Origin of the sequence: Streptomyces hamibioticus (assembly GCF_047946815.1) — a bacterium.
In the GTDB taxonomy this organism is placed as follows: Bacteria; Actinomycetota; Actinomycetes; order Streptomycetales; family Streptomycetaceae; genus Streptomyces.
Map to the genome: position 1 here is coordinate 6801416 of NZ_JBKKQY010000001.1, position 55361 is coordinate 6856776.

Sequence of the window (55361 nt, forward strand, 5' to 3'; positions counted from 1 at the left end):
CTCCAGCGGCCCGCTCGACGCCGACGGCCGCCTGCCGCGGGACACGGCGGTGTGGCTGCGCGCCTGACCGCACGGCGTGGCACTCCCCGGCCGGAGGGCGGGCTCAGCTCGGCCGCGACCGGTACAGATCGCGGAGCAGCGCGATCTCGGCTCCGTGGTGCAGCACTTCCTGGTTGACCCACCACACGATGTCGAGGAAGAGGTCCTCGGCGGCGCTGCCGTGCGGGTAGGTGCAGTACCCGATGGTGTCGAGCGCGGTGTCGTCGGCACCCTCCAGGGCAGCCCGCCAGGCGGTCGCGCCCTCCTCGAAGGCGGCGACCGCCTCCGCGGCGGTGCCGCGGCTGCGGTAGTCGTCGCGGGTCAGCCGGTGCTCGCCGGCCGTGTGGTCGGCGCTGAGCGTCAGCAGCTCGGCGAGGTGGCTCAGCCGCCAGGCGAGGGTGGTGAAGGGCGGCGGCGACGGGTGCGGGTACGGCGCGCCGTCGCGGCCCCACTCGCCGGTGCCCGCCAGGGTCGTCGCCCGCGGCCCCGGGCCGTCCGCGCGGCGGCGCACCGACCAGCAGCCGGGCACCGGCTCCCAGAGGTACTCCTCGTCCGACAGCGGACCGACCCTGGTCTCCGCGCCGTCGCCACTGTCCATGACGGGGCCCGCGAGCCGCCCGACCAGGCGCTCGCAGGCGAAGTCGAACTGCTCCAGCAGCGGGGCGAGGCGGGGTGGCGTCGTCACGGGGCACTCCTGGGAAAGACCGGCGGCGGCCCGCCAGCCTGGCACAGCCGGGCCCCGGACGCACGCGATATACCGGCCGCGCCGAGTGTACGTTCGTACGCTTCAGGTGTACGTTCGTACGCTTGGTGCCGACCGACCCCTTCGCGCAGGACCCGCGCTCGGACCTGGAGCCCGGCCGATCACCATCGGGAACAACGTGTGGCTCGGCGGCGGCGCCATCGTGCTGCCCGGCGTCACCATCGGGGACAACTCGGTGATCGGCACGGGTGCGGTGGTCACCAAGGACGTGCCCGCCGACGTCGTGGCCGTGGGCAACCCGGCCCGGCCGGTCCGCGGGCTGTGAGCCCACCGCCATGGCCACCGGACGCACCGACCCGCAGCGCCGCGAGCGCATCCTCGCGGCCACCTTGGACCTGATCGCCGAGGAAGGCGTCGCCGGCGTCTCCCACCGGAAGATCGCCTCCCGTGCCGCGGTCCCGCTCGGGTCGATGACGTACCACTTCGACGGCATCGACGACCTGCTCCGGGAGGCGTTCGCCCGGTTCACCGACCACATCGTCGCCGTCTTCGACGCGCATCTGGCCGGCCCGGCCGGCCCGACGAGGCGAGGGAGGCGGTCACCGGCCTGGTCCACGCCCTCTCGGACGGGCGGCAGCGGGACCTGTTGCTGACCCAGGAGCTGTACACCCTCGCGGCCCGCCGGCCCGCCTACCGGCAACTCACCCAGGAGTGGATGCGGCGCAGCCGGGTCCATCTGGAGAAGCACTTCGACCCGGACACGGCCCGCCAGCTCGACGCCCTGATGGAGGGGCTGACCCTGCACCGCGCCCTGGCCCGCGAGCCGCACGGGCGGGCCCTGACCGCCGAGGCCGTCGCCCGGATCGCCGGGGCCGGCCGGACGGCCCACTAGCCGCCCGTGCGGCACGGACCTGACCGCCGTGCCGCACGGGCTCTCGCCGAAGCGGGCGTCAGACCGCCGGCGCCGGGTACGTCGGGTACTCCACGCCCGAGACCTGCTGCACGACGCGGACGACCTGGCAGGAGTAGCCGAACTCGTTGTCGTACCAGAGGTAGAGGATCGCGTTGTCGCCCTCGACCTTGGTCGCGCCGGCGTCGACGATCGAGGCGTGGCGCGAGCCGATGAAGTCGCTGGAGACCGCGTCGGGGGCGCTGATGAAGTCGATCTGGCGCTTCAGCGGCGAGGTCAGCGACACCTCGCGGAGGTGGTCGAGGACCTCCTCGCGGGTGGTCTCGCGGGCCAGCTGGAGGTTGAGGATCGCGATCGAGACGTCCGGCACGGGGACCCGGATCGAGCTGCCGGTGATCTTCGCCTTCAGCTCCGGCAGGGCCTTGGCCACGGCGGAGGCGGCACCGGTCTCGGTGATGACCATGTTGAGCGGCGCCGAACGGCCGCGTCGGTCGGCCTTGTGGTAGTTGTCCAGCAGGTTCTGGTCGTTGGTGAACGAGTGGACCGTCTCCACGTGGCCGCGCAGCACGCCGTACTCGTCGTCCATCGCCTTCAGCGGCGGCACGATCGCGTTGGTGGTGCAGGACGCGCAGGACAGGATCTTCTCGCCCGGCTTGATCGTGTCGTGGTTGACGCCGTGCACGATGTTGGGGACGTCGCCCTTGCCCGGCGCGGTCAGCACGACCTTGTCGATGCCGGGGCGCAGGTGCTTGGACAGGCCCTCGCGGTCGCGCCACTTGCCGGTGTTGTCGATGAGGATGGCGTTCTTGATGCCGTACGCCGTGTAGTCGACCTGCGTCGGGTCGTCGGCGTAGATCACCTTGATGATGTTGCCGTTGGCGATGATCGTGCTGTTCGCCTCGTCGACCGTGATGGTGCCCTGGAACTGGCCGTGGATGGAGTCGCGGCGCAGCAGCGAGGCGCGCTTGACGATGTCCTGCTCCCCGCCTCCGCGGACGACGATCGCGCGCAGCCGCAGTCCGTTGCCGGAGCCGGCCTTCTCGATCAGCAGGCGGGCGACGAGCCGGCCGATGCGGCCGAAGCCGTAGAGCACGACGTCGCGCGGCTCCCGGCGGTCGATCTTGTCGGCGCCCGTGGCGCCGGCGACGGCCTCGGCGGTGAACTCCGCGACCGACAGGCCCCGGTCGTCGTCCTTGTAGGTCGCGGCGAGCATGCCGATGTCGATCTGGGACGGGCCCAGGTCGAGCGTGGTCAGGGCCTGCAGGAAGGGCAGCGTCTCCGTGACCGAGAGCTCCGCGCCGGCGATCTGCCGGGCGAACCGGTGGGTCTTCAGGATGCTGACCACTGACTTGTTCACCAAGGAGCGGCTGTGCAGCAGGACCGTGACGTCCCGCTCCCGGTGCAGCTTCCCGATCATCGGGATCATCGATTCCGCGATCTCCTCGCGGTTCTTCCAGTTGGTGAACGAGTCGTCGTTGACAGTCACAGTTCGCATCTTTCGAGCTAGGCGGCGCTCATATGTTAACCACATCGTCGAAGTGATCGATCAAGGGGGGTGTGCACAGGGGTGCGCATGGGAGGTGTGCATGGGAGGTGTGCATCGCGCGTTCCCCGAGGGGACTCCCGACGCGGTGCCCGCCGCCGGCGACGAGACGGGCGCGCGCAGCGCCCCGGGGATGGGGCGGATCAGCGGGCGCCGCTCCAGTTGTGGGCGACGTCCACCACGACGCGGCCGTCCAGCGCCAGCACGCGGAACGGCAGCCGGGCCCGGACGCCGAGTCCGAGCTGTGTCTCACCCTCGAAGCTGCCGGCGAACCGGGTGTCCCGGAAGGTGCGGTAGCCGGTGAGGTCCACGCCCGGCAGGGGCTTGCCGACCCGTCCCGGATACGTGGGCGTACCGGTCTCCGGCCGGTAGGCGGGCGCCCCCACCCGGATCTCCAGCACCGCCCCGCCGCCGACCGTGATGGGACGGCCCGAGCCGGCCTGGTGCAGGCGGTCGACATACCCGACGGTGTAGCCGAGCCGGCCGGCCTTCGAGCCGGGGACGTCGACGACCATCCGGTCGAAGCACGCGTGACGGCCGGTGCGCACGTTCTTCACCGGCTCCGTGGTGCGTGTGGTGCGGATCTCGGCGCCACTGCCCCAACCGGTGGGGCAGGCCGTGGACGGAGCGGCGGCGGCCGCGGTGGCCCGCGGGGCGGCGTCGGCCGCGACCGTGGCCGTCCCCAGGGCAGCGCTCGTCAGGACCACGGTCACCCAAGCTGTTCTGCTTCGTCGCATTGTGTCCCCCCTGGGTCCACATGTTCTGTTATTGAATGAGACATACGAATTGGCCGGAAGGTTGCAGCAGCCGGGTCGACCGAATCCCCGGGGCAGGCCGACGTCCTTGAGGGCGTCCCCTTCCGGGTACCGCACGACGCCCGGTACTCACCTCACGTCGGCCCGACCGGATCCGTCCGCATCCGACGCTTTCCTGCCGTCGGCCGACCGAACAGGATTGCTCAGGCGACGGCCGGGTACGCGAGGACGGACCGACCCGCGCCGATCACGCCCGGGCGGGCCGCACGACCGCCGCTATTCAGGGAACCGCCATGGAGACACCCGCGAACGACAACACCACCACGCCCGCCCAGCGGGCGCTGGACGCGCTGGCCGAGAACACCGAGAACACGGCGGCGCTGGACACGCTGGCGAGCAGTGACGTGCTCGTTCCGGTACCGGACGACGCGAGCGACGAGGACGCCGCCAACCCCGAGACGCTGGCCCTGCCGGTGCTGGAGCAGTCGGGCGGCGGACAGGTGGTGCCCGTGTTCACCTCGGAGGTGGAGATGGCCGACCTGCTGCCGTTCGTCTCCCGCTACCGCATGGTGCCGCTGGGCGCTCTCGCCGCACAGTGGCCCGCCGACGATCTGTCGCTGTCCATCGACGCCGGATCCGAGCACCGGCTCACGCTCACCTCGGAGGGTGTGCGCACTCTGCTGGCCCGTCAGTAGGGCCGACGGCCCCCGGGGGGGGCGGCTCCGGAAAACGGGCGGCGGCGTCAGCCGTCGCCCAGCATCCGCTCCAGCGCGGCCCGCTGCAGCGGCAGCACGCGGGCGTGCAGGTCGCGGCCCTTGCCGGTCAGCGCCACGTACACGCCACGCCGGTCCTCGGCGCACACGGACCGCTCCACGAGCCCGTCCCGTTCCAGCCGGGCGATGAGGCGGGACAGCGCGCTCTGGCTCAGGTGGACCCGCCCGACCAGGTTCTGCACCCGGCAGTGGTCCGCCTCCTCGGGGGCCGCCGACGCCAGGATGTCGAGCACCTCGAAGTCGCTGGCGCCCAGGCCGTGAGGATGCAGCTCACGGTCTATCTCGCACATCGTGCGCGCGTGCACCGCGAGGATCTCCCGCCACCGCTCCTCGAGTCGTGCACCGGCCGTCGTGGCCGCCATACCTGCCATACCTGCACGGTAACACCGCGCCGGGCATTGGTTGCCTGTGCAACTAGAACGGCGGGTGCCGTGACCGGCGGGCCGCGCGGACGACCGGGGCCGTCACGTCGACCCCCACCGTCACGCGCCCCCCGCCGTCACGTCGGCCGCGGACGTCATGTCGACCGCCGCTTCACCAGCTCCGTCGGCAGGATCACCGCCGCCGGGTCGTCACCGCCGATCTGCGCCAGCAGCACCCGCACCATCTCGGAGCTGATCCGGTCCCAGGGCTGCCGGATGGTGGTCAGCTCGGGGCTGGCGGCCACGGCGGCGGGCGAGTCGTCGAAACCGCCGACCGCCACGTCCTGCGGCACCCGCCGGCCCGCCCGCCGCAACGCCGTCAGCACGCCCTGTGCCATCAGGTCGGACGCGACGAACACGGCGTCCATGTCCGGGGCCCGGGCCAGCAGCCGCTCCGCGCCGGCCTCGCCGCTCGCCCGGCTGTAGTCGCCGGAGACCACCAGCCGCTCGTCGACCTCGATGCCCGCCTCGGTGAGCACCTCCCGGTACCCGGCGAGCCGCTCGACGCCGCCCGGGGTGTCCGAGGGACCGGTGACCATGCCCACCCGGCGCCGCCCCAGCGACAGCAGGTGGCGCACCATGTCCCGGGCGCCGTCCCGGTCGTCCGCCGCCACGTAGCTCACCTTGGAGCCCAGCCCGAGCGGCTTGCCGCACGCCACCAGCGGCACGCCGGCCGCGCGCAGTTCCTCGGCGACCGGGTCCCCGGAGTGGCTGGAGACCAGCAGCACCCCGTCGACGTGGCCCGCGGTGATGTAGCGCGTGATGCGCCGCCGTTCGTCGTCCGTCCCGGCCAGCATCAGCAGCAGCGGGATGTCGTGGGCGGCCAGCGCCGAGGTGCAGCCGCGCAGCAGGACGTTGAAGTTGGGGTCCTCGAAGAACTGCTCCTGCGGCTCGGTGAGCAGGAAGCCGACCGAGTCGGAGCGGCCGGTGATCAGCGAGCGTGCGTGCCGGTTGACGACGTAGCCCGTCCTGCGGATCGCGGCGTCGACCGCCTCCCGCGCGGCCGGACTGACGTAGTGCCCGCCGTTGAGCACCCGCGAGACGGTGCCCCGCGAGACGCCCGCCTCACGGGCCACGTCGTGGATCGTCGGTGCCCGCCGCCGGCCCCCCGTGTTGCTCATGGTCATGACTTTACGGCTCCGGACAGCAGGTCGAGGCTCCAGAACCGCTGGATGACCAGGAACAGCGCGACCAGCGGGACGACCGCGAGGAACGCACCCGTGATCACCAGCGTGTACAGCGCGGGCGTGTTGGCCCCCTGTTCGAGCAGGGTGTACAGGCCGAGCGTGATCGGGAACCGCTCGTCGTCGCTGAGCATGATGTACGGCAGCAGGAAGTTGTTCCACACGGCCACGAACTGGAACAGGAAGACCGTCACCAGCCCCGGCACCATCATCGGCAGCGCGACGCGGGTGAAGATCCGCCACTCGCCGGCCCCGTCCGTCCGGCCGGCCTCCACGACGTCGGCGGGCACGGCCGCCGCGGCGTAGATCCGCGCCAGGTACACGCCGTACGGGGAGAGGATCTGGGGGAGCAGCACCGACAGGTACGAGTCCGTCAGCCCGGCCTCGGCCAGCAGCAGGTACTGCGGCACGGCGAGGATCACCGGCGGCATCAGCACCCCCGCCAGCAGCACGTTGAACAGCGTCTCCCGGCCGCGGAAGCGGTAGACGGCCAGCGCGTAGCCGCTCACCGCCGACACGGCGGTGGACAGCAGCGCGCCCAGACCGGCGTAGAGCGCCGAGTTGGCCATCCACCGCCAGTACACGCCGTCGCGGTAGGCGCTGAGGTCCGCGACGTTGTCGGTGAACCCGGTGCCCGGCAGGAAGGTGAAGGTCGAGAACAGCTCCCGGCCGGACTTGGTGGACGCGATCACCACCCACGCCACCGGCAGCAGGCAGTACACCGCGCCGAGCAGCAGCGTGAGCGTCGGGACCAGCGCGGCCCGGCGGCGCGGCGGTCCCTGGGCGGTGCCGGGGGTGGTGCCCGCCGCAGGGCGGGACCCGCGGACGGCGAGCGTGCTCATCGGGCTGCCTCCTGCTTGGTACGGCGGTTCGCGGCGCGCAGGAAGCCGAAGGAGAGCAGCAGGGTGGCCAGCGCGATGATGGTCGCCTGCGCGGCGGCCGCGTGGATGTCCCCGTTGCCGAAGGCGTCCTGATACACCTTCATCAGCGGACTCCAGGTGGTGGACACCGAGTTGGTGAGCGGCTTGAGCGTGGTCGGCTCGTTGAAGACCTGGAGGGTGGCGATGATCGAGAAGAAGAAGGTCAGCACCAGCGAGGGCGCCACCATCGGGATCTTGATCCGGAGCGCGATCTGCAGCGGTGTCGCGCCGTCCAGCTTCGCCGCCTCGTACACCTCCGCCGGGATGGCCCGCAGCGAGGTGTAGATGACGATCATGTTGAATCCGGTGCCGCCCCACACCGCGATGTTCGACAGCGCGAGGTACAGCGGACCGCCGTCCAGCAGGTCCGGCTGCGGCAGCCCCAGCCTGCCGAGCACGAAGGAGAAGGGGCTGACGTCCGGCAGGTAGAGGAAGCCCCACAGCAGGGCGGCCACGACACCGGGGATGGCGTACGGCAGGAAGATCGCGAGCCGGGTGACGGGGGTGAGGCGGACCCGCTCCGCGTCGAGCATCAGCGCGAACAGCAGGGCCAGGCCCAGCATCACGGGGACGACGATGCAGCCGTAGCCGAGCACGCGCAGCGCCCCGGCCAGCAGTTCGCCGTCGGTGAGGGCGTCCGTGTAGTTGCGCAGGCCCGCCCAGGCCTCGGTGCGGGCCCCGGCGCCCAGGCCCAGCCCGGACACCTCCACCTTGCGGAAGCTGAGCCAGACCGCGTAGCCGATGGGCAGGGCGAAGAACAGCAGGAACAGGACCGTGGCGGGGAGGAGGAAACCGTACGGGGCGCCCTTCACCCCGTACGGCCTCCGGCGTGCCGTCGTGCTGCTCATTCAGCGACCTCGAAGCCCTGCTTCTTCAGGTCGGCGACCGTGTCCCGCTGCATGGTCCGCAGGGCGGCGGTGAAGTCCGACTTGTTCTTGGCGGCGGCGCCGAACGCGTCCTTGAACGTCGTGTAGGCGACGTTGACGTTCGGGCCCCAGGCGGACGGCGCCGTGGTCTTCGCGATCTCGGCGGCCCGGGTGTAGAAGTCCGGCTGGTTCGAGAAGAACTCCGGCGGCTCGGCGAACGCGCCGCTGAGCTGGGCGGAGGTGGCGGCGGGGTAGATGCCGCCCTCCTTGGCCAGGGCGTTGAGGGCGGCCTCGTCGGTGTTCAGCCACGCGGCGAACTCGGCCGCGGCCTCCTTGTGCTCGGAGTCGGTGGTCACACCGGTGGAGGAGCCGCCCCAGCTGCCGGTGCGGTTCTCGCCGGCGGACCACTGGGGGAGCGGGGCCATGGCCCACTTGCCCTTGGTCCCGGGCGCGGCCGTGGTCAGTGTGCCCGGGGCCCACACGGCGCTGACCCAGGCGATCTGCTTGCCGGTGTCGAGCGCCTTGTTCCAGGCCGGGGTGTACATCGGCTGGTTGTCGACGACCCCCTCCTTGACCAGGCCGCCCCAGAACTCGGCCACCTTGCGCGTCGCCGCGTCGTCGATTCCGACCTTCCACTTCTGGCCCTCGGTCGTCCACCACCGCGCGCCGGCCTGCTGGGCGAGGCCCGCGAAGAGGCCGGAGTCGTTGGCGGAGAAGGTGGTGAGGTCCTTCCCGGGGGCCTTCTTCTTCAGCGCGCGGGCGGTCTCGGCGAACTCGTCCCAGGTGGTGGGCACTTCGAGGCCGTATTCCTCGAACAGGTCCTCGCGGTAGTAGAACATCATCGGCCCGATGTCCTGCGGCACCGCGTAGACCGCGTCCGTGCCCAGCGTGGTCTGCTGCCACACGCCCTCGGCGAACTTTCCCCGCACGTCACCGACCGCGCCGGATATGTCGGCGAGCGCGTCATTGCTGACCAGGGTCGGCAGCGCCTGGTACTCGGCCTGGACCAGGTCGGGCGCCTGGCCCGCCTTGTGCGCGGTGAGGATCTTGGTGACCAGCGTGTCGCCGGACGCCTGCTTCTTCACCGTGACGGTGATCTGCTCCTTCTTCCCCGGCCCCTCGTTCCACAGGTCGACGACCTTGTCCATGCCGGGCGTCCACGTCCAGTACGTCAACGAGACCGGCCCCGACCGGGCGTCGCCGCCGTCCTCGGACGAGCCGCAGGCGGTGAGTGCGGTGGCGCCGAGCGCGACCGCGACGGCGGATGTCACGAGGCGTCGGCGCTTCGTGTGCGGCATGGAACTCTCCCCTGACCTGGGCCCCCACCTGCTGCGGAGACCGGGATCGCTGTCTGTGAGCGTTCACAGTAGAGAAACGTTCCAGACACTTGTCAATGGTTGTTGCTGTGCGGTTATGTTGGGCTCGCCTCACCGAGGAAGTGTGTGCACGTTCCCAATCGATCGATCAATTCGGGAGAGATTCCATGCCGGAGACCACCCCCAGGGGCCTCACCGGGCTCGCCTTCGGCGGGGACTACAACCCCGAGCAGTGGCCGGAGGGCGTCTGGCAGGAGGACGTCCGGCTGATGCGGGAGGCCGGCGTCACGATGGTCAGCGTCGGGATCTTCTCCTGGTCCCTCCTGGAACTCGCCCCCGGGACCTACGACTTCGGCTGGCTCGACCGGCTGCTGGACCTGCTGCACGCGAGCGGCATCCGCGTCGACCTGGGCACGCCCACCGTGGTGCCGCCCGCCTGGTTCTACCGCTCCCACCCCGACGCCCTGCCCGTCACCGCCGAGGGCGTGCGCTACGAGTTCGGCTCCCGGGGCGCCATCTGCCACAGCAACGCCCACTACCGCGCCGCCGCCGCGAACATCACCACCCGGCTCGGCGAACGCTACGGTGCCCACCCGGCGCTCGCCCTGTGGCACGTCCACAACGAGTACGGCGTCCCGGTCTCGGCCTGCTACTGCGATTCCTGCGCCGCGCACTTCCGCCGCTGGCTGGCGACCACGTACGGCACCGTGGAGGCGGTCAACGAGGCCTGGGGAACCGCCTTCTGGGGCCAGCGGTACGCCGGCCTGGACCAGATCAACCCGCCCCGGCTCGCCCCCACCGTCGGCAACCCGGCCCAGGCGCTGGACTACAAGCGCTTCGCCGATGCCACCATGCGCGAGAACTTCGTCATGGAGCGGGACATCCTGCACCGGCTCTCCCCGGGCGTACCGGTCACCACCAACTTCATGACCGCGCTCAGCCAGTGCGACTCCGTCGACTACTGGGCCTGGGGCCGCGAGGTCGACCTCGTCACCAACGACCACTACCTGATCACCGACGGCCGCCGCACCCACGTCAACCTCGCCATGGCCGCCGACCTCACCCGCTCGGTGGCCGGCGGCACCCCCTGGCTGCTCCTGGAGCACTCCACCTCGGGCGTCAACTGGCAGCCCCGCAACCCCGCCAAGGCGCCCGGCCAGATGGCCCGCAACTCCCTCGCCCACGTGGCCCGCGGCTCCGAGGGCGCCATGTTCTTCCAGTGGCGCCAGTCCCGGCGCGGCGCCGAGAAGTTCCACTCCGCGATGGTGCCGCACGGCGGCACGGACACCCGGGTGTGGCGCGAGGTGGTCGAACTCGGCGCCTCCCTGGACTCCCTGGGTGCGGTCCGGGGCACCCGCACCCGGGCCGACGCCGCGCTGCTGTGGGACTGGCACTCCTGGTGGGCGCAGTCCCTCCAGTGGCGCCCCAGTGAGGACCACGACGCGCGGGAACGCGCCGACGCCTTCTACGAAGCCCTCTACGACCGCCACCTCACGGTCGACTTCGCCCACCCCGAGACCGACCTGACGGGGTACGCCCTCGTCGTCGTGCCCGCCCTGTACCTGATGACCGAGGCGGCGGGAGACAACCTCCGGAGGTACGTCGAGCGGGGCGGCACGCTCGTCGTGTCGTACTTCTCCGGCATCGTCGACGAGCACGACGCCGTCCACGAGGGCGCCCATCCCGGCCCCCTGCGGGACGTGCTGGGCCTGACGGTCGAGGAGTTCTCCCCCCTGCTGGCGGGGGAGACGGTCCGGGTCACCGGCCCGGACGGCGGCGAACTCACCGCCGACGTGTGGACCGAGTTCGTCGTGCCGCGCGGTGCCGAGCCGGTGTGGACGTACGCCGACGGCCTGACCGCGGGCCGGCCCGCCGTCACCCGGCACCGCCTCGGCGAGGGCACCGCCTGGTACGTCTCCACCCGCCTGACGGCCGAGGGCCTGGACGCGGTCCTCGGCCCCGCGGCGGAGGACGCCCGCATCGCCCCGCGCGCGGACCTGCCCCGGGACGTCGAGGTGGTGCGCCGCAGCGGCGCGTCCGGCACCTTCCTGTTCGCGATCAACCACACGGCGTCGGACACCAAGGTGGCCCTGGACGCCCCCGGCACCGAACTGCTGACCGGCGAACGCGCCGCGGGCCGCCTCGCGGTCCCGGCGGGCGCCGTACGGGTCGTGCGGCTCGACGGCTAGCCCCCGGGCCCCGACCGGCTCCGCCCACCCCATGCCGAAAGTCCGCCCATCCCCGCACGTCGAAGGGACGACGATGTTCCATCCCGGACGCACCCTCATCAGGGCCCTGCTGCTGCCGCTGGCGGCCGGGCTCTGCCTCACCGCCCTGCCCGCCCCGTCCGCCCACGCGGCGAGCACCCTCACCAACGGCGGCTTCGAAGCCGACGGCGGGGGAGCGGCGACGCCCGCCGGCTGGTCCGAGTACGGCTCGACCGGCGCCTCGTACACGGAGGCCGGCGGTCACGGCGGGAAGCACCGCCTGAGCCACTGGTCGCCCTCCGCCTACCGGGTCGAGACCTACCAGTACCTCTCCGGCCTGGCCAACGGCGCCTACCGGCTCACCGCCTGGGTCCGGTCCAGCGGCGGCCAGAACGCCGCCCACCTGGCCCTGAAGAACTGCGGCGGTGCGGAACGGCGCACCGATCTGCCGGTGTCCGCCAGTGGGTGGATCCGGATCGTCGTGCCCGTCAACGTGACCGCCGGTCAGTGCACCATCAGCGTCAACAGTGACGCCAACCCCGGCAACTGGATCAATGTCGACGACCTGACCTTCACGAAGGGGGCCTCACCCGGTCTGGCGATCAAGGGCGCCGACATATCGTCGCTCGCCAAGAGCGAGGCCAGGGGCGGGGTGTACCGGACCGGCTCCGGCACGACCGGCGACGCCCTCGGGATCCTGCGGTCCGCCGGCATGAACTACGCCCGGCTGAAGGTCTGGGTGGACCCGGCCGACGGCTACCACACCAAGGCACGGGTGCTGGCCATGGCCCAGCGGATCAAGGCCCGGGGCATGAAGCTGCTGGTCGACTTCCACTACTCGGACACCTGGGCCGACCCCGGCGCCCAGAGCAAGCCGGCCGCCTGGTCGGGGCACGGCTACGAGCAGCTCAAGAGGGACGTCCACCGCCACACCCACGACGTGCTCGACGCGCTCCGGGCGCAGGGCACCGCGGCGGACATGGTCCAGGTCGGCAACGAGATCAACAACGGCATGCTGTGGGACGAGGGCTCCACGGACGACTGGAGCCGGCTGTCCGGACTGATCAACAGTGGATACGACGCCGTCAAGGCGGTCAACGCGTCCACACCGGTGGTGCTGCACCTCGCCGAGGGCGGAGACCTGGCCGGCACCCGCTGGTGGTTCGACAACGCGGTGGCGCACGGTGTCCGGTTCGACGCGATCGGCCTGTCGTACTACGGCTACTGGCACGGCCCGCTGTCCGACTTCCAGACCACCCTGGACGACGCGGCCGCCCGCTACGGCAAGCCCGTCTTCGTCGCCGAGACGGCGTACCCGTTCCGCCTGGACAGCGAGGACGCGCACGAGAACATCATCGACACCGCCGCCGAGCTGGTCCCCGGCTGCCCGGCGACCGCGGCCGGGCAGACGGCGTGGATGACCACCGTCGCGGACATCGTGGAAGCCGTCCCGAACGGCCGCGGCCTCGGTGTCTTCTACTGGGAGGCCACCTGGACCGCGGTCGACGGCAACGGCTGGGACCCCGCCGACCCGGCCTCCGGCAACGGCTGGGAGAACCAGGCCCTGTTCGGGTACGACGACCGGCTGCTGCCGGCGACGGCCTGGTTCCGGCACCGCTGAGCCCGGGGCGGAGCCCGGTCGCGCGCGGCGTCCGGGCTCCGCCGGCCCCGTGGAGCGACTTGACAGCGCCCTTCCGGCGGCCGCAGGATCGCCCCCGTGAACCTGTCAGACAGCCGGACAGGTGGTCGGCCCGCCCGGCGTGTCAGCGCCATGGAGGCCGTGCTCGGCCACCTGCGCGACGCCATCGAGCGCGGCGAGTACGCGATCGGCGACAAACTGCCCTCCGAGGCGGAGCTGTGCCGCACCCTGGAGGTCTCCCGCCCGGTGCTCCGCGAGGCGCTGCGTGCCCTGCAGACCATGGGGCTGACCGTCTCCCGGACCGGCAAGGGCACCTTCGTCGTCGCCGACGCCGTCGAGGACCCCACCTTCGGCGACTACGCGGCCGGTGACCTGCTGGAGGTGCGCCGGCACGTGGAGATCCCCGTCGCGGGCTACGCCGCCCGGCGCCGCACCCCGGAGAACCTCGACCACCTGGTTCGCCTGCTGGACCGCATGGAGCGGGAGACGGACACCACCGTCTGGGTCGCGATGGACACCCTCTTCCACCTCGCCGTGGCCGAGGCCGCCCAGAACCCCGTCTTCCGCCGGGTCATCGAGGAGATCCGCGACGCGCTGGCCCGCCAGTCCGCCTTCCTCAACGAGCTGGGCGGCCGGCGCGAACAGTCCGACCGCGAGCACCGGGCGATCGTCCAGGCGCTGATCGACGGCTCCGGCCACGACGCGGAACAGGCCATGGCCCACCACCTGGACCGCGTCGGGACCGCCCTCACCGACATCGTGCGCGCCACGCGCGCGGACATCCCCGCACCCGGCGGCCCGCAGGCGTCGCCGTCCCGCCCGCCCACGACCCCCAGGCAGTGATGTACAGCATTTCCCCCGCGGAAGCCCCTCCGGTCCGCGAGCCCCGCCACGTCCCCGTCGCCCACCTCGTCCGCGGCGGAGTCGTGGAGGGAGTCCACCACGGCTCCGTCGTCGTCCTCGGACCGGACGGCGAGGTCCGTCTCCGGCTCGGTGACCCGGAGGCGGCCTGCTACCCGCGCTCCGCGCTCAAGCCCCTGCAGGCGGTGGCCATGGTCCGGGCCGGGCTCCCGCTCGACGGCGAGCTGCTCTCCCTCGCCGCCGCGAGCCACTCCGGCGAGGAACGCCACCTCACCGGCACCCGGCGCATCCTCGAACTCGCCGGGCTCACCGAGCACCACCTGCGCAACGTGCCCGACCTGCCGTTCGACCCGGTCGTGCGGGACGCCTGGGTGCGCGAGGGCCGGCTGCCCTCCCGCCTCGCGCAGAACTGCTCGGGCAAGCACGCGGCGATGCTCTACACCTGCAAGCTCAACGGCTGGCCCCTCGACGGCTACCTCGACCCCGGCCACCCGCTCCAGCAGGCCGTCGCCGCCCTCGTCGAGGACCTCACAGGGCAGCGCATCGCCCGGGTCACCGTCGACGGATGCGGTGCCCCGCTGTTCGCCGTCTCGCTGCACGGGCTGGCCCGCGCCGCCGCCCGGATCACCACCGCCGCGCCCGGCAGCCCCGAGGCCCGGGTCGCGGACGCGATGCGCGAGCACGCCGAGATGGCCTCCGGCTCCGGCCGGGACGTCGCCGCGCTGATGCGGGCCGTGCCCGGGCTGCTGGCCAAGGACGGCTTCGAGGGCGTCCAGGTCGCCGCCCTGCCCGACGGCCGCGCCGTCGCCGTGAAGATAGCCGACGGGGCGAACCGGGCGCGGGTCCCGGTGGCCGCCGCCGCGCTCGCCCGCGCCGGTGTCGACCCGGCGACGCTCGCCGAGTTCGCCGGCGAGCCGCTGCTCGGGGGCGGCCGCCCGGTCGGCAGCGTGCACCCGGTGCCCGCCCTCGCCCCCGTCCCCTCCGCGCCCCACGCCTGAGCGCCCGGGCCACCGCGGCCGGAGACGGCCGCGGGCGACGCCCGGGCCCTGGTCCGGCGAACGGCCACCGCCGCCGGGGCGCCGGGACCGGCCCGCGGGCAGAATGGCGATCATGACTGCGTCCACCACCTTCGAGCCGGTCCTGGAGCGCATCGCCGAGGAGATCCAGCGGACCCCCGGCAGCGGCAGGGCCGCCGACTACATCCCGGCGCTCGCCGCCCGGGACCCGCGCACCTTCGGCATGGCCGTGGCCGAACTCGACGGCACGGTGTACGGCGTGGGGGACTGGCGGCAGCCGTTCTCGGCGCAGTCCATCACCAAGGTCTTCACCCTCGCCCTCGACCTGGCGCGCGAGGGCGACGAACTCTGGGACCACGTCGGCCGTGAGCCGTCCGGCAACCCGTTCAACTCCCTGGTGCAGCTGGAGTACGAGAACGGCATCCCGCGCAACCCCTTCATCAACGCCGGTGCCCTCGTCGTCACCGACCGGCTGCACACCCGTACCGGCGACGCGGCCGGCGAACTGCTGTCCTTCCTGCGCGCCGAGAGCGGCAACCCCCACCTGGCCTTCGACGAGGAGGTCGCCGCCTCCGAGACCGCGCACGGCGACCGCAACGCCGCCCTCGCCCACTTCATGGCCTCATACGGCAACATCGACAACGACGTGCCGGAACTGCTCGACCAGTACTTCCGGCAGTGCTCGGTCGCCGCCTCCTGTGCCGACCTCGCCCTCGCCACCGGCTTCCTCGCCCGGCACGGCATCCGGGCCGACGGCACCCGGCTGCTCAGCCGCAGCCAGGCCAAGCAGGTCAACGCCGTGATGCTGACCTGCGGGACGTACGACGCGGCGGGCGACTTCGCCTACCGGGTCGGGCTGCCCGGCAAGAGCGGCGTCGGCGGCGGCATCATCGCCGTGGTCCCCGGCCGCTGCACCCTGTGCGTGTGGAGCCCGGGCCTGGACGAGCGGGGCAACTCGGTGGCCGGCGTCGCCGCGCTGGACCGCTTCACCACGCTCACCGGTCTGTCGGTCTTCTGACCCCGCCGCCCACCACCGCCCCGGTGCCGCTCACACGGCGGTCACACGGACGCCGCCGGACGGAGAGCGGCGCTTCGGTTTCCGGCCACCCGCCGGCTGCATGCTGCCCGGGTGCTGTCCGTCCCCCTCCCCGTCGGCCTCCGGCGCTGCCGCATCCTGGGCCTGGTGGGCACCGCGTGTCTCGCGCTGGGCGGTGAGACGGCCGGAGCCCTGCCCGTGCGCGAGCTGCTCGCGCCGGCCTCCCCGCGCGCCGCGCTCGGCCTGGTCGGCGTCCACTTCGGCGTCGTCCTGCTGATCGCGGCCTGGGCGCTCCTCGGGCGGCGGCTGCGCGGACCGCAGCCGCCGACGCCCCGCGCCCTGCTGCTGGTGCTCGCCCTCTGGTCGGCGCCGCTGCTGTCGGCGCCGCCCCTGTTCAGCCGGGACGTCTACAGCTACCTCGCCCAGGGCGCCATGGTGGAGGCGCACATCGACGTCTACGCCCACGGCCCGTCGCGGCTCGGCGGGCCGCTCGCCGCCGAGGTGGCCCCGCTGTGGCAGCACACCGGCGCACCGTACGGCCCGGTGTTCCTCGGCGTCGCCGCCGCCCTGTCCGGCCTGACCGGCGGCGACCTCCCGGCCGGCCTGCTCGGCATGCGGCTCGTCGCGCTGGCCGGCCTGGCGCTGATGGCCGCGGCGCTGCCCCGGCTGGCCCGCGCGAGCGGCGCCGACCCGGCCGCCGCGCTGTGGCTCGGCGCCCTCAACCCGCTGGTCCTGCTGCACGTGGTGGCGGGCGCGCACAACGACGCCGTCATGCTGGGCCTGCTCGGCGCCGGCCTGGTCGCCGCGCTCGGCCGGTGGCCCGTGCTCGCAGCGGTGCTCGTCACCCTCGCCGCCCTGGTCAAGGCGCCCGCCGCGCTCGGGCTCGCCGCGGTCGTCGTGCTCCGGGTCCGGGCCTGCCGCCACCCGGTGCGGGCCGTGCTGACCACCTCCCTCGCCGCGGCGGCCACCACGGTCGCCGCGACGGCCGCGGCCGGTACCGGATACGGCTGGACGGCGACGCTCAACACTCCCGTCTCGCCGGGGAACTGGGCCCTGACCGGCCTCCTGGGCCGGGCCACCCGCGCCCTTCTGGAGCGGGCGGGCAGCGATCTCGCGCACCTGGCCGTCCCGGCCTGGCGCACGCTCGGCGTGCTGGCCGCCGTCGTCACCGTCCTCGTCATCTGGCTGCGGCTGCGCCCGCACCCCGTCTACGCGCTCGGCCTGAGCCTGGCCGTGGTCGCCGCCCTCGGCCCCGCGATCCGCCCCTGGTACGCCCTGTGGGGCCTGTTCCTCATCGCCGCCGCCGCGCCCACCGCGTCCGTACGGCACCGCACGGCGGCCGTGACCGCGGTGCTCGCGGTCCTCGCCCTGCCCGGCGGCGGCCCGGCCGACCCGGGACAGCTCGCGCCGGCCGTCCTCGGCGGCGTGCTCGCGGTGGTCGTGCTCCGGCGGGCGCACCAGGCCCGGCCGGCGCCCGCGTGGGAGCGGACCGCGTGAGGCCGCCCCGCACCGACCGCGGCCGGCTGCTCCTGGTGCTCGTCCTGGCCGCCGCCGTCACGCTGTTCACGGCGACGGTGCCGCTGCTGCGGGACTGGTTCGACCTGCGCGTCTACCACGGGGCCGTGCACAGCTGGGTGCACGGCGACGGAGGGCTCTACGACTACCGGGTGCCGGGCACGCCGTACGGCTTCACCTACCCGCCGTTCGCCGCGCTCGTCATGCTGCCGATGGCCTGGACCGGCCTCGGCACCGCCATCGCCGTCACCCTCCTGCTGAACCTGACCGCACTCGCCCTGGTCCTGCGCATCCTGGCGGGACCGGGCCGGTGGCGGCACGGCTGGTACGGCTGCGCCCTGGCCGTCCCGGCCCTCGCCCTGTTCGAACCGCTGCGCGACACGATCAGCTTCGGCCAGGTCAACATCCTGCTGCTGGCGCTGGTCCTGGCCGACGCCCGGCTGCTCGCCTCCCGGCGCGGCCGGTGGGCCGGCGCCGGCATCGGGCTCGCGGCGGCGGTCAAGCTCACGCCCGTCCTGTTCATCGGCCTGCTGCTGCTCGCCCGCCGGTGGCGTGCGGCAGGCGTCGCGACCGCCGTCGCCGCCGGGGCGACCGCGTTCGCCGCCTGGGCGGCCCCGGGCGCCTCGCGGTTCTACTGGACCGAGGCCGTGTGGGACACCTCCCGTGTCGGCCGCCTCTCCTACGTCTCCAACCAGTCCCTCCAGGGCGTCCTGGCCCGGCTCGGCGCACCGGATCGCGAGCTGTGGGCGGTGGTGGCGCTGCTGGTCCTCGGCGGGTGGGCGTGGCGGGCCCGCCGGGCCGCCGCCGCGGGCGACTGGACGGCCGCGTTCGCCCTCACCGGGCTCGCCGCGTGTCTGGTCAGCCCCGTCACCTGGGTGCACCACCTGGTGTGGCTGCTGCCGTCCTTCGCGGTGCTGGTCCGCGCCGGGCATCCGCGGGCGGCGGGTGCCGTGTACGCCGTGCTGTGCACCAGCGTGGTCTGGCTGTGGGCCGACGACGCCTCCGGCCCCGGCGGCTTCCTCGGCGGCAACGCCTACGTCTGGATCGCGCTCGGCCTGCTGGCGGCGCTGCCCACCGGTCACTCCTCCTCCGGTCGGCCGACGACGAGCCGGATGCCCAGGGCCACGACGCCCGCACCGAGTCCGGCGGCGCCCGCGACCGCCAAGGACTCCGGCCAGCCGGGCCCGTCCTGTGCCGGAGCGGACGCCGTGACCGCCGGGGCGGCCGGGCCCGCCGGGGACGCCGCCGGGCCCGGCCGCCCCGGACCCGCAAGGCGTCCAGCGAGCCCACCGGTTCCACCCGTCCGGCCGCCTCGAACCCCCAGTCCAGCAGCGCGCGCGCCTCCTCGTACACCGCGAAGCCGCCGCCCCTTTGAGGGTTCATCACCGTCACCACCAGGGTGCGTCCGTCGCGCCGGGCGGCGGCGACGAGGGTGTGACCGGCCCTGCTGGTGTAGCCGTTCTTGACACCGATCGCCCCGGGGTACGGCTCGACACCGTCCGCTCCGGTCAGCAGCCGGTTGGTGTTGCGGATGGGGTAGAAGCCGCCGGCGCGGCCGGGGAACCTGGCCTCGACCCGGGCGCTGTACCGCGCGAACTCCGGGTTGCGCAGCCCGGCCCGGCCGAACACCGCCAGGTCGTACGCCGACGAAACCTGGCCCGGTGCGTCGTAGCCGTCGGGTGAGACCACGCGGGTGTCGCGGGCGCCGAGCGCGCGGGCCTCGGCCTGCATCCGCTCGGCCGTCGCCCGCCAGCCGCCGGTGAGTTCGGCCAGGACGTGCACGGCGTCGTTGCCGGAGTTGAGGAAGACCCCGTTCCACAGGTCGGCCACCCGGTAGGTGCGGCCCTCGGCGACGCCGACCAGGCTGCTGCCCGGCCCGACGTCCGACAGCTCCTTCGCCCGCACCTCGTGCCGGACGCCCCCGGGCAGGACCGGCAGCATCGTCAGCGCGAACAGCGTCTTGAGGGTGCTGGCGGGCGGCAGCTTGCGGTGCGCGTCGTGCGCGGCGAGCACGGCGCCGGTGCCGGCGTCGGCCACGATCCAGGACAGGGCGGAGATCTTCGGTACCTCCGGCGTCCCGGGGTGCGGCCGGACCTGGGTACCGGAGCGGTAGAGCAGGGCGGGCCGGGGCGCCGCCGCGCCCGGCCCGCCCTGGACACCCGGGTCCGGCGGCCTGGAGCGGGCGCCCGCCGCGGCGGGCGCGAGCGCCAGCAGACCCGCCACACAGAGGGCACAGGTGGACAGGGCCGTCCGGTAAGTAAATCCGACAGTCATGGCGCAAACGTAGGAATGTGTCGGCGGAACGCCGGGCTGCCCGGGCCGCGTCGTGCGCGCGAGCACCCGGATGCCGCACTGTGTCAGCCGGCGGGCAGCGTCGGCTGGACGCTCCGCAGGAAGGTGGCGTTGTCCGGTGTCGCGCGCAGACGCTCCAGCAGCGTCTCCAGTGCGGCCACCCCGTCCCGCGCCCCCAGGGCCCGCCGCAGTCCGCGTACGGCCGTCGACTCGGCCGGGGACAGCAGCAGTTCCTCCCGGCGGGTGCCGGACGCGTCGATGTCCACGGCCGGGAAGAGGCGCCGGGCGGCCGCCTCGCGGCTCAGCCGCAGCTCCATGTTGCCGGTGCCCTTCAGCTCCTCGAAGAAGTAATCGTCGGCGCGCGAGCCGGTCTCCACCAGCGCGGTGGCGAGGATGGTGAGCGAGCCGCCCTCCTCGGCCTGCCGGGCGGCGCCGAAGAACCGCTTGGGCCCGAGCAGCGCACCGGCGTCCACACCGCCGCTCAGCGTGCGGCCCCCGGACGCGGCGGCGTTGTTGTGGGCCCGGCACAGCCGGGTGAGGGAATCCATCAGGACGACGACGTCCTGGCCGGCCTCGACGAGCCGCTTGGCCCGCTCGATCACCAGCTCGGCCAGTGCGATGTGGTCCTTGGCGGGCCGGTCGAAGGTCGAGGCGTACACCTCGCCCCGCACCGAGCGGCGCATGTCGGTGACCTCCTCGGGCCGCTCGTCGAGCAGCAGCACCAGCAGCCGGCACTCCGGGTGGTTGCCGGCGACGGCGGCGGCGAGCTGCTGGAGGAGGACGGTCTTGCCGGTCTTCGGCGGGGCCACGATCAGCCCCCGCTGCCCCTTGCCGACCGGGGCGATCAGATCGGTCATCCGGCCGGCCGCGCCGGCCGCCGGGTGTTCCAGGCGCAGCCGCTCGTGCGGGTGCAGCGGCGTCAGGTCGCGGAAGTGCCGCCGGTCCCGCAGCCGGTCCGGCGTCCGGCCGTTGACGCGGACGACGTCGGTCAGTGCGCGCCCGGGGCCGCGTACCCCTTCGACCAGGTCACCCCGGCGCAGACCGTGACGGCGGACCAGGGCGGGGGAGAGGGTGGGGTCGGACGGGGTGGGCAGCAGGCCGGCGGGGCACAGACGGCCCTTCCCACCCGTGTCGATGTCGAGGACGCCGGTGGCGATCTCGGCGGGGGACTGCTGGACCGGAGGGTGTTCGAGTGTGGTGGTCATGGTGGAGCGGTCCTTTCACGGACGGCAGACAGGAGGCATGCGGAGGGGAAGGGGAGGAAGCCGCGAGGGGAGGCCGGTGGTCGCGCCTCGGGAACGGCGGGAACAGCACCTCGGGTACGGCGGAGAAGCCCTGCTCACGAGGTGGTGCGGGAAAGCCGGCGCGCCGGTCGACGGGGTCGAGCGGTATCGGCGAACCGAGTGGAGATCGAGAAGAACTGCACCGGAGCCCATCATCGGGGCGTACACGCGTGCTGATCGCACTGTAGCACGAGGGGACGGATGACTCCGCCCCCTCGTGCCGTGGCCGTGATCGGGACCCCTCCCTTCCGCCCGTTCATCGCACGGGCGGTGCCGCCTGCCGGGCCGTGCTCACCTCCCCGCCAGGGCCTCCGCCTCCTGTGCGATCCGGTCGAACTGTGCGCCCATGGCCTCGGCCAGCGCCTGCAGGCCGGACAGCGGACGCACCATCACCATCAGTTCGTCGATGCGCCCGTCCTCGTCGAGGTGCAGGAAGTCGCAGCCGGTGATCTCGCGGTCGCCCACCCGGGCGGTGAACACCAGCGCGTGGTCCCGGCCATCCGGGTCGCCGATCTCCCGCACGTACCGGAAGTCCTCGAACACCCGCACGACACCACGCAGGATCGCCGACGTGATCGCCTTGCCGCGGTACGGCTTGAACACCGCCGGGCTGGTGAAGACCACGTCCTCGGCGAGCAGTGCCTCGACGGCCTCGATGTCGCGCGCTTCGACGGCCGCACGGAATGGCTGCATCGACTGCTCCTATTCAACTAGTTGAGTAAGTGTGCAGTAGAATAGTCACCCGATTGCTAGCGTGTCGACATGTCTCTCAAATACGCCGTCCTGGCCGCCCTGCTGGAGGGCGAGGCCTCGGGCTACGAACTGTCCAAGGCCTTCGACGTGTCGTTCGCCAACTTCTGGCCCGCGACGCCGCAGCAGCTCTACCGGGAGCTGGAGCGTCTCGCCGGGGACGGGCTGATCGAGGCCCGGGTGGTGCGCCAGGAGCGCCGCCCCGACAAGCGGCTGTTCTCCCTCACCGCGGCCGGCCGGCGCCACCTGGGCGACTTCGCCGCCGAGCCGACCCGGCGGCCGACCGCCGTCCGGGACGAGTTCCTGATCAAGATGCAGGCCATGGACGGCGTCGGAGTGGACCCCGGGACGGCCCGTGCCCTGGTCGAGGAGCGCAGGTCCTGGGCGCTCGGCAAGCTCGCCCGGTACGAGCGTGTCCGGGAGCGGCTCCTGGACGGCCGCACCGAGGACGCGTACCTGCGGGAGGCGGACCGGGTCGGCCCCTACCTCACCCTGCTGGCCGGGATCGCCTTCGAGCGGGAGAACGCACACTGGTGCGACCGCGTCCTCGCGGTCCTCGCCGAGCGCGCCCAGCCGGCCGACTAGGCTGGCGGAATGTTCCGCCCCGAGGGCCCCACGCTGCGTGAACTCGCCGTCCAGGCGCTGTCGTCGGTCGAGCGGGGATACGACCTGCTCGCCCCGAAGTTCGACCACACCCCGTACCGGACGCCCGACGCCGTGCTGGAGGCCGTGGCGTCGGCCCTGGCGCCGATGGGGCCCTTCGACGCGGGGCTGGACCTGTGCTGCGGCACCGGCGCCGGGGCGGGCGTGCTGTCCCGGGTGTGCCGCCGCAGCGTCACGGGCGCCGACTTCAGCGCGGGCATGCTGGCGGTCGCCCGCGAGCGTGCCGGGCGGAGCCTGCCGGGACGGTCCGGGGGGCCGGCGCTCTCCTGGGTCCGTGCCGACGCCCGCGCGCTGCCGTTCACCGCCGCCTTCGACCTCGTCGTCAGCTTCGGGGCGTTCGGGCACTTCCTGCCGCGGGAACTGCCCGGGCTCTTCACCGAGGTGCGCTCCGTGCTGCGGCCGGGCGGCTGCTTCGCCTTCCCGGTCGCGGCACCCCCTCGGCCGGGCAGCCCCGGGTACTGGGCGCTGCTCGGCTTCGACGCGGCGATGCGGGTCCGCAATGCGCTGTGGCACCCGCCGTTCGTGATGTACTACCGGACGTTCCGGCTCGATGACGTACGGCGTGAGCTGGCCCGGGCCGGCTTCCGGGTCGCTCTGCACCCGCTGGAGCGGTTCGGCCGGCGCCCCGACGGCAGCCCGCGCGTCCGCCTGGTCGTGGCGCGGCCGGAGCCGTGGCCCGCCGTCCCGGTCAGCCCGCCGCCGGCAGCGTGAACTCGTAGACCAGCGCCTCCTGCTGGTCGTCCACCAGCAGGTCGGTGATCTCCAGCAGCCGGGCGTGCTGGTCCTGCACGCGCCGGGTGACCCGGACCGACGGGGTGTCCGGGAGCCGGGAGATGGTGTCCCGGTGGTGCAGGGTCAGGCCCGCGCGGCGCATCCAGTCGTAGACCCGGCGCAACTGGGCCGAGGCGGCGCCGTCGGCGCGGTCGCGGTACCGGGCCAGCTCCTCGACCTCGGCGAGCGCCACGGCCGAGAACGAGGTGACGGCCGTGCGCCGGCCGCGCCCGTCAGGGGCGGTGGACGCGTAGCGGTGCACCAGCGTCCGCCGGCCCGGCGACAGTCCCAGGACGGCGGCGTGCTCGGGCGGCGGCGCCTCCCAGGCGACGGTGGCCCGGTCCACCGTGCACGGGTCCGCCGGCCGCGCGCCGACCGGGAAGACCAGGCTCGCCGGGCTCTGGGCCGGCGGTCCGGACAGCGCGGCGTGGCTGCCCCGGCGGTCGGTGGCGACCAGGCCGTCCCGGCGCAGTACCTCCAGCGCCTGCCGCACGGTCTCCCGGCTGACCCCGAAGTGCTCGGCCAGCCGGCGTTCGCCCGGCAGCCGTTCACCGGGCGGGATGGTGCCGTCGTGCAGCTCGTCGAGCAGCTCTGTCGCGATCCGCCAGTACAGGGGCTGTGCGGCGGCGACGGGATCGGCGACGAAGTGGTGGTGCGGGGTGGTGCGGGCCATGCCGCGCCCTCCTGGTGGTGACGTTCGGTAGCCATGCGGACTCGGTGCGCCACCATGACTACCATTGGTCTAAACCAGCAGGGAAGAGCGGCCCGTGAGTTCGGCCGAAACCCGACCGCTCCTCACAGCCGCGAGCGCAGCCAGCGCAGCTTGGCGGCCTCCTGGTAAGGACCGCCGCCCTCGTGGTCGTTGAAGTCGTACACCTCGATCTCCTTGTCCTCGTGCGCCCAGGCGTTGAACGCCGCGAACACCGTCGAGGGCGGGCAGGTCTGGTCCTCCAGGGCGGCGGAGAACAGCGCGGGCGCCCGGCCGCGCGCCGCGAAGTGCACGCCGTCGAAGTAGGACAGGGTGCGCAGGGCGTCCGCGGTGCGACCGCGGTGGGTCTTGAGGTAGAGGCCGATCTCGCGGTACGGGTGCCGGTCGGTGAGCGTCGTCGCGCGCGGGAAGTCGCACAGGAACGGCACGTCCGGCGCGATGGCCGCGAGGTCCGGCACCAGAGCGCCGACGGCGAGCGTGATGCCCCCGCCCTGGCTGCCGCCGACGGCCGCGGTGCGCGCCGGGTCGGTCAGCGGATGCGAGCGGGCCGCCTCCACGGCACGCACCGCGTCCGTGAAGACCCGCCGGTAGTAGTAGTTCTCCGGCGCGTCCAGTCCCCGGGTCATGAACCCCGGGTACGCGGGCGTGCCGCCGACCGGGTCCGCCGTGCCGCCTCCGCCGCCCCAGGCGCTGCCCTGACCGCGGGTGTCCATCACGAAGTGCGCCCGGCCCGTCGACGCCCACAGCAGGTGCTCGTGGGGCAGCCCGCGCCCGCCGCCGTAGCCCACGAACTCCACGACCAGCGGCAGCGGCGCCTCGGCCCCCGCGGGCAGCACCAGCCAGCCCTTCACCGGGTGACCGCCGAACCCCGCGAACGTCACGTCGTACACCGTCACGGTGGTCAGCCCGGTCTCGACCGGCTCGAAGCGGGCGTCCAGGTCGTGCTCGCGGGCTTCCTCGAGGGTCTTGGTCCAGAACGCGTCGAAGTCCTCGGGCGCGGTGGACTCGCTGCGGTGGGCGCGGAGTTCGTCGAGCGGAAGGTCGAACAGGGCCATCGAGAACCGCCTTTGGGTCAGGGGACGGAGTGACGCCGTACGGATGATCACACCGTACGCGGGTGATCGCGGCCCTGACCAGGTACCCGGCCCCCGGTCGGCCCCCGGCCGGGCCCGGGTCCGCGGCGGACGCCGGGTCACGCCCGGCGGTGGGTCCACTCCGGTTCGACGCGCGCCCACGCCCGGTCCCACTCGGCCATACGGTGCCGCATGGCGACGCGGCGTACGGCGCAGCGCGCCAGCAGGACCACGGTCACGGTTCCGGCCGTGGTGGCCACGCCGATGGTGAGGGTGTGCTGCCACACCGTGGTGGCGTCGGCCGGCGGCAGCACGTACCGCCCCTCGGAGTCCAGCCAGACGTCGACCGTCTCGCCGCGCCGGGTGTCCGCCGGGACCCGCGCCGCGGTGGACTGCTCGATGCCGCCCGGCTCCGTCCAGCGCACGGTCGCCTGGTACGAGTGGTATCCGCCGGCATGCACCGACGGCAGCGCGTCGGGGGCCTTGCCGACCACCTCGGCGCGCACCTGCCGACGCTCGGCCCGCTGCTCCGCCGCGACCTCGCGCGCCTGGCCGTGCGCCCACCAGGCCGAGGCGGCACCGAGCAGCGGGGCCCCGACGAACAGCAGGACGGCGACGGCCAGCACCGTCCAGGCTTCCACGACGTCCGACCGGCGCCGCAGCGGATTGTGCCGCCAGCGCCAGCCGCGTACCCGGGTTCGCATCTCGACCTCCTCGCGCTCACCGCGGCCGAGGGCGGGACGGAAGGCCGTCCGAGGGCGGGACCGCCGCTCCCTCCGCATCGCGCCACGCGTGCGGGTGCCCGCACTGGTCTGGTACCCCGTCCGGCGGCCCTCGATCACCACGTAGCCCACCCCGGAACCCGGGTCAGGTGCCCGTGCGGGGCAGGGGGAAACCCGGCCCGGGCGCGGGGCCCACGGGTTCCGGCCGCGCGGGCCGGCCCGGCGTCAGCCGAAGCGCTCGATGCGGATGCGGTCGACGGGCTGCCCGCCCGCCACGAGCAGCCGCGAGGCGTGCTCGGCGAAGGAGTTCGAGCCGCACACATAGGCCTCCCAGCCGCCGGCCGGCCGCTCGGCCAGCAACGGCGCCAGGTGCGCGGCGCTCAGCCGGCCCACCGGCGTGCCCTGCGGGGCACTGCGGGTGAACACCGGCGTCGTCTCCGCGCCGTACTCCCGGGCGTAGATCAGCTCCTCGGGGCTGCGCGCGGAGACCAGCAGCCGCACCGGCACGGTCAGTCCCCGCGCCCGGTGGTGCCGGACCATGGACATCAGCGGTACGACCCCGGAGCCGGCGCCGATCAGCAGCGCGGGCCGGTCGCCCGGCCAGGCGAAGAAGCCGCTGAGCGGGCCGCGCACCTCGACCCGGTCACCGGGCCGGGCCACCGTGTGGAACCATCCGGAGACCTCGCCGTCCGCGACATGGTCGAGGGTCAGCTCGATGTGCACCGAGTCGTCGGGCGCCGAGGCCAGGGAGTAGTGGCGCTGGGCCACGTAGCCGTCCGCGGCGGTGAGCCGCAGCATCAGGTGCTGGCCGGGCAGATGGCCCGCCCAGCCCGGCACGGCGAACCGGAAGGTGGCCGCCCGCGGTGTCTCGCGGCGGATCTCGGTGAGCGTGGCGGTCTGCCACCGCGCGGCCACCTGCTCGCTCACCGCGATGCGGCCGGGCACGGCGAACCGCGTCGGGGGAGTGAAGGAGGGCACCGCGCCCGTCGCCGTCTCAGTCACCGGAGTACCGCTGTTCCTGCCAGGGATTGCCCCGGGCGTGGTAGCCGTTGCGCTCCCAGAAGCCCGGCTCGTCGTGGTCGAGCAGTTCCAGGCCCGCGACCCACTTGACGCTCTTCCAGAAGTACAGGTGGGGCACCACCAGCCGGGCCGGACCGCCGTGCTCGGGGGCGAGCGGCCGGCCGTCGTACTCCCACACGATCCAGGCGCGCCCGCCGGTCAGGTCCGCGAGCGGCAGGTTCGCGCTGTAGCCGGTGTGCGCGTAGGCCACCGCGTGGGTGGCGGCCGGCAGCGGGCCCGCGGCCCGGAGGAAGGCGTCCAGGGACACCCCGCCGAACCGCACGCCGAACTTGGACCAGCCGGTCACACAGTGGATGTCGCCCTCGTACGCCGACGCGGGCAGCCGGCGGGCCTCTTCCCAGGTCCAGGTGCGCGGCTCGGCCACCAGGCCGCCGATGCGCAGGGACCAGTCGGCGGCGGTGAGATCGGGCGTGACCTCGGCGGACAGCACCGGCCAGTCGTCGCCGGCGTCGTACTGACCGGGCGGCAGCCCGGCGCGGGCGGTGCGCGGGCGGCCGGTGAAGCCTCGGGTGATGTTCATGCGGGTGGTGCCTTCCGGGCCGCCGCGAGGGCCGCCCCCGGGTCGGACGTGATCGTGCGTGCGCACACCACCGTACGCGCCCGCGGCTACCGCTCGGCGCCGGGCCCTGGCCAGGCGTTGTACCGCTCCAGGTACGCGGCGAAGCGCAGCAGGTCCTGCTCCGGCCAGTCCGCGAGCCGTTCCCGCACGGCGGTCCGGCGGCTCGCCGTGACCTGGGCCAGGATGCTGCGGCCGGCCTGCGTCAGATGCAGCAGCTGCACCCGGTGGTCCTCCGGGTCGAGGCGCCGCTCGACCAGCCCGGCCCGCTCCATGGCGGCCACCTGGCGGCTGACGGTGGACTTGTCCAGCGCGTAGTGGGCGGCCAGGTCGGTGGCCCGGCAGCCGCCCCGCTCCTCCAGGTGCCCGAGGAGGGTGTACGACACCAGCGACAGCTCGGGGTGCATGCGTCCCGCCGAGGCGCGGGCGCGGCGGGCGAACGCCGTCATCTCCCGCTGGATGGTCTCCACGGCCGCGTCCGCCGCGGGGCCGCGGGGGGTGAGGGGCGTCTCATCGGGCGTCTCGGCTGCTCCCACGGGACCTCCTCCGGTCTTTGGTTGTACAGTACAACTTGCAGAGAGAGTTGTAGAAGCCAACTATTTTCCGGGAGGAAGGGCCGATGCCGTCGCACGCCCTGCGCCACGTGCTCACGCACCTGATCACCCCGCTACTGATGTGCGTCGGCATGGGGCTCGCGTACATGGGGGCGTTCGTCACCCCCGAGCCGAACCACCTGCCGGTCGCCGTCGTCGGGTCCGGGCCCGAGGCCGAGGCGCTCGCCCGGTCGGTGCAGGACGAGGCCGGTGACGCGCTCGACGTCCGGACCGTGGCCACCCGGGCCGAGGCCGTCGGCCTGCTGCGGTCCCGCGCCATCACCGGCGCCTACGTGCCCGGCGAGCGGACGCCCGAGGTCGTCGTGGCCACCGCCGCCTCCGACATGGGCGCCATGGCGGCGGAGAAGGTCTTCGCCCCCGTCGCGGAACAGCACGGCGTCCCGCTGACGGTGACCGACGTGGCCGCCCCGGTCGACGACGACCCCACCGGGCAGGGCCTGTTCTTCCTGCTGGTCGCGGTCAGCATCGGCTCCTACGCCTCCGTAGCCGCGATCGGCGCGGCCGGGTCCGCCCTGCCGATGCGCGTCCGGGCGCTGCTGACCCTCGGCGTCTCCGGCGTGGTCGGCGGCATCGGCGCCCTGCTCGCCGGGCCGGTGTTCCATCTCGCCCACCACGACCTGGCCGGCCTGTTCGGCATGGCCTGGCTGTACGCGGCCGGCATCCTGTTCCTCGGCGTCGGCCTGCACACCTTCCTCAAGCGATGGACCACGCTCGCCATGATGGTCCTGTTCGTGATGCTCAACTTCACCAGCTCCGGCGGCCTGTTCCGGCCCGAGCTGCAGAACGGCTTCTTCGGCACCCTGCACGCCTTCTGGAACGGCGCGGGCTTCGTCGAGGGCGCCCGCGGCCTGCTGTACTTCGACGGCGACGGACTGGCCCGCAACCTCTGGACGCTGGCCGCCTGGCTGGTCCTGGGCCTGGCGGCGGTGGCGGTCGCCGCCCTGCGCGAGCGCGCGACGGCACCCGCGGCGCCGCGGCACCGGACCCGGCGGGAGCGGGCGGCCGAGGAGGAGGCCGAGGAGGCCGTCGGCGTCTGATCACTGGGGTAAGGTGGCCGACGGCCGCGGACCGTCCCGGCCGTCGCAACCCGAGGAGGTGAGACCCATCACCGCTGTGCCGGTCCGGGTGCTCTCATCTCTCGGCAGGGTCACCGTCAGCAGGTGACCGCGGGAGCGCCCTTCGTACGTCGAAAGGCTCCCGCCTCCATGTCTCCCCTTCCTCCCGAAGTTCCCCCCGCAATTCCTCCCGCAATTCCCCCCGCGGTCCCCTCCCGTGATGCCGTCGTGGCCGCGCTGCGCGCCGCCGGCTGCGTCTTCGCGGAGGACGAGGCGGAACTGCTCCGCGAAGCCGCGCGCACCCCGGAGGAACTCACCGCCCTGGTGGACCGGCGGGTCACCGGGCTGCCCCTCGAACTCGTCCTCGGCTGGGCCGGGTTCCGCGGCCTGCGCATCGCCGTGACGCCGGGCGTCTTCGTCCCCCGCCGCCGCACCGAGTTCCTCGTCGAGCAGGCCCTGGCCCACGCGCCCGGTGCCCGGCTCGTCGTGGACCTGTGCTGCGGCTCGGGCGCGGTCGGCGCCGCCCTGGCCGACGCGCTCGACCAGCCCGAGGTGCACGCCGCCGACGTCGACCCGGCCGCCGTGGCCTGCGCCCGCGGCAACCTCGCGCCCTACGGCGGCCGGGTGCACGCCGGGGACCTGTACGAGGCGCTGCCCGGCGCGTTGCGCGGCCGGATCGACGTCCTCGCCGCCAACGTGCCCTACGTCCCCAGCGGCGAGGTCGCCCTGCTGCCCGCCGAGGCCCGCGACCACGAACCGCTGACCGCCCTCGACGGCGGAGCCGACGGCCTCGACGTGCTGCGCAGGGTCGCCGCCGACGCGACCCGCTGGCTGGCCCCCGGCGGCTGCCTGCTGGTCGAGACGAGCGAACGCCAGGCCCCCAGGGCTCTGGCCGCCTTCTCCGGCGCCGGTCTGCGGGCGCGGCTGGCCGTGTCGGAGGAGATGCACGCCCATGTGGTGACCGGCGTCCACGACCCGGCCGGAACGCCGCCCCTCAGGCCGGGTGCGTCGCCCGGGCGATGAGCAGCGCCACGTCGTCGGAGTTCTCCGGCTCGTGCAGGGTGCGCAGGAGCAGGTCGCAGACCTCCTCCAGGGGCCGGTCCGGGCCGTCCAGCAGGGCCAGCAGGGCGTCCAGCCGCTCGTCGAGCGGATGCCGCCGCGTCTCGACCAGGCCGTCGGTGTAGAGCACCAGCCGGTCGCCGGGGGCCAGGTCGACGGTGGTGGTGGAGAACGGGACGCCGCCCACGCCCAGCGGCACCCCGGTGGGCAGGTCGAGCAGCTCCGGGGGCCGGCCGGCCCGGACCCGGATCGGCGGCAGGTGGCCGGCGTTGGCGATCCGGCACTCCTGCCGGTTGGGGTCGTGGACGGCGTAGACGCAGGTGGCGATGGACTGGTCGAGGCCGGCGGTGGTCCGCTCCAGGTGCTCCAGCAGCCGCGCCGGGTCCAGGCCGAGGGAGGCCAGGGTGTTGGTCGCGGTACGCAGCCGCCCCATGGACGCCGCCGCCGTGATGCCGCTGCCCATCACGTCGCCCACCACGAGCGCCGTCTTGGAATCCTCCAGCGGGATCACGTCGAACCAGTCCCCGCCGACCTCGCTGGTCGCCTCGGCGGGCTGGTAGCGGGAGGCCACCTCCAGCCCGCCCGTCACCCGGGGGTGGCTCGGCAGCATGCTGCGCTGCAGGGTGAGCGCGCTGTTCCGGGCGTTCTGGTACCAGCGGGCGTTGTCGATCTGCACCGCCGCGCGGCCGGCCAGTTCCCGGGCCAGCAGCAGGTCGTCCTCGCCGAACGGCATCGGATTGCGGGTCCGCTTCAGGTCCAGGGAGCCCAGCACCTCCCCGCGGGCGATCAGCGGCACCGCCAGGTACGAGTGCACGCCCGCCCGCCGCAGCAGCTCGGCGGCCTCGGGGGAGCGGGCGATGCGCGGCAGGTCCGCGTCCCGCACGTGCCGGACCAGCACCGGGTGCCCGGTGCGCACGCACTCGGTGACCAGCCGGTCGGGCCCGTACCGGGCGACCTGCCCGGGCGGGTCGGCCGCCCGGAGGGCCTCGGGCTCGTCGACGGCCTGCACGGCCAGGGCCCGGATCACCGCGGGCTCGGCCGGGCCCAGGGTGCTGCGCCGGCCCTTCACCACGGCTTCCAGCAGGTCCACGGCCGCGACGTCGGCGAGGGCCGGCACCGCCACGTCGGCCAGCTCGTGCGCGGTGCGCTCCAGCTCCAGCGTGGTGCCGATCCGGGCGGAGGCGTCGGCGATGACCGCCAGCCGCCGCCGCGCGCTCTCCGCCTCGACGCTCGCCCGGTACTGCTCGGTGACGTCCACCACCGACAGGGCCACGCCCAGTACCGTCCCGACGGCGTCCTCCAGCCGGTACACCGACACCGACCAGGCGTGGTCGTGGTCCGGATCGGCGGGGGTCCGGCCGACCGTGGGCTGGTCGACCAGCGGCCGGCCGGTCTGCAGGACGCGGCGCGCCGCGTTCTCCACCGCGCTCGGGTCCAGCCGCGGCAGCAGCTCACGGGTCGTCCGCCCGATGTGCTCCTCGGCGGGGACGCCGTTGATCTGCTCCAGCGCCGGGTTGACCGAGACGTACCGCAGCTCCGTGTCGAGGACGGCCAGACCGATCGGGGACTGCTCGATCACCCGGGTGGACAGCGCCACCTCCCGTTCCAGCCGGCGCACGGTGGTCTGGTCGGCGGCGAGCCCCAGCGCGTAGACGTCGCCCCGGTCGTCCAGCAGCCGCATGTTGCGGAACTCCACCAGCCGGGTGGTGCCGTCCTTGCGGCGGATCGGGAAGGCCCCGGCCCAGCCCCGGCCGGTGGCCATGACGTCGGCGAACAGCTTCACCACGAGGTCCAGGTGCCGTTCGTGCACCATGATCCGGGCGGCGTACTGGCCCAGCGCCTCCTGCGCGGGGTAGCCGAACAGCTCCTCGGCCTGCGGACTCCACAGCACGATCCGTCCCTCGGAGTCCAGCACCACCGAGGCCACGCCCAGGACGTCGAGCAGCCCGCTCGGCCGCACGGGCCCGCGCGGCGGCTCCTCGCCCTGGAACGCGGGCGATCCGGCTGCACTCATCCCAGGCCCCGCCTTCGCCGATCCAGACGGCACGCCTCTTCGGTGCCGACTCCCCTGTTCTACCGCGTTCTACCGCGTACAGCGCCGTTTCCCCGAGGCCATCGGGCCCGACGGGTGAGAGAGACGGCCGTCTTGGTCTGTACATGCCGAACATGGACACACCGGACTGAGCGCCGTGCGCGCGGGGCCGTGGTTCGGCGGTTCCGCGCGCCCCGACCGCCCGCGCGGGGCCGCGGTTCCGCGCGGACGGCCCTGCCCTCCCGCGCGACCGTTACCCCCCACCGAGGAGCCGCCCATGCACCCGCGCGCCCGGCAACGATGTCACGCCGCCCTGACCGCACTCGTCGCGCTCGCGACCGCGGCCGTCCTCGCCGCCGCCCCGTCCGCCCGGTCCGCGCCCGCGGCCGACGTCTGGACCGAGGTGGGCTCCGACCGGGCCCGCCCGCTCACCGAGAGCCAGGGCCTGGCCTCCGTCGAGGTGCCGGCTGGCAGCCCCAACCGCTACACGGGCATCGGCACCATCCCGCTCGACGTCTCGGGCCGGGGCTGGAACCACGTCGGCGACCCCGACGCCTCCTGCGACGGCCACTACGTCGAGCCCTATCAGCGCGACGACGGCGGCGCGAAGATGTTCCGGGTGCAGGCGCCGGACGGCCGCTGGTCGGAGTACCTGCACGCGCTCGGCCCGGCGGAGGCGCCCAACAACTCCTGGGTCGCGATCTCCCCGGACGGCCGGTGGATGCTCGCCGGCGAGTGGGGCACCATGAACCGGCTGCTGGTCTTCCCGACCCCCGGCGTCAACCCGGCCACCTCGCCCTCGGCCGACCTCCCGCAGGTGGCCACGGTGCACCTGGACCGCCCCGTGCGCGACGTGCAGGGCTGCGACTTCGTCACCGCGACCCGGCTGCTGTGCTCCTCCGACGACCCGGCCGGCACCCTCTTCGGCATCACCAAACCGCTGCTCCGGGTCGAGCTGTCCGCCGCCCCGGACGGTACGGCCGACGTCACCGGCCGGGTCACGGCCCTGCGGCAGCTGCCCCTGCGCAGCGCCTGCTCGGGTGAGTTCGAGACCGAGGGCGGCGACTGCGACCGCCGCACCGGCACCCTGCGGGTGATCGTGCTGTCGCCGGGCTTCTGCCTGCTGACGGACAGCAGGACCTACCGCTTCACCCGCGGCTGAGTGGCGCACGGCCGCACCGCGCCGGTAGTGCTCCGCCCGGGGTGGTGCTTTTCTTGGTGAGGGGGTGCGGTTCCGCGGAGCGCCCGCGGTGCCGCGCCGCGGCCCGAGAGGAGCGATCACCATGGACGGCGAGCGACTGCACCCGGAATCCGTCTCGGTCGAGATCAGCGGATGCAGCAAGGAAGACGCCCGCATCGTGTTCGACGCCCTGTGCGCCTGCTTCTCGTCCGACCGGTGCGCGGAGGACGTGCCCCGGGAGTACCACCAGGTGCGCCCGACGGTGTGGCTCGGCACCTTCGACGTCGCCGACGCCCGCGGGGGCGAGCACCGTCCCGCGCCGCTGCGGGCGTCGGTGGAGGCCGACGCGCACGGCGGCTACTGGGCGATCGAGCGCTTCCGCACCACCCTGGACTCCCTGTTCACCGTGCAGGACCTGACCGGGGTCTCCGGGGATCAGGAGCGGGAGCTGCACGTACGGCTGGAGAACCGCTGACCGACGGGCCCACCGTGTGCGACGCCACCTTATGCAACTAGTTGCAAAAGGTGGCGGGTGTCCTCTACAACAGAGGCACCACACCGCGCACGGAGGGCCCCATGAGCCGTTACCCGCACCTGCTGAGCCCGCTCGACCTGGGCTTCACCACGCTGCCCAACCGGGTCCTCATGGGCTCCATGCACGTCGGCCTGGAAGAGGCCGAGCGCGGCTTCGAGCGCATGGCCGCCTTCTACGCCGCCCGCGCGCGCGGGGGAGTGGGCCTGATCGTCACCGGCGGCATCGCGCCCAACGACGAGGGCCGGCCGTACGAGGGCGGCGCCAAGCTCACCACCGAGGCGGAGGCCGAGCAGCACCGCGTCGTCACCGACGCCGTGCACGCCGAGGGCGGGCGCATCGCGCTGCAGATCCTGCACTTCGGCCGGTACGCCTACCACCGCGACCTGGTCGCGCCGAGCCCCCTCCAGGCACCCATCAGTCCCTTCCCGCCCCGGGAGCTGACCGACGCCGAGGTCGAGCGCACCATCGACGACTACGCCCGCACCGCCCGCCTGGCCCGCGAGGCCGGCTACGACGGCGTGGAGATCATGGGCTCCGAGGGCTACCTGATCAACGAGTTCATCGCCGCGCGGACCAACCACCGCACCGACCGCTGGGGCGGCTCGTACGGCAACCGCATGCGCTTCCCCGTCGAGATCGTGCGCCGGGTGCGCGAGGCGGTCGGCGAGGACTTCATCCTGATCTACCGGCTGTCCATGCTCGACCTGGTGCCCGACGGTTCCACGCTGGACGAGGTGACCACCCTGGCCAAGGCGGTCGAGGCGGCCGGGGCGACGATCATCAACACCGGCATCGGCTGGCACGAGGCCCGCATCCCCACCATCGCCACCTCCGTGCCGCGCGGCGCCTACACCTGGGTGACCAAGCGGCTGATGGGCGAGGTGTCCGTCCCGCTGGTCACCACCAACCGCATCAACACCCCCGAGCTGGCCGAGCAGCTGCTCGCCGAGGGCACGGCCGACATGGTGTCGATGGCCCGCCCGATGCTCGCCGACCCCGACTTCGTCGCCAAGGCCGCGGCCGGCCGCCCGGAGGCGATCAACACCTGCATCGGCTGCAACCAGGCCTGCCTCGACCACACCTTCAGTGGGCAGATCACCTCCTGCCTGGTCAACCCGCGCGCCTGCCACGAGACCGAGCTGGTCCTCTCACCGACCCGGCTGCGCAAGCGCATAGCGGTCGTCGGCGCCGGACCGGCCGGCCTCGCCTGCGCGGTGAGTGCCGCAGAACGCGGCCACGAGGTCACCCTCTTCGACGCGGCGAGCGAGATCGGCGGCCAGCTCAACGTGGCCCGCCAGGTCCCCGGCAAGCAGGAGTTCGACGAGACCCTGCGCTACTTCCGCACGCAGCTCGACGCCCACGGCGTCGCCGTACGCCTGGACACCTCCGTCACCAGCGCCGACCTCGACGGCTACGACGAGGTCGTCGTCGCCACCGGAGTCACCCCGCGCGTCCCCGACATCCCCGGCGTCGACCACCCGAGCGTCGTCGGTTACCTGGACGTGCTGCGCGACAAGGCCCCCGTCGGCGACCGGGTCGCGATCCTCGGCGCGGGCGGCATCGGCTTCGACGTCGCCGAGTACCTCACCGACGGCGGCGACAAGGCGCACGAGAACCCGGAGACGTACTTCCGCCTCTGGGGCGTCGACATGGAGTACGAAGCGCCCGGCGGCCTCGCCGCGCCCGAGCGGCCCGCGCCGCCGCGCACCGTCCACCTGCTCCAGCGCAAGACCTCCAAGGTCGGCGCCGGGCTCGGCAAGACCACCGGCTGGATCCACCGCACCGAGCTGAAGCACCGCGGCGTCACCATGGTGCCGGGCGTGGCCTACGACCGGATCGACGACGCCGGGCTGCACCTCACGATCGACGGCGAGAGCACGGTGCTGGAGGTCGACACCATCGTGCTGTGCACCGGCCAGGAGCCGCGCCGCGGCCTGTACGAGGACCTGGTCGCCACCGGCCGCAGCGTGCACCTGATCGGCGGCGCCGACGTGGCCGCCGAACTGGACGCCAAGCGCGCGATCAAGCAGGGCACGGAGCTGGCCGCGGCACTGTAGGGACCGGCGGGGCCCCTCCCTAGGATGAGCCCATGTCACTCCCGCACGCGATCCTCACCGCCCTGCTCGAAAAGCCGTCGTCGGGGCTGGAGCTGACCCGCCGGTTCGACAGGTCGATCGGCTACTTCTGGTCGGCGACGCACCAGCAGATCTATCGCGAGCTGGGAAAACTGGAGGCCGAGGGACTGATCCGGGCCCTGCCGGCCGAGCAGCCGGCCCGCGGGCAGAAGAAGGCCTACGAGGTTCTGCCCGCGGGCCGCGCCGAACTGACCCGGTGGACCGCCGCCGCCCAGGACCCCAAGCCGCTGCGGGACACGATGCTGCTGCGGCTGCGGGCCGCGGCCGTCGTCGGCACCGAGGGACTCGAAGCGGACCTGCGGCGCCATCTGGAGCTGCACGAGCGGCAGTTGGCCGAGTACGAGGAGATCGAGCGGCGCGACTTCCCGCCCGGCAGGGACAGTGCCGAGGACCGGCTGCGCCATCTGGTGCTGCGCGCCGGAATCGACCTGGAGACCTTCTGGACCCAGTGGCTGCGGCACGCCCTCGCGGAGTTCGCCGAACTGCCCGGCTCCGAGCCGGCCTGACGCCGCCCCGGAGCCGGCTGGCTCAGAACCGGTACGGCTTCGAGCGGCGGCGCAGGAACCAGGCCGCGGCGATCACGCCGGTGCCGACCAGCGCGCCACCGGCCGCGAGGGTGACCGTGCCGTAGTCCTGGACCGCACCGCCGAAGCCGCCCAGCACGCCGCGTGACGGCGAGGCGGAGGGGGAGGGCGTCCGGCTGGGCGACGGCGCGGGGGAGACGATGACCGTCTGGGTGCCCGCGGTGCTGTTGTTCGAGCACACGACGACCACCGTGTAGGTGCCGGGGCTGACGTCCGACCACGCGGCCGACTGGCCGGAGCTGGTCCCCGACAGCGCCACCTGGCGCCCCTGGGCGAAGCTGGACTGGCCGCTGCTGAGCAGCGAGGCGGTGCCCCAGCTGCCGTTGAGCTGGGCGCAGGCCGTGGTCGTGACCGACACCGTGGAGCCGGTGGTGCTCACCGAGATCCCCGGTCCCGCCGCGGCCGGCCCGGCGGTCAGGGCGAGGGGCAGCGCGGCCGCGGCTGCCACGGTCAGGCCGGAGCGGAGAAGTGGCTGAGAGATGCGCATGTGGACTGCCCTCCGGCGGCACGGTCGGCGGTACATCCCTGGCACCGTCGAAACGGGAACGCCGTGCTGCCTCCCACGCAGCCAACAGGCCGCCGGACCGGTCCGCATGCCGAGCGCAGCCGCCCAGGTGACGAGGGGCTGACCGGACCGGTCAGCGGTCGCCCGTCGTCACCGTCCGCTCCGCCGAGAACCCGCCCCAGGTCCCGTCGGGCAGCCTGGCCCGCAGCCGCACCCGGTGCGTGACGCCGGCCTTCTCGCCCGCGTAGAAGCTGTACTCCGCCCGGTCGCGCGGGGCGTCGGCGCCGAACACCAGCGAGGTGGCCGGGCGCCCGTCGAGCTGGATCTCGTACTCGGTGATCACGCCGTCGGCGCGCGGCGGGACCCAGGTGAGGTCGATGTGGTACGCCCCGTCGGCGAGGTGGCTGGCCGCGCGCAGCGCTGTGGGCGCACCGGCACGCCCGTCGTCGCGGCCCGGCGTGGTGAGCCGGACGGCGGCGCTGGGCGGGGAGACGTTGTCGGCCGCGTCCCTGGCCCGGACGGTGAAGCGGTAGCGGGTGCCCGGGCGCAGCCCGCCGACCACGGTCGCCGTCTGCCCCCCGCCCACGCTGTGGATCTTGGTGTCGCCCTGGTAGACCTCGTACGAGGCCACGCCGCGGTCGTCGGTCGCCGCCGACCACGACAGCTGGACGGCCCGGCCGTCGGCGGCCCGGCCCCGCGCCCCGCCCGGAGCCGTCGGGGGCGAGTCGTCGGCCGCGCCCGCCGCGGGGGTCGTCGCCCGGACCTCCCGGCTGCGCGGCCCCGGCCGGCCCTCGGCGTCCCGTGCCCGCACGGTGAAGACGTACGAGGTCGACGGCCTGAGCCGGGTGACGTCCACCATGCGCTCGTTCCCGGGCAGCGTCTTCACCTTCGTGGTGCCGCGGTACACCTCGTAGCCCTCGGCGCCGGGGACGGCGTTCCACATCACGTGCACGCTGGTCGCGCTCCCGGCCTCGGCGGTGACGCCGGTCGGCACCCCGGGCGGCCGGCCGCCGCCGTCCCGGCCGGCTCCGCCCCAGCCGCAGGACGCGACCAGCACGAGGGCACCGCAGAGCAGCGCACAGCGGCGCGCCGGAGCGGGGGCGGTGGGTGCTGCCGGAGGGGGAACGCCTCGCACGACTCTGCCTCCAGGGGACACGACACGACGGCAATGGTCCGGACCAATATGACGCGGCTGACGCGATCACATCAAGAGGCGGACGGTTGCCGAGCGCCCGGCGGCGTTACGTATGCTGAAGCCTCCCGCGGCCGAAGTCCCCCGCAGCGGCGGCGAGTTCGGCCGACGGCGCGGATCGCTGTCGTCGCTCGTCCCCGCGCCGGCGCGGACGGCCGGGTGGCCCGGAGCCGGTACGGGCTCGGGCCGCCCGGCCTTTGCCGGACCGACGCGCCCGTGCGCCGTCTGGCCCTCCAGTGCTGGACGCACGATCGATCGAGGACCAGATTGGGCTGAGTGTCCGTCATGTTCCCCAGGAGAGGCCTTCACGTGCGTGTCCAGTCCCTGACACTGGTCGCGGCTGGCGCCGCCCTGCTCGCCCCGACGACGCTCCCCGACACCCCGCCCCCTCCACGGCCCGGCCCGCAGGCGCGGCCCGACTCCCGTACGCCGTCGCACGACGACAAGGTCGGCGCCGCCGACCTGCTGGCCGAGGTGCGCGACTGCACCCCCGTCTCGAAGGGGCGTTACCGCAGCGACGCCGGGGCCCCGGCCGACATCCCGGTGTGCGGAACACGGGACGCCGTGTTCTGGAAGGCCGACCTGGACATCGACTGCGACGGGCGGGCCGGGGACCACTGCAACCCGCGTACCGACCCGTACTTCACCGCCGCCACCGCCTTCGCCCGGTCCGACGGCCGCCCGCTCGACGCCGAAGCCCTTCCGTACATCGTCGTGCCCGCTCCGAGCGGTCTGTGGGACTACCGCGAACACGGCGTGCGCGGCGGCTCCGTCGCCGCCGTGGTCCACAAGGGCCGCGTGCAGTACGCGGTCGTCGGGGACGTCGGCCCGCGCGGCATCATCGGCGAGGCCTCCTACGCCACCGCCGTGGCCCTCGGCATCCGGCCCGACCCGCGGGGCGGCGGCGTCCCGTCCGGCGTCACGTACATCGTCTTCAAGGACAGCCGGGTCGAGCCGATCGAGGACCGGGACGCGGCGGAGCGGGCGGGGGAGCGGCTGGCCCGCCGGTTGGTGAGCGGCGGCTGACACGCCGACGCGGCGTCGGCCTGCGCCGTCCCTTGCCGATCCCTCGCTCCCTGACCGGGAGTTCACGGACCGAGGGGGGCGAAGGCCGGTGCCGATGCGTAGGCCCGGCGCGGGAACGGCACGGCCCTGCACGGCCCCGGGCCGGACTGGAGCGGTGCCGGTCCGGCCCGGTCCGCGCCCCGGCCCCGGCACTCGCCGTCACGTCGGCGGGAGCCGCCCGGCGCGCGCCGTCGGCCGTCAGGTCTTTCGGTAGGAGTACGCCTCCGTCGCCGCCGCCTCCACCGCGGCCAGGTCGGCTCCGGTGGCCGCCGTGACCACCGCGGCCACCGCGCCCTCGACGAAAGGGGCGTCCACCAGGCGTGTGGGGTCGGGGAGTTCGTCGCCCTCGGCGAGGAGCGCCTTCACGGTGAGCACCGCACTGCCCAGGTCGGTGAGCACGGCCACCCCGGCGCCCCGGTCCACCGCCGCCGCGGCGGCCGTGACCAGCTCGGCGCTGGTGCCGAACCCGCCCCCCGCGGTGCCGCCCGCCGCCGCGACGGGCACCGCCGTGCCACCGCCCGACAGCGCCTTCGCCAGCTCGGCCACGGACGCGGCCACCTCCGCGCTGTGCGACACCAGCACGATCCCGACCAGCTTCTCGTCACTCACCGCCGACCTCCGCCGCGTGGACGAGCGCGGCGACGAGCAGCGCGGCCGAGGTGGCGCCCGGGTCCTGATGCCCGATGCTGCGCTCGCCCAGGTAGCTCGCCCTGCCCTTGCGGGCCTGCATCGGCGTGGTCGCCCGGGCCCCTTCCTCGGCGGCGTCGCGGGCCGCGGCGAACGAGTCGCGGAGGGCGTCGACGGCCGGCACCAGCGCGTCGATCATGGTCTTGTCGCCGGGGGCGGCCCCGCCGAGCGTCCTGACCGCCTCCACGCCCGTGCGCAACGCCTCGGCGAGCTGCTCCCCGCTCACCTCGGCGTCCTCGCCGAGCGCCTTGCCGGTGCGGCGCAGCAGGGTGCCGTACAGCGGCCCCGAGGCGCCGCCGACCGTCGAGACGAGCTGGCGTCCGGACAGCATCAGCACCGCGCCCGGCGTGGCGGGCGGCTCCTTCTCCAACGCGGCCACGACGGCCCGGAAGCCGCGCTGGAGGTTGCTGCCGTGGTCGGCGTCGCCGATGGGCGAGTCGAGGGCGGTGAGCCGTTCCGCCTCCCGGTCGACCGACGCGGCGGTCGCCGTCATCCAACGGCGGAAGAAATCGGCGTCGAGCACTGGATCTCCTTGCCTGGTAGGTACGGAGTGTTTCCTTCCCCGTCCGGCGTCACATGCCCCACCGCAGGCCGGGCGTCTTCACCGGAGCGTCCCACAGCCTGAGCAGCTCCTCGTCGACCTGGCACAGGCTCACCGAGGCGCCCGCCATGTCGAGCGAGGTGACGTAGTTGCCCACCAGGACGCGGGCGACGGGCACTCCCCGCTCGCCGAGCACCCGCTGCACCTCGGCGTGGAAGCCGTACAGCTCCAGCAGCGGCGTCGCGCCCATGCCGTTGACCAGCACCAGCACCGGGTTGCGCGGGGTGAAGTCCTGAAGGATCGCGTCGAGTGCGGCCTCGGCGATCTCCCCGGCGGTCATCATCGGCCGCCGCTGCCTGCCCGGCTCGCCGTGGATGCCGATGCCCAGCTCCAGCTCGCCGGGCGGCAGGTCGAAGGTGGGGCTGCCCTTGGCCGGGGTGGTGCAGGCGCCGAGCGCGACCCCGAAGCTCCGGGAGTTCTCGTTCACCTGCCGGGCGATCGCCTCCACCTGCTCCAGCGGCCGTCCCTCGTCCGCCGCCGCGCCCGCGATCTTCTCCACGAACAGCGTCCCGCCGGTGCCGCGCCGCCCGGCGGTGTACAGACTGTCCGTCACCGCCACGTCGTCGTCGACCAGCACCTTCGCGACCTGGATGCCCTCGTCCTCGGCCAGCTCGGCGGCCATGTCGAAGTTCAGCACGTCGCCGGTGTAGTTCTTGACGACGAACAGCACCCCGGCGCCGCTGTCCACGGCCGCCGCGGCCCGCACCATCTGGTCGGGCACCGGAGACGTGAACACCTCGCCCGGGCAGGCCGCGGACAGCATCCCCGGACCCACGAAGCCACCGTGCAACGGCTCGTGCCCCGAGCCGCCCCCGGACACCAGCGCCACCTTCCCGGCCACGGGCGCGTCCCGCCGTACGATCACCCGGTTCTCGACATCCACCGTCAACTCCGGATGGGCGGCCGCCATACCGCGCAGCGCGTCCGCGACGACGGTCTCCGGGACGTTGATGATCATCTTCACGGGGTACCTCCTGGTGGCACTGCCGGTCGGACGGCGCGCGGCCGGAAGGCCGCCGCCATCGGCAGTATCGGCCTTGCGGCAGCGAAGGTCACGCGCAGGAACCTCCGTGGGCGTGCCCGCGCGGCGCCCCCGGACTCACCGGCCCACGAGGTCGCGGTCGGGACCGTCCGGCTGGGGGAGCAGGACGGCGTGGCCCCCGTGCTGGAGGGCGGTGTCCAGTTTCAGCCGGTCGGCCTCGTGGCCGGTGCGGGCGTCGACGATGTGGACCTCGCCGTGGCCGCCGCGGGTGACGGCCACCCAGTCGGTGTCCGGGGAGGCGGCCACCGCCCGGCGCTGGACGCCCTCCCAGGGGGTGCTGCCGCGCCGGGGCGCCCCGTCCATGGCCGGCAGGGCGAGGCGGTGCGTCGCCCCGCCCTCGTCCAGCAGGACCAGTTCGTCACCGTCGGGGTGGATGCGGGTGAAGGCGGCGTGTGCCCGGGACAGGGCCAGCCGGAAGACGAGCCCGGGTCCGAGGTCGGCCCGGCTGGTGGTTTCGGTGCGCAGGTCGTGGCGCCAGGCCCAGTTGGGCCAGTCCGGCCAGCGCAGCGGGTCCGCGGGGCCGCCGCGCAGGGTCGACCACAGGGCGCGCCGTCGCGGGTCCAGCCGGAGGTACCAGCCGCGGCCGGGCGCGCCCCACGGAACGACGGGCTCCGCGACCAGGCCGTCGCCCTCCCGCCGCGCGCGGTGCACCCCTTCGCCGGTGGCGACGAACACCCGCGGCCCGTGCGGGTCCTGGGCGTCGCCGTGGCCGTCGTCGGGCAGGGGAAGGCAGGCGGCGGGCGTGACCGGCGGGCAACCGGGCGGTGCGGCGAGCAGGTCGGCGAGCCGGTGGACGGCCAGGGCGCCCGGCTCGCGGTGCCGGAGGACGACGAGGTGTTCGCCGGGTCCGAGCACCGTCACGCCGGGCTCGCCCGGGCGGGTGCGCACCCGCGAGGTGTCTTCCGTGGCCAGATCGACGACGGTGACCAGGTCCGACCACGGGGCGGAGTTCCGGCCCAGGCCCGTGGTGACGGCCACCCACCGGCCGGAGGGGTCGCCGGCGAGGTGCTCGGCCGGTACCGCCACCGGTATCGCGGCGGCCACCGGTTCCGGGCCGGAGGGATCGAGCACGAGCAACTCGCCCCGACGGTCGTCGACGCAGGCCACCCGGCCGCCCGGCAGGGCCAGGAACCCGGCGTGCTCGGAGAGGTGACGGCCGGGCAGCCGCCACGCGGGCACACCGTCCGGCACGGTCAGAGCGTGGACACAGCCCTCCACGTGGTCGGAGACGAGGAGCAGTGGCTCGGTGGTCATGTGCGGTCCTCCGTCGGCACATCGGCGTACATCTGAAAATGATTATCATGTATGGTCGGTGCGTTTCCGGACCACGAGCACACGAGAAGAAGCGAGGGCACCGATGCTGCGCTCACCCTTGAGAGTCATACGGCGCGGACTGGCCGCCGTGATCCTGGGATCCGTCCTGACGGGGTGCGGCGGCGCTGCCGACACCTCGGCCGAGAGCGCGGCGGCCAACGGTGACGCGAAGGCCGGCGTCACCGACGTCACGGTGGAACCCATCGAGGAGACGCGGAGGTTGACGGACGCGCGCGGCGTCACCGTCTCCCTCGAGAAGAAGCCCGAGCGCATCGTCTGTCTGGTGGCGCTCTGCGACGACATCCTGACCGAGCTGGGCATCGTGCCCGTGGCCACCAACAGCCGGCTCCTCGCCCACCCGAAGTTCCTGGGCAAGGAGAAGGCCGAGCGGGTGGCTGTCGTCCCCGGTGGCTTCATCGCCCCGGAGGTGGAGGCGATCCTCTCCCACAAGCCCGACCTGGTGATCGGACTCGAGGACACGCACGGCAAGCTCGCCCCCGCGCTGAAGGGCGCCACCACGTTCTGGCCCGTGCAGCCCGCCAAGTGGCAGGACAGCGTCGGCTACCTGCGCGACGTCGCCGCGCTCACCGGCCGTACGGCACAGGGCGAGAAGGCCGAGAAGGCCTTCCGTACCAAGCTCGCCGAGGCCGAGCGGCACAAGAGCGACAAGACCGCGCTCATCATCTACGGCAGCGACGAGAACTTCGGCGTCGCCACCCCCGGCACCGACGTCGCCGCCGGACTGATGCCGAAGCTCGCCGAGTACCCCTGGAAGTCCCGCGGCGTGGAGGGCAGTTACAGCCTCGAGGAGATCCTCGCGCAGGGCGTGGACGTGCTGTTCGTCGAGACGATGAGCTTCGGCGAGCCGGACGGCAAGCTCTCCGAGAAGCTGGCGGAGAACCCGCTGTGGGGCAAGATCCCGGCCGTCGAGAACGGAGACGTCCACGAGGTCGACGCCGAGGTGTGGGCCAAGGGGCGCGGCACCCGCTCGCTGGGCCTCGTCCTGGACGAGGCCCGGGCCGCGCTGCGGTGAGTGCGCCCACCGGGACCGTCGAACCGGTGGCCGTGGACCACTTGGCCGGCGCGCCGGGACGGCGGCTGCCGAGGGCGCGGCGCGGGACGCAGCTCGGAGCCCTGGCGGCCCTGCTCCTCCTGGCGTCGTGGTGCGCCCTGTGCCTGGGCACGCCCTACGTCCCGCTCGACCGGCTGCTCGGCGGCGACGACATCACCCGGGTCGTCGTCACCGAACTCCGCATACCCCGGCTGGTCCTGGCGCTCGTCGCCGGGGCCTGCCTGGGGGCGGCCGGGCTGGTGCTCCAGGAGGCGCTGCGCAACCCGCTGGCCGTCCCCGAGATGCTGGGCGTCTCCTCCGGAGCGGCCCTCGGGGTCGCCGCGCCCCTGGTGCTCGCGGTGGCGGTGCCGGCCGCGGTCCAGCCCCTCCTGGCCATCGCCGGGGCCGCGCTCGGCGGCGGACTGACGCTCCTCGCGGCCGGACTCGGACGCAGTCCGTCCGCCGTCCTGCTCACCGGTGCCGCCGTCGCCGCCGCGTTGCAGGCCGCGCTGCTCGTGCTCATGGTCATGGCCGACCAGCTCGACCTCCAGCTGATCTACCGTTATCTGCTCGGCTCCCTCTCCGCGCGCACCTGGGACGACGTGACGGGGCTGTGGCCGTGGCTGCTGGTCGCGGTCCCCGCGCTCGTGCTGTGCGCGCCCGTGCTCGCGGTGCTGCGTCTCGGCGACGACGACGCCGAGGCGCTGGGCGTGCGGGTGCGGCGAGCGCGGTTCATGGCGCTGGCCGTCGCCGTCGTGCTGATCGCCCCGGTGACCGCGGTGTGCGGCCCCGTGGCCTGGGTCGGCTTCCTCGCCCCGCATCTGGCCCGGCGCCTCAACCCCCGCTCGGACGCGGTGCGCTGGCTGCCCTGGTCGGCGGCCTGGGGTGCCGTCACCGTGGCCGTCGCCGACGTACCGGCCCGGCTCGCCCTGGCGCCCGTGGAGACACCGGCCGGCGCCTGGACGGCACTGCTGGGCGTGCCGGCCGGGGTCGCGCTGCTGCGGAGGGCGCGATGAGCGCGACTTCCGGTACGGCGGCGACGCGACGGCTCGCCGGCACGGCGACGCGGCGGTACCTCGTGCTGGGAGTGCTGCTGGTGCTGGCCGCGGCTGCCTCGCTGCTCGCCGGGCGGGCCATGTCCCCGGCCGTGGTCCGGGACGTCCTGGCCGGCGGGGGAGGGGCACTGGAACGCCATGTCCTGTTCCAGCTGAGGCTGCCCCGGCTGCTGGTGGCCCTCGGCGCGGGTGCCTGTCTCGGGGCGGCCGGCCTGGTCCTGCAGTCGGCCCTGCGCAATCCGCTGGCCGGGCCCGAGGTCACGGGCGTGACGCCGGGTGCGGTGCTCGGCGCGGTCACCGCGACCGGGCTCGGACTCGCGGGCTGGCAGTCGCCGTTCGCCGTGGTCGTCGCCGCGTGCGCGGGCGGCTGCGCCGGGGCGGGACTGCTGTGGCTGCTGACCGGGCGCGGCCGGGGCGACCCCGCGCAGACCGCGGTGCACGGCGTGCTGGTCTCGGCGGTGCTCGGCGGGCTCACCGCGGTGGTCCTGCTGGTCGCGCCGGGACAGCTCGGCAGTGTGGTGCAGTGGCTCGTCGGCAGCACCGAGGGCCGGGTGTGGGAGCACTGGCATCTGCTGTGGCCCTGGGGGCTCCCCTGGCTCGTCGTGGCCTGGCTGCTGTCCGGGCCGCTGACCCTCCTGCGCTGCGGGGACGAACTGGCCGCCGCGGCCGGGCTGTCGGCCGCGCGTTCCCGCACGCTGGCCCTGCTGTGCGCGGTGGCGCTGACGGCGGGCGCGGTCGCGGCGGTGGGCGCACTGGGCTTCGTGGGGCTGCTCGTGCCGCACGTCGCCGTGGCGGTGTTCGGCGCCGATCTGCGGATCACGCTGCCCGGAGCCGCGCTGCTGGGGGCGGTCGTGGTGGGCGGGGCCGACGCGGCGGCGCAGGCGGCCTCCCGCCTGCTGGCGTCGGTGGGGGACGCCGGCCGACTGACGCTGCCCGTGGGCGCGCTGACCACGTGCGTCGGCGCGGCACTGCTGCTGATCGTCGTGCGCCGCACGCCGGACCAGGGCTTCTAGACGTGGCAGCCCCCTCCCGGCGGGCGCCGCACCACCGACGTGAAGGACTGAGCATGAGCGAACCCGTCGGCATCCGTGTCGAAGGGGTCCACTTCGGATACCCCGGCCGACCCGTGCTGCGCGGCGTCGACCTGGCCGTCGAACCGGGCGAACTGACCGCCCTGGTCGGGCTGAACGGCTGCGGCAAGTCGACCCTGCTGCGGCTCGCGGCCGGGCTGCTGCGCCCCGGCGAGGGGCGGGTGCTGCTCGGCGGGCAGGACCTGGCCCGGCTGACCAGGCGAGCCGCCGCCCGCCAGGCGGCACTGCTGCACCAGGCGGCCCCGGCCGTGCCCGGCATGACGGTGCGTCAGCTCGTCCGTCAGGGCCGGTACGCGGCCCGCGGCCCGCTCGGCATGCTGCGCGAGGGCGACGACGCGGTGGTGCACCGCGCGCTGGCGGACGTCGGCGTGGGCCACTGGGCCGACCGCCCCGTCGACGCGCTCTCCGGCGGTGAGCGGCAGCGGGTGCGCCTCGCCATGGCGCTCGCGCAGGACACCCGCGTGCTGCTGCTCGACGAGCCGACCACCTATCTGGACCTGCACCACCAGCTCGACGTGCTGCAAACCGTGGTGCGGCTGCGTGCGGAACGCGGACTGACCGTCGTCATGGTGCTGCACGACCTCGCGCACGCCGCCCGCTTCGCCGAGCGGATCGTGGCACTGCGGGACGGGCGCGTGGCGGCCGACGGGGCGCCCAAGGAGATCGTCACGCCCGGCTTCCTCGCGGACGTGCTGCGGGTTTCGGGACGGGTCGGCCAGGACCCCGAGGGCGGTTGGCCGGTGTGTTACCCAGATCACCCACTCGCCAACTAGAAAAACGATAATCATATTCAATAAGGTTCCGGTGTGGCGCTCAGCAGAACGCCACAACCCCCTTGTGAAGGAGGAACGTTCATGGAGACGGAGCACGAGAAGGTCTTCGCGCCGATCGCCGACCCGGGGCAGCTGGCCCACGACTCGGCGTCCCACTCCAACGCCCTCGTGGAGAACCCCTTCGAGGACACCGAGGAGTAGGCGAAGGCCGCTCCGCCCAGTCGCGGGCCCGTCCGTCCACGGGCGGGCCCGCCTCCTTCCCACCCCATGGCCTCCAGGAGAACCGACATGTCCCCCAGCCGGCTCGCCCCGGGCGTCGAGGTCGTCGCCGTCGACGGGCTGGGGCTCGCCGTCCGCACGGCCGACGGCGAGTTCCTCCGCGTCCGGACGGGAGACGCGGACGAGCACGCCCTTCGCTCCCGGCTGTCCGGAGCGGCACCGGCCGGCCCGGACCCCGAACTCGACCGGCTCCTCAGCGCGTTCGGCGAGGCCGGTTACCTGACCGAAGCCGGACACCCGGCCGAGCAGGCCGCGACCGCCGAGTGGCCTGCCGGGCGCCGGCCCGTCCTGCTCCTGGGCGACCGGGCGCTCACCGAGCCGCTCGCCGGGTTGCTGCGGGCCGCGGGCGCCGAGCCACGGACCGGAACCGCCGAGGAGCCGATCGCCGAGGACGTCGCGGCGGTGGTGTGGTGCCTCGACGGCCCCGTCCCGGAAGGCCTGTGGGACCGGGCCGACCGGCTGCCCGAGCGGGGCGTCGCCTGGCTGCGCTGCCATCGCGAGGGCCGGCAGGCCTACGTGGAGCCGCCGGCGACCACCGCCGGCGACGTCACCTCGGCCCACCTGCGCGCCCGCCGCCTCGCCGCCACCCCCGCCCACCGCGAACTGGCCGCCTACTGGCGCGGACCGCGCACCGCCGGGGCGCCCGTCCGGCTCACCGCCCCGGCGGCGGCGCTCCTGGCCGCGCTGCTCGCCGACGACCTCACCCGGTGGGCCACCGACGCCCCCGGTCCCGGCCCGCTGCCCGCCCGGCGCCGACTGCGCCGCGTCGACCTGCGCACCCTGACCGTCACCGAACACCCGGTCCTGCCCGTCCCCGACGTGGCGCCCCGCCCGGCGGCCGCCAGGTGACGACGTACAGCACGGCCGTGCGGGGCCTGGCCACCGACGTCCGGCTCCCGGACGGCCCCGGGCCCTTCCCCGCGGTCCTCGTCCGCACCCCCTACGACCGGCGGGCCCACCGGGCCGAGCTGAGCGGCTGGGCACGCCGCGGATTCGCCGCCGTGGCCCAGGACGTGCGCGGACGGCACGCGTCGCCGGGGCAGTGGCGGCCCTACGCGGTCGAGGCCGCGGACGGCGCGGCCACCGCCCGCTGGATCCGCCGCCGGCCCTGGAGCGACGGGCGCCTGGTGGCCGCCGGCGCCTCCTACGCCGCCCACTGCGCCCTCGCCCTGGCCCTGGAGGCACCCGAGGACGCGCGCCCCGACGCGGTCGTCGCCGCCGTGCCCGCCCTCGGCACCGCCGACACCGCCCGGGAACCCTCGGGAGCGGAGCGGCTGCTCGCCCGCGCCGGGTGGTGGGCGGCACACGGCGACCGGCCGGACTCGGACGCCGGCGCGCTGGAGAGAGCGCTCACCGCGGACCCCGGCCTGCTCGCCCACCTGCCGCTGCTGGACCTCCCGCGACGGCTCGGACGGGACCTGCCCTCCTGGCCGGGCGTGTGGCGCGAGCGCGAACGGGGACGGACGGCCGCCCGGGCCGCCGGGGCCGGGATGCCCCTGCTCGCCGTCGGCGGCCACCACGACCACTTCGCCGAGGACACCGTCGAGTTGTGGCGCCACTGGGGCGGCCCCTCGGCGCGCCTGCTGATGGGGCCGTGGGGACACGGACTCGTCACCGCACCCGGACCCGGCGCGACGGACGCCCATCACCTGTGCCTCGGCGACCTGTACGCACGCTGGGCGCGGGCCGCGCTCGCCGGGCTCCTGACGGGCGGACGGTCCGGGGCGGTGGCGCTCGGTGGCAGTCCGCTGTGGACGGCGGCGGGCACCGAGGGCGAGCCGTACGCGCCCCGCCTGCGCCTGCTGCGCGGCGCCGCCTTCACCGCCGACCCGGAACGCCCGGTGAACTCCGCGGAGCTGACCGTGCCGTCCGCCGGGGAGCCCGACCGCTGCCTGCTCGTCACCGCACCCCTGCCCCGCCCGCTGGACCTCCTCGGCCCCGCCGGCGTACGGCTGCGCGCCCGCGCCGCCACCCCGTGCGCCGACTGGTTCGCACGGCTCGCCGTCCTCACCCCCGACGGGCACGCCGAGCGGCTCGCCGTCGGCGTCGTCCGGCGCCGGGAACCCCCCGGACAGGCGGCCGAGTTCACCGTTCCGCTCGGCCGGCTCGCCCGGCGGCTGCCCGCCGGGGCCCGGCTGCGCCTGGAGATCGCCGGGCACCACTTCCCGGCCCACGCCCGCAACCCGCACACCGGCGAGGACCCGGTCACGGCCACCCGCCTCACCGCCTCCGCACGCGAGGTGGATCCGGCGCGCCTCCGGCTCCGGCTGGCCGTGCTCCGCAACCGCCCCACCCCGACCGACCCCACCGAGGAGATCCTGCGATGACGCTGCCGTTGGAAGCCCTGGTCGACCCGGTCTGCGGCATCGTCCGCAAGGTCAAGCCCGTCGAACACCCGGCCAGCGCCCCGCCCCGCTACACGGCGATGACCGCCGAGGTCTCCGACGCCCGCAGGCTCGGGCTGTGGCCCGCCGACCGGGTCTCGCTCGGCACCTCCTTCGGCGACCCCGCCACCGCGCGCACCGCCGCCATAGCCGAGGGCATAGAACGCTACTGCGGCAACCGCCTCCCGCCGCCCGGCCACCCCGAGGCCCCGCTGCACGCCACCGCCGCCGAACTGACCCGCAAGGGCCTGCGCCGCTACGCCCCGGACGAACTCCCGGCGTACGCCGACTGGCAGTACGCCCGCGAGGGCTTCCCCTACCGGCGCCTCACCGAGGACACGCCCGCCCTGTGGACCCGCGGCACCGAACGGCTGCCCGACGGACGGACCGCCGAGGTGTGGGCACCCGTCTCCCTCACCCACCTCAACTGGCGCCAGGGCGACCTGCGCTCCCTGCCGCGCACCCACCACCTCAACTACGCGGGCATCGCCACCGGCCAGGGATTCGACGACGCCGTGGAACGCGCCCTGCTGGAGATCGCCGAACGCGACGCGCTGGAACTGTGGTGGCACCTCGACGGGCCCGCCCGCGGCATCGACCCGGACACCGTGCCCGGCCTCGCCGACGACCTCGCCGGCTCCGGACTGCGGGTGTGGCTCGCCGAGATGCCCTCCGAGTTCGCCCCCTGCATGGCGGCCCTCGTCCACGACCCGGTACTCGACCTGTACGCCGCCGGGTTCGCCTGCAAGTACGACCCGGCCGAGGCCGCCCGCAAGGCCGTACTGGAGGCGGTGCACACCTGGGTCTTCACCCAGGGCCTGACCGGCCCCGACGGCTGGGTCTTCCAGGCCGTCGACGCCGGCCTGCTCGCCAAGGGCCTCTACCTCGACCACCGCGAGGACCGCCGCTACCTCGACGCGTGCGGCGAACACTTCCGGCACGTACGGGACCTGGGCGCGCACGTCCAGGTGTGGCTGGATGCGCGGATGCAGTCCGAGGCCCGGCGGTTCACCGAGCCCGCCCTCGGGGTGGTCCCCCTCGACGCCGTCGCACCCGGCAGCCGGGAGCAGCTGGAGCGGGCGCTGGAGCGGGGCGGCCACCGGGTCATGACCTTCGACCTGACGACGGAGGACGTCGCCGAGACGGCGCTGCGCGTCGCCCGCGTCCTGGTCTCCGGACTGCTCCCCAACGCCCCCGCCGCCTTCGGCTACTTCGGCTGCCCGCGCCTGGCCGACACCGCCGTGGCCCGCGGCTGGCGCACCACGGCACCCAGCGCGCCGGAGGACTTCACGCTCGCCCCTCCGCCGCACATGTGAGCCGCGCCATGGATCTCGTCACCGCCCTCGCCCGGGCCCGAACCGCCGAGGAACCCGGCCCGGACACCCCCGCGGGCCCCGCCGTCCGCGACTGGCCGGGCCCCGCACACGACCTGCCGCCGGCCGCTCCCGGCCGGCTCGACCTGGGCCGGCTGCTGCGCCTGTCGCTGGCCGCGGCCGACCCGACCGGACGGTTGCGGCCCACCCCGTCCGCGGGCGCGCTCCACCCGGTCGACGCCAGGCTCGTGGTAGGCGCCGACTGCTCGCTGCCGCCCGGGGCGTACGGCTACGACCCGCTGCGCCACCGGGTCCACCGCCTCGGCCCGGCACCGCACGACCACCCGCCCGGGGCCACCGTCGAGCTGTCCGTCACCCCGCGGCGCACGGAGAGCCACTACGGCCATCGCGCCCTGCCCCTGCTGCTGCTCGACACCGGGCACGCCGCGGCCGCACTGCGGCTCGCCGCCCGGGCCGCCGGGACCCCCCGGCCCGCCCTCCGCCTCGACGGCACCACCGACCGGCCGCTGGCCGCCGTCCACGTGGCACCGCCCGCTCCCGGACCCGCCGCGCGGAAGCCGCGGCCGCCCACCGCCGCCGACCTGCTGGCCCGCCGCAGCGCCCGGCCGCCGCTGAACGGCACCCCCGCGCGCGACGACCTGCACGCCGTGCTCGCCACCGCACAGACGGCCGGAGCCGGCCACCTGCGCTGGTGCGTGGCCGTCGGCGGACCCCGGCCGGAACTCGTCGAGACCGCGCCCGACGGCACCCTGCGGCGGCTCGCCGCCGGGGAGGCCCGGCCCGCACTCGCCGGCTGGGCGGCCGGCCAGGGCTGGATCGCCACGGCCGGCGCCGTCCTGATCGGCTACGGCTGCCCGTCCGCCGCCGACGCCCCGCGCATCCGCCGCGACCACCTGCACGCCGGGCACGCCGTCGGCTGCGCCCAGCTCACCGCCCTGCGGCGCGGACTGCCCGCCCGCCCCGTCGGCTCCTGGCAGCGGGCCGACCTCGGCGCCGCGCTGGGCGGCGAGCCGGGACAGCACTGGATCGTCCACGGCCTGGCCCTGGGGGCCGGCCGACCACAGGAGGGGACCTCGTGATCGTCCACCCGGAGCTGCGCCGCGCCGCACGGCACGCGCGGCACACGCTGCTCGCGGCCACGCTCCTCCAGGGAGCCGTCACCCTCAGCTGGCTCCTCCAGGCCGTGCTGCTCGCCCAGGCGCTCGCCGCCATCGCACGCGGCGAGAACGGCTCACTGCCCGGGCTGCTCGCGGCGGCCGTCGCCGTCGTCGCCGTCCGCTCGGCGCTCGGCCGGACGCAGCGGCGCACCGCCACCCGGGCCGGCGCACACGTCAGGATCCGGCTGCGCGACGAACTCCTCGCCCACCTCGGCCGACTCGGCCCCGCCCACCTCACCACCGCCCGCACCGGAGCCGTGCGCACCACCCTCGTCGACGGAGTTGAGGGCGTCGACGCCTACGTCTCCCGCTACCTGCCCCAGCTGATCGTCACCCTCACCGCGCCGCCCCTGCTGCTGGCGGCCGTGGCGGTGATCGAACCGCGCGCCCTGCTCGGGCTCGTCCCGGCGCTGCTGCTCGCCCTCGCCGGGCCGCGGGCCTGGGACCGGCTCCTGGCCAAACGCGGGAAGGAGCACTGGGACACCTACGAAGGGCTGGGCGCCGACTACCTCGAAGCCCTCCAGGGCATGGCCGCGCTGCGTGCCGCGGGCGCCGTCGGCCGCACCCGGCGGCGGCTGGAGGAACGGTCGGCCCAGCTGCACCGGGCGACGGTCGCCAAACTCCGGGTCTCGCTCGTCGACACGGGCATCACGGACCTGGCCGTCCAGGGCGGCACCGCCGCCGCCGCGCTGCTGGCCTGCTGGTCCGCGGTGACCGGCGCCACCACCGCCACCGGCACCTACCTGGTCCTGCTGCTGGCCGGCGAGTGCTTCCGTCCCGTGCGCGACCTGGCCCGGGAATGGCACGCCGGATACCTGGGCGCGTCCGCCGCCGACGGGATCGCGGCCCTGCGCACCACCGAACCCGCCGTCACGGACGGGGGACGGGCACCGGCCGACTGGCGGACGCCGCCCCGAGTGCGCTTCACCGACGTCGAGTTCGCCTACCCGGGCGCCGACGGGCCGACGCTGCGCGGGGTCACCTTCACCGCCGAGGGCGGCCGCACCACCGCCGTCGTCGGCCCCTCCGGCGCGGGCAAGTCGACCCTGCTCGCCCTGCTGCTGCGCCACCACGACCCCCGGCGGGGCAGGATCACCGTCGACGGCCGGGACACGGCCGCCTACGCCCTCGACTCACTGCGGCGCGGAATAGCCGTGGTCTCCCAGGAGACGTACCTCTTCCACGCCACCATCGCCGACAACCTGCGCCTGGCCCGGGCCGACGCCACCGACGAGGACCTGGAGCGCGCCGCCCGGGCCGCCGGGATCCACGACGAGATCACCGCCCTCCCCGACGGCTACGCCACCGTCCTCGGCGAACGGGGCGCCACCCTCTCCGGGGGCCAGCGGCAGCGCCTGGCCCTCGCCCGCGCTCTGCTGGCCGACGCCCGCGTCCTCGTCCTCGACGAGGCCACCAGCGCCGTCGACGAACGCCGCGAGGCGGACATCGTCCGCGACCTGACGGCCGCGACGCGCGGACGGACCGTCCTGGTCGTCGCCCACCGGCTGGCCGCTGTCCGGCACGCCGACCGCATCGTGGTCCTGGACGGCGGACGCGTGGACGCCGTCGGCGACCACGACGCCCTCGTCGCCGCGGGGGGACTGTACGCCCAGCTCGCCGCGGCGGGCCGCACGCACGAGGAAGGGCTGGCCGCATGAGCAGCACCGGCACCACGCTCCCCGAACGTGGCGCGCTGCGCGCGCTGCTGCCCGCACTCGCCGGGCACCGCACCATGGTCGTCCGCACCTGCGCCGCCGCACTCGTCGAGCAGGGTTCGCTGGTCACGCTGGTCACGCTGGCGGCACACACGGTGGGCGACGCGGTCAGCACCGGCCGCGCCCCCTCGGCCGGCACGGTCGCCGCCCTCACCGCCCTCGTCGTCCTGCGGGCCGTGATGACCTGGCGGGAGATGGACCTCTCGCACGACCTGGCCTACCGGGTCCTCGCCGAGTTGCGGGTACGGGTCTTCGACGGGCTGGCCCGCAGCGCTCCCGCCCGGGTGGCGGGCAGGCGCAGCGGCGACCTGGCCGCCACCGCCATGGCCGACGTGGAGGCACTGGAGTTCTTCTACGCCCACACCACCGCCCAGCTGCTGGCCTCCGGCGCGGTCTTCGCCGGCGGGGCGTCGGTCCTGGCCGCGGTGGAACCCTGGCTTCTGATCGCCGTGCTCCCGGTGGCCGTCCTGCTGGCCGTGGCGCCCTTCGCCGACGCGCGGGGGCGCACGGCCCGGGGCGCCCGCACCCGGCAGGCCGCCGCCGAACTGTCGGCCGACACCGTGGAGACCGTCGACGGCCTGCGCGAGCTGCTGGCCTTCGGCGGGCTGGCCGAGCGCCGGACCCGGCTCAAGAAGAAGGGCCGGAGACTGGGGGAGGCCCAGCGGGCCGAGGCCACCTGGGAGGCCATGGCCGCCGCCGTGCGCGATCTGCTGATCGTCCTCGCCGTCCTCGGCGTGGTGGCCGCCGCCGCCCAGGCCGTGTCGGCCGGACGTCTGCACGGCGCCTGGGCGCCGGCCGCCATGGCGCTGGCCCTGTCCGTGCTGGGCCCGGTGGCCGAGTCGGCCAGGTCGCTGAGCCAGGCCATGGGACTGCGGGCCGCCGCGGCCCGGGTCGACGCGGGGCTGCGGGCCCCCGCCCTCGCCCCGCAGCCCACCACGGCCCGGCCGCTGCCCCCCGGCCCGCTCGGGGTCCGCCTGCACGACCTGAGCTTCGCCTACGGCGACCGCCCGGTGCTCCAGGACGTCCGGCTCACCGTCCCGGCCGGGCAGACCCTCGCCCTCGTGGGCGCCTCGGGGGCGGGCAAATCCACCTGCGCCCACCTGCTGGCCCGCTTCTGGGATCCCACGGCGGGCGCCATCGAGCTGGTGCCGGCCGCCGGCGCCCCCGTCGACCTGCGTGACCTCACCGACGCCGACCTGCGCCGCGCCATCGCCGTCGTCGGCCAGGACACCCCCCTCTTCCACGGCACCCTCGCCGAAAACCTCCGCCTGGCCGCGCCGTCCGCCGACGACCACCGCCTCGCCGAGGCGGCGCGGCT

General features: G+C 74.6%; 51 protein-coding genes and 4 pseudogenes (2 of these 55 running past the window's edge). 31 read left to right on the forward strand and 24 right to left on the reverse strand.

Going from position 1 to position 55361, the window contains the following annotated elements; all coding sequences use genetic code 11:
* Positions 1–67: the final stretch of a glycoside hydrolase family 13 protein gene (locus ACLGIH_RS30990; protein WP_416528592.1), read on the forward strand. The gene continues 1538 nt to the left of window position 1, outside the view; the window shows 67 of its 1605 coding nt (coding positions 1539–1605); its start codon lies off the left edge, out of view; the stop codon is at positions 65–67.
* A 36-nt stretch (positions 68–103) separates the two neighbouring features.
* Here ACLGIH_RS30990 and ACLGIH_RS30995 read toward each other — a convergent pair whose 3' ends face one another.
* Positions 104–724 (reverse strand): DinB family protein, encoded by a 621-nt coding sequence (locus ACLGIH_RS30995; RefSeq protein ID WP_416528593.1) that lies wholly within the window; start codon positions 722–724, stop codon positions 104–106.
* Between the two features lie 166 nt (positions 725–890).
* On the opposite strand from ACLGIH_RS30995, the pseudogene ACLGIH_RS31000 reads away from it, so the two are divergent.
* Together ACLGIH_RS31000 and ACLGIH_RS31005 are read left to right on the forward strand one after the other, a co-directional pair.
* Positions 891–1067 (forward strand): annotated as a pseudogene (locus tag ACLGIH_RS31000) (DapH/DapD/GlmU-related protein); the annotation flags it as partial.
* Positions 1068–1077: 10 nt separating this feature from the next.
* A pseudogene (locus ACLGIH_RS31005) lies at positions 1078–1634 on the forward strand (TetR/AcrR family transcriptional regulator).
* 58 nt (positions 1635–1692) lie between these two features.
* On the opposite strand, the gene ACLGIH_RS31010 reads toward ACLGIH_RS31005, so the two are convergent.
* Complete coding sequence (locus tag ACLGIH_RS31010) at positions 1693–3138, reverse strand: glyceraldehyde-3-phosphate dehydrogenase (RefSeq protein WP_416529522.1); 1446 nt, start codon at positions 3136–3138, stop codon at positions 1693–1695.
* Positions 3139–3338: 200 nt separating this feature from the next.
* On the reverse strand, positions 3339–3932 hold the full coding sequence (locus ACLGIH_RS31015; RefSeq protein ID WP_416528594.1) for an AMIN-like domain-containing (lipo)protein: 594 nt from the start codon (positions 3930–3932) through the stop codon (positions 3339–3341).
* Between the two features lie 311 nt (positions 3933–4243).
* Between ACLGIH_RS31015 and ACLGIH_RS31020 the strand changes: the two genes are divergently transcribed.
* The gene (locus ACLGIH_RS31020; RefSeq protein WP_416528595.1) at positions 4244–4645 is read left to right on the forward strand and encodes an SseB family protein; all 402 of its coding nucleotides are present in this window, start codon (positions 4244–4246) and stop codon (positions 4643–4645) included.
* Positions 4646–4692: 47 nt separating this feature from the next.
* On the opposite strand, the gene ACLGIH_RS31025 is transcribed toward ACLGIH_RS31020, so the two are convergent.
* The 5 genes from ACLGIH_RS31025 to ACLGIH_RS31045 all read right to left on the reverse strand — a co-directional run bounded on the left by ACLGIH_RS31025 (position 4693) and on the right by ACLGIH_RS31045 (position 9413).
* The gene (locus ACLGIH_RS31025; protein WP_416529523.1) at positions 4693–5085 is read right to left on the reverse strand and encodes a MarR family winged helix-turn-helix transcriptional regulator; all 393 of its coding nucleotides are present in this window, start codon (positions 5083–5085) and stop codon (positions 4693–4695) included.
* 155 nt (positions 5086–5240) lie between these two features.
* On the reverse strand, positions 5241–6272 hold the full coding sequence (locus ACLGIH_RS31030) for a LacI family DNA-binding transcriptional regulator (protein ID WP_416528596.1): 1032 nt from the start codon (positions 6270–6272) through the stop codon (positions 5241–5243).
* Complete coding sequence (locus ACLGIH_RS31035) at positions 6269–7171, reverse strand: carbohydrate ABC transporter permease (RefSeq protein WP_416528597.1); 903 nt, start codon at positions 7169–7171, stop codon at positions 6269–6271. The genes ACLGIH_RS31030 and ACLGIH_RS31035 overlap by 4 nt, the downstream gene beginning before the upstream one ends.
* Positions 7168–8097 carry a carbohydrate ABC transporter permease gene (locus ACLGIH_RS31040; RefSeq protein ID WP_416528598.1) on the reverse strand — a complete coding sequence of 310 codons (930 nt, stop codon included), beginning with the start codon at positions 8095–8097 and terminating at the stop codon, positions 7168–7170. The genes ACLGIH_RS31035 and ACLGIH_RS31040 overlap by 4 nt, the downstream gene beginning before the upstream one ends.
* Complete coding sequence (locus ACLGIH_RS31045; RefSeq protein ID WP_416528599.1) at positions 8094–9413, reverse strand: ABC transporter substrate-binding protein; 1320 nt, start codon at positions 9411–9413, stop codon at positions 8094–8096. The genes ACLGIH_RS31040 and ACLGIH_RS31045 overlap by 4 nt, the downstream gene beginning before the upstream one ends.
* Before the next feature lie 185 nt (positions 9414–9598).
* Here ACLGIH_RS31045 and ACLGIH_RS31050 point away from each other — a divergent pair, with 185 nt between their 5' ends.
* The 7 genes and pseudogenes from ACLGIH_RS31050 to ACLGIH_RS31080 all read left to right on the forward strand — a co-directional run bounded on the left by ACLGIH_RS31050 (position 9599) and on the right by ACLGIH_RS31080 (position 19080).
* Positions 9599–11620 carry a beta-galactosidase gene (locus tag ACLGIH_RS31050; RefSeq protein WP_416528600.1) on the forward strand — a complete coding sequence of 674 codons (2022 nt, stop codon included), beginning with the start codon at positions 9599–9601 and terminating at the stop codon, positions 11618–11620.
* A 73-nt stretch (positions 11621–11693) separates the two neighbouring features.
* A complete protein-coding gene (locus tag ACLGIH_RS31055; RefSeq protein WP_416528601.1) occupies positions 11694–13259 on the forward strand; it encodes a glycoside hydrolase family 53 protein in 1566 nt (521 codons plus the stop codon).
* A 96-nt stretch (positions 13260–13355) separates the two neighbouring features.
* Positions 13356–14120, forward strand: coding sequence for a FadR/GntR family transcriptional regulator (locus ACLGIH_RS31060; RefSeq protein WP_416528602.1), 765 nt, complete (start codon positions 13356–13358; stop codon positions 14118–14120).
* Positions 14120–15136 (forward strand): asparaginase, encoded by a 1017-nt coding sequence (locus tag ACLGIH_RS31065; RefSeq protein ID WP_416528603.1) that lies wholly within the window; start codon positions 14120–14122, stop codon positions 15134–15136. Before ACLGIH_RS31060 ends, ACLGIH_RS31065 begins: the two co-directional genes overlap by 1 nt.
* 103 nt (positions 15137–15239) lie before the next feature.
* Entirely contained in the window at positions 15240–16172 is a 933-nt protein-coding gene (locus ACLGIH_RS31070; RefSeq protein WP_416528604.1) for a glutaminase, read from the forward strand.
* 114 nt (positions 16173–16286) lie between these two features.
* The gene (mptB, locus tag ACLGIH_RS31075; protein ID WP_416529524.1) at positions 16287–17687 is read left to right on the forward strand and encodes a polyprenol phosphomannose-dependent alpha 1,6 mannosyltransferase MptB; all 1401 of its coding nucleotides are present in this window, start codon (positions 16287–16289) and stop codon (positions 17685–17687) included.
* Positions 17684–19080: pseudogene (locus tag ACLGIH_RS31080) on the forward strand (glycosyltransferase 87 family protein). The gene mptB and the pseudogene ACLGIH_RS31080 overlap by 4 nt, the downstream one beginning before the upstream one ends.
* Before the next feature lie 59 nt (positions 19081–19139).
* On the opposite strand, the pseudogene ACLGIH_RS31085 reads toward ACLGIH_RS31080, so the two are convergent.
* The 3 genes and pseudogenes from ACLGIH_RS31085 to ACLGIH_RS31095 all read right to left on the reverse strand — a co-directional run.
* A pseudogene (locus ACLGIH_RS31085) lies at positions 19140–19979 on the reverse strand (D-alanyl-D-alanine carboxypeptidase family protein); the annotation flags it as partial.
* An 83-nt stretch (positions 19980–20062) separates the two neighbouring features.
* Positions 20063–21202: a transcription termination factor Rho gene (gene rho / locus ACLGIH_RS31090; RefSeq protein ID WP_416528605.1), complete on the reverse strand. Its 1140-nt coding sequence runs from the start codon at positions 21200–21202 to the stop codon at positions 20063–20065.
* Positions 21203–21571: 369 nt separating this feature from the next.
* Positions 21572–21973: a nuclear transport factor 2 family protein gene (locus tag ACLGIH_RS31095; protein ID WP_416528606.1), complete on the reverse strand. Its 402-nt coding sequence runs from the start codon at positions 21971–21973 to the stop codon at positions 21572–21574.
* A gap of 69 nt (positions 21974–22042) precedes the next feature.
* Here ACLGIH_RS31095 and ACLGIH_RS31100 point away from each other — a divergent pair, with 69 nt between their 5' ends.
* The gene (locus tag ACLGIH_RS31100) at positions 22043–22615 is read left to right on the forward strand and encodes a PadR family transcriptional regulator (RefSeq protein WP_416528607.1); all 573 of its coding nucleotides are present in this window, start codon (positions 22043–22045) and stop codon (positions 22613–22615) included.
* A 9-nt stretch (positions 22616–22624) separates the two neighbouring features.
* Positions 22625–23404: a class I SAM-dependent methyltransferase gene (locus tag ACLGIH_RS31105; RefSeq protein ID WP_416528608.1), complete on the forward strand. Its 780-nt coding sequence runs from the start codon at positions 22625–22627 to the stop codon at positions 23402–23404.
* Here ACLGIH_RS31105 and ACLGIH_RS31110 read toward each other — a convergent pair.
* The 6 genes from ACLGIH_RS31110 to ACLGIH_RS31135 all read right to left on the reverse strand — a co-directional run bounded on the left by ACLGIH_RS31110 (position 23382) and on the right by ACLGIH_RS31135 (position 28140).
* On the reverse strand, positions 23382–24137 hold the full coding sequence (locus tag ACLGIH_RS31110) for a GntR family transcriptional regulator (RefSeq protein WP_416528609.1): 756 nt from the start codon (positions 24135–24137) through the stop codon (positions 23382–23384). The two genes, ACLGIH_RS31105 and ACLGIH_RS31110, sit on opposite strands and share 23 nt — an antisense overlap.
* 122 nt (positions 24138–24259) lie before the next feature.
* A complete protein-coding gene (locus tag ACLGIH_RS31115) occupies positions 24260–25228 on the reverse strand; it encodes an acetylxylan esterase (protein ID WP_416528610.1) in 969 nt (322 codons plus the stop codon).
* 137 nt (positions 25229–25365) lie between these two features.
* Positions 25366–25950 (reverse strand): Rv1733c family protein, encoded by a 585-nt coding sequence (locus tag ACLGIH_RS31120; protein WP_416528611.1) that lies wholly within the window; start codon positions 25948–25950, stop codon positions 25366–25368.
* A gap of 243 nt (positions 25951–26193) precedes the next feature.
* The gene (locus ACLGIH_RS31125) at positions 26194–26970 is read right to left on the reverse strand and encodes a ferredoxin reductase (RefSeq protein WP_416528612.1); all 777 of its coding nucleotides are present in this window, start codon (positions 26968–26970) and stop codon (positions 26194–26196) included.
* Complete coding sequence (locus ACLGIH_RS31130; protein ID WP_416528613.1) at positions 26963–27568, reverse strand: sulfite oxidase-like oxidoreductase; 606 nt, start codon at positions 27566–27568, stop codon at positions 26963–26965. The genes ACLGIH_RS31125 and ACLGIH_RS31130 overlap by 8 nt, the downstream gene beginning before the upstream one ends.
* A gap of 86 nt (positions 27569–27654) precedes the next feature.
* Positions 27655–28140: a MarR family winged helix-turn-helix transcriptional regulator gene (locus ACLGIH_RS31135; RefSeq protein WP_416528614.1), complete on the reverse strand. Its 486-nt coding sequence runs from the start codon at positions 28138–28140 to the stop codon at positions 27655–27657.
* A gap of 83 nt (positions 28141–28223) precedes the next feature.
* Here ACLGIH_RS31135 and ACLGIH_RS31140 point away from each other — a divergent pair, with 83 nt between their 5' ends.
* Positions 28224–29255, forward strand: coding sequence for a hypothetical protein (locus ACLGIH_RS31140; RefSeq protein WP_416528615.1), 1032 nt, complete (start codon positions 28224–28226; stop codon positions 29253–29255).
* 168 nt (positions 29256–29423) lie between these two features.
* Positions 29424–30296: a putative protein N(5)-glutamine methyltransferase gene (locus tag ACLGIH_RS31145; RefSeq protein ID WP_416528616.1), complete on the forward strand. Its 873-nt coding sequence runs from the start codon at positions 29424–29426 to the stop codon at positions 30294–30296.
* On the opposite strand, the gene ACLGIH_RS31150 is transcribed toward ACLGIH_RS31145, so the two are convergent.
* Positions 30268–32346 carry a SpoIIE family protein phosphatase gene (locus ACLGIH_RS31150; RefSeq protein ID WP_416528617.1) on the reverse strand — a complete coding sequence of 693 codons (2079 nt, stop codon included), beginning with the start codon at positions 32344–32346 and terminating at the stop codon, positions 30268–30270. The genes ACLGIH_RS31145 and ACLGIH_RS31150 overlap by 29 nt on opposite strands.
* Positions 32347–32641: 295 nt before the next feature.
* On the opposite strand from ACLGIH_RS31150, the gene ACLGIH_RS31155 reads away from it, so the two are divergent.
* From ACLGIH_RS31155 to ACLGIH_RS31170, 4 genes are all read left to right on the forward strand, one after another.
* A complete protein-coding gene (locus tag ACLGIH_RS31155) occupies positions 32642–33526 on the forward strand; it encodes a hypothetical protein (protein ID WP_416528618.1) in 885 nt (294 codons plus the stop codon).
* Positions 33527–33647: 121 nt separating this feature from the next.
* Entirely contained in the window at positions 33648–34019 is a 372-nt protein-coding gene (locus ACLGIH_RS31160) for a hypothetical protein (protein WP_416528619.1), read from the forward strand.
* 101 nt (positions 34020–34120) lie between these two features.
* Positions 34121–36136 (forward strand): FAD-dependent oxidoreductase, encoded by a 2016-nt coding sequence (locus ACLGIH_RS31165; protein WP_416528620.1) that lies wholly within the window; start codon positions 34121–34123, stop codon positions 36134–36136.
* 32 nt (positions 36137–36168) lie between these two features.
* On the forward strand, positions 36169–36720 hold the full coding sequence (locus tag ACLGIH_RS31170) for a PadR family transcriptional regulator (protein WP_416528621.1): 552 nt from the start codon (positions 36169–36171) through the stop codon (positions 36718–36720).
* 22 nt (positions 36721–36742) lie between these two features.
* Here ACLGIH_RS31170 and ACLGIH_RS31175 read toward each other — a convergent pair whose 3' ends face one another.
* The gene (locus ACLGIH_RS31175; RefSeq protein ID WP_416528622.1) at positions 36743–37285 is read right to left on the reverse strand and encodes a hypothetical protein; all 543 of its coding nucleotides are present in this window, start codon (positions 37283–37285) and stop codon (positions 36743–36745) included.
* A gap of 151 nt (positions 37286–37436) precedes the next feature.
* Positions 37437–38438 (reverse strand): fibronectin type III domain-containing protein, encoded by a 1002-nt coding sequence (locus tag ACLGIH_RS31180; protein WP_416528623.1) that lies wholly within the window; start codon positions 38436–38438, stop codon positions 37437–37439.
* Between the two features lie 366 nt (positions 38439–38804).
* On the opposite strand from ACLGIH_RS31180, the gene ACLGIH_RS31185 reads away from it, so the two are divergent.
* Positions 38805–39521, forward strand: a complete 717-nt coding sequence (locus tag ACLGIH_RS31185; protein ID WP_416528624.1) for a glycoside hydrolase family 75 protein — start codon at positions 38805–38807, stop codon at positions 39519–39521.
* A gap of 237 nt (positions 39522–39758) precedes the next feature.
* Here ACLGIH_RS31185 and ACLGIH_RS31190 read toward each other — a convergent pair whose 3' ends face one another.
* The 4 genes from ACLGIH_RS31190 to ACLGIH_RS31205 form a co-directional block, all read right to left on the reverse strand.
* Positions 39759–40169 carry a PTS-dependent dihydroxyacetone kinase phosphotransferase subunit DhaM gene (locus tag ACLGIH_RS31190; RefSeq protein ID WP_416528625.1) on the reverse strand — a complete coding sequence of 137 codons (411 nt, stop codon included), beginning with the start codon at positions 40167–40169 and terminating at the stop codon, positions 39759–39761.
* Positions 40162–40770: a dihydroxyacetone kinase subunit DhaL gene (gene dhaL, locus ACLGIH_RS31195; RefSeq protein WP_416528626.1), complete on the reverse strand. Its 609-nt coding sequence runs from the start codon at positions 40768–40770 to the stop codon at positions 40162–40164. The genes ACLGIH_RS31190 and dhaL overlap by 8 nt, the downstream gene beginning before the upstream one ends.
* Before the next feature lie 49 nt (positions 40771–40819).
* Positions 40820–41812: a dihydroxyacetone kinase subunit DhaK gene (gene dhaK / locus ACLGIH_RS31200; protein WP_416528627.1), complete on the reverse strand. Its 993-nt coding sequence runs from the start codon at positions 41810–41812 to the stop codon at positions 40820–40822.
* 135 nt (positions 41813–41947) lie between these two features.
* Positions 41948–43144 (reverse strand): hypothetical protein, encoded by a 1197-nt coding sequence (locus tag ACLGIH_RS31205; protein ID WP_416528628.1) that lies wholly within the window; start codon positions 43142–43144, stop codon positions 41948–41950.
* A gap of 103 nt (positions 43145–43247) precedes the next feature.
* Between ACLGIH_RS31205 and ACLGIH_RS31210 the strand changes: the two genes are divergently transcribed.
* The 11 genes from ACLGIH_RS31210 to ACLGIH_RS31260 all read left to right on the forward strand — a co-directional run.
* Positions 43248–44237: an ABC transporter substrate-binding protein gene (locus tag ACLGIH_RS31210; protein ID WP_416528629.1), complete on the forward strand. Its 990-nt coding sequence runs from the start codon at positions 43248–43250 to the stop codon at positions 44235–44237.
* Between the two features lie 101 nt (positions 44238–44338).
* The gene (locus ACLGIH_RS31215) at positions 44339–45271 is read left to right on the forward strand and encodes a FecCD family ABC transporter permease (RefSeq protein WP_416529525.1); all 933 of its coding nucleotides are present in this window, start codon (positions 44339–44341) and stop codon (positions 45269–45271) included.
* A 119-nt stretch (positions 45272–45390) separates the two neighbouring features.
* Positions 45391–46323: a FecCD family ABC transporter permease gene (locus tag ACLGIH_RS31220; RefSeq protein ID WP_416529526.1), complete on the forward strand. Its 933-nt coding sequence runs from the start codon at positions 45391–45393 to the stop codon at positions 46321–46323.
* A gap of 53 nt (positions 46324–46376) precedes the next feature.
* Positions 46377–47174: an ABC transporter ATP-binding protein gene (locus tag ACLGIH_RS31225; RefSeq protein ID WP_416528630.1), complete on the forward strand. Its 798-nt coding sequence runs from the start codon at positions 46377–46379 to the stop codon at positions 47172–47174.
* 81 nt (positions 47175–47255) lie between these two features.
* Entirely contained in the window at positions 47256–47375 is a 120-nt protein-coding gene (amiA, locus tag ACLGIH_RS31230) for a streptamidine family RiPP (protein WP_416528631.1), read from the forward strand.
* Positions 47376–47462: 87 nt separating this feature from the next.
* Entirely contained in the window at positions 47463–48302 is an 840-nt protein-coding gene (locus ACLGIH_RS31235; RefSeq protein WP_416528632.1) for a hypothetical protein, read from the forward strand.
* A complete protein-coding gene (locus tag ACLGIH_RS31240; RefSeq protein WP_416528633.1) occupies positions 48299–49780 on the forward strand; it encodes a CocE/NonD family hydrolase in 1482 nt (493 codons plus the stop codon). Before ACLGIH_RS31235 ends, ACLGIH_RS31240 begins: the two co-directional genes overlap by 4 nt.
* Positions 49777–51153: a YcaO-like family protein gene (locus ACLGIH_RS31245; protein WP_416528634.1), complete on the forward strand. Its 1377-nt coding sequence runs from the start codon at positions 49777–49779 to the stop codon at positions 51151–51153. Before ACLGIH_RS31240 ends, ACLGIH_RS31245 begins: the two co-directional genes overlap by 4 nt.
* A gap of 8 nt (positions 51154–51161) precedes the next feature.
* Positions 51162–52250 carry a SagB/ThcOx family dehydrogenase gene (locus ACLGIH_RS31250; protein WP_416528635.1) on the forward strand — a complete coding sequence of 363 codons (1089 nt, stop codon included), beginning with the start codon at positions 51162–51164 and terminating at the stop codon, positions 52248–52250.
* Positions 52247–53986, forward strand: coding sequence for an ABC transporter ATP-binding protein/permease (locus ACLGIH_RS31255; RefSeq protein WP_416528636.1), 1740 nt, complete (start codon positions 52247–52249; stop codon positions 53984–53986). The genes ACLGIH_RS31250 and ACLGIH_RS31255 overlap by 4 nt, the downstream gene beginning before the upstream one ends.
* Positions 53983–55361: the 5' portion of an ABC transporter ATP-binding protein gene (locus ACLGIH_RS31260; RefSeq protein ID WP_416528637.1), read on the forward strand. It continues 367 nt past the right edge of the window; 1379 of the gene's 1746 nt are visible here — the first part of the coding sequence; its start codon is at positions 53983–53985; its stop codon lies off the right edge, out of view. The genes ACLGIH_RS31255 and ACLGIH_RS31260 overlap by 4 nt, the downstream gene beginning before the upstream one ends.

Coding starts and splice junctions, on each gene's coding strand:
- ACLGIH_RS31055 (WP_416528601.1), top strand. CDS start 11,694: ATGTTCCATCCCGGACGCACCCTCATCAGGGCCCTGCTGCTGCCGCTG.
- ACLGIH_RS31155 (WP_416528618.1), top strand. CDS start 32,642: ATGCACCCGCGCGCCCGGCAACGATGTCACGCCGCCCTGACCGCACTC.
- ACLGIH_RS31130 (WP_416528613.1), bottom strand. CDS start 27,568: ATGAACATCACCCGAGGCTTCACCGGCCGCCCGCGCACCGCCCGCGCC.
- ACLGIH_RS31220 (WP_416529526.1), top strand. CDS start 45,391: ATGTCCCCGGCCGTGGTCCGGGACGTCCTGGCCGGCGGGGGAGGGGCA.
- ACLGIH_RS31065 (WP_416528603.1), top strand. CDS start 14,120: ATGTACAGCATTTCCCCCGCGGAAGCCCCTCCGGTCCGCGAGCCCCGC.
- ACLGIH_RS31035 (WP_416528597.1), bottom strand. CDS start 7,171: ATGAGCACGCTCGCCGTCCGCGGGTCCCGCCCTGCGGCGGGCACCACC.
- ACLGIH_RS31110 (WP_416528609.1), bottom strand. CDS start 24,137: ATGGCCCGCACCACCCCGCACCACCACTTCGTCGCCGATCCCGTCGCC.
- ACLGIH_RS31170 (WP_416528621.1), top strand. CDS start 36,169: ATGTCACTCCCGCACGCGATCCTCACCGCCCTGCTCGAAAAGCCGTCG.
- ACLGIH_RS31100 (WP_416528607.1), top strand. CDS start 22,043: ATGTCTCTCAAATACGCCGTCCTGGCCGCCCTGCTGGAGGGCGAGGCC.
- ACLGIH_RS31210 (WP_416528629.1), top strand. CDS start 43,248: ATGCTGCGCTCACCCTTGAGAGTCATACGGCGCGGACTGGCCGCCGTG.
- ACLGIH_RS31120 (WP_416528611.1), bottom strand. CDS start 25,950: ATGCGAACCCGGGTACGCGGCTGGCGCTGGCGGCACAATCCGCTGCGG.
- ACLGIH_RS31205 (WP_416528628.1), bottom strand. CDS start 43,144: ATGACCACCGAGCCACTGCTCCTCGTCTCCGACCACGTGGAGGGCTGT.
- ACLGIH_RS31040 (WP_416528598.1), bottom strand. CDS start 8,097: ATGAGCAGCACGACGGCACGCCGGAGGCCGTACGGGGTGAAGGGCGCC.
- ACLGIH_RS31225 (WP_416528630.1), top strand. CDS start 46,377: ATGAGCGAACCCGTCGGCATCCGTGTCGAAGGGGTCCACTTCGGATAC.
- ACLGIH_RS31160 (WP_416528619.1), top strand. CDS start 33,648: ATGGACGGCGAGCGACTGCACCCGGAATCCGTCTCGGTCGAGATCAGC.
- ACLGIH_RS31095 (WP_416528606.1), bottom strand. CDS start 21,973: ATGCAGCCATTCCGTGCGGCCGTCGAAGCGCGCGACATCGAGGCCGTC.
- ACLGIH_RS31045 (WP_416528599.1), bottom strand. CDS start 9,413: ATGCCGCACACGAAGCGCCGACGCCTCGTGACATCCGCCGTCGCGGTC.
- amiA (WP_416528631.1), top strand. CDS start 47,256: ATGGAGACGGAGCACGAGAAGGTCTTCGCGCCGATCGCCGACCCGGGG.
- ACLGIH_RS31250 (WP_416528635.1), top strand. CDS start 51,162: ATGGATCTCGTCACCGCCCTCGCCCGGGCCCGAACCGCCGAGGAACCC.
- rho (WP_416528605.1), bottom strand. CDS start 21,202: ATGACCACCACACTCGAACACCCTCCGGTCCAGCAGTCCCCCGCCGAG.
- ACLGIH_RS31115 (WP_416528610.1), bottom strand. CDS start 25,228: ATGGCCCTGTTCGACCTTCCGCTCGACGAACTCCGCGCCCACCGCAGC.
- ACLGIH_RS31015 (WP_416528594.1), bottom strand. CDS start 3,932: ATGCGACGAAGCAGAACAGCTTGGGTGACCGTGGTCCTGACGAGCGCT.
- ACLGIH_RS31235 (WP_416528632.1), top strand. CDS start 47,463: ATGTCCCCCAGCCGGCTCGCCCCGGGCGTCGAGGTCGTCGCCGTCGAC.
- ACLGIH_RS31145 (WP_416528616.1), top strand. CDS start 29,424: ATGTCTCCCCTTCCTCCCGAAGTTCCCCCCGCAATTCCTCCCGCAATT.
- ACLGIH_RS31030 (WP_416528596.1), bottom strand. CDS start 6,272: ATGACCATGAGCAACACGGGGGGCCGGCGGCGGGCACCGACGATCCAC.
- ACLGIH_RS31245 (WP_416528634.1), top strand. CDS start 49,777: ATGACGCTGCCGTTGGAAGCCCTGGTCGACCCGGTCTGCGGCATCGTC.
- ACLGIH_RS31105 (WP_416528608.1), top strand. CDS start 22,625: ATGTTCCGCCCCGAGGGCCCCACGCTGCGTGAACTCGCCGTCCAGGCG.
- ACLGIH_RS31025 (WP_416529523.1), bottom strand. CDS start 5,085: ATGGCGGCCACGACGGCCGGTGCACGACTCGAGGAGCGGTGGCGGGAG.
- ACLGIH_RS31175 (WP_416528622.1), bottom strand. CDS start 37,285: ATGCGCATCTCTCAGCCACTTCTCCGCTCCGGCCTGACCGTGGCAGCC.
- ACLGIH_RS31050 (WP_416528600.1), top strand. CDS start 9,599: ATGCCGGAGACCACCCCCAGGGGCCTCACCGGGCTCGCCTTCGGCGGG.
- ACLGIH_RS31070 (WP_416528604.1), top strand. CDS start 15,240: ATGGCGATCATGACTGCGTCCACCACCTTCGAGCCGGTCCTGGAGCGC.
- ACLGIH_RS31140 (WP_416528615.1), top strand. CDS start 28,224: ATGCCGTCGCACGCCCTGCGCCACGTGCTCACGCACCTGATCACCCCG.
- ACLGIH_RS31020 (WP_416528595.1), top strand. CDS start 4,244: ATGGAGACACCCGCGAACGACAACACCACCACGCCCGCCCAGCGGGCG.
- ACLGIH_RS31165 (WP_416528620.1), top strand. CDS start 34,121: ATGAGCCGTTACCCGCACCTGCTGAGCCCGCTCGACCTGGGCTTCACC.
- ACLGIH_RS31150 (WP_416528617.1), bottom strand. CDS start 32,346: ATGAGTGCAGCCGGATCGCCCGCGTTCCAGGGCGAGGAGCCGCCGCGC.